At 41.1% G+C, this 57671-nt stretch carries 46 protein-coding genes and 2 pseudogenes (1 of these 48 running past the window's edge); 31 read left to right on the top strand and 17 right to left on the bottom strand.

From position 1 onward, the window contains the following. The first annotated feature begins 422 nt into the window (after positions 1–422). Positions 423–1316, top strand: coding sequence for a tetratricopeptide repeat protein (locus AC5590_RS11450; RefSeq protein WP_169263922.1), 894 nt, complete (start codon positions 423–425; stop codon positions 1314–1316). A 298-nt stretch (positions 1317–1614) separates the two neighbouring features. Here AC5590_RS11450 and AC5590_RS11455 read toward each other — a convergent pair whose 3' ends face one another. Further along, positions 1615–2019 carry a response regulator gene (locus AC5590_RS11455; RefSeq protein WP_169263923.1) on the bottom strand — a complete coding sequence of 135 codons (405 nt, stop codon included), beginning with the start codon at positions 2017–2019 and terminating at the stop codon, positions 1615–1617. A 257-nt stretch (positions 2020–2276) separates the two neighbouring features. Between AC5590_RS11455 and gyrA the strand changes: the two genes are divergently transcribed. Continuing rightward, on the top strand, positions 2277–4796 hold the full coding sequence (gene gyrA / locus AC5590_RS11460) for a DNA gyrase subunit A (RefSeq protein WP_169263924.1): 2520 nt from the start codon (positions 2277–2279) through the stop codon (positions 4794–4796). Between the two features lie 284 nt (positions 4797–5080). Here gyrA and AC5590_RS11465 read toward each other — a convergent pair. Continuing rightward, a pseudogene (locus AC5590_RS11465) lies at positions 5081–5494 on the bottom strand (DUF3455 domain-containing protein); the annotation flags it as partial. Positions 5495–5824: 330 nt separating this feature from the next. On the opposite strand from AC5590_RS11465, the gene AC5590_RS11470 reads away from it, so the two are divergent. Then, positions 5825–6004, top strand: a complete 180-nt coding sequence (locus AC5590_RS11470; protein WP_169263925.1) for a CAB/ELIP/HLIP family chlorophyll-binding protein — start codon at positions 5825–5827, stop codon at positions 6002–6004. A 211-nt stretch (positions 6005–6215) separates the two neighbouring features. On the opposite strand, the gene rpoD is transcribed toward AC5590_RS11470, so the two are convergent. From rpoD to gyrB, 3 genes are all read right to left on the bottom strand, one after another. Next, the gene (rpoD, locus tag AC5590_RS11475; RefSeq protein WP_169263926.1) at positions 6216–7391 is read right to left on the bottom strand and encodes an RNA polymerase sigma factor RpoD; all 1176 of its coding nucleotides are present in this window, start codon (positions 7389–7391) and stop codon (positions 6216–6218) included. Between the two features lie 1511 nt (positions 7392–8902). Then, complete coding sequence (locus tag AC5590_RS11480; RefSeq protein ID WP_169263927.1) at positions 8903–9541, bottom strand: fasciclin domain-containing protein; 639 nt, start codon at positions 9539–9541, stop codon at positions 8903–8905. 653 nt (positions 9542–10194) lie between these two features. Beyond that, a complete protein-coding gene (gene gyrB, locus AC5590_RS11485; protein ID WP_169263928.1) occupies positions 10195–12132 on the bottom strand; it encodes a DNA topoisomerase (ATP-hydrolyzing) subunit B in 1938 nt (645 codons plus the stop codon). A gap of 181 nt (positions 12133–12313) precedes the next feature. On the opposite strand from gyrB, the gene miaA reads away from it, so the two are divergent. Both miaA and AC5590_RS11495 read left to right on the top strand, forming a co-directional pair. Next, on the top strand, positions 12314–13213 hold the full coding sequence (gene miaA, locus AC5590_RS11490; RefSeq protein WP_169263929.1) for a tRNA (adenosine(37)-N6)-dimethylallyltransferase MiaA: 900 nt from the start codon (positions 12314–12316) through the stop codon (positions 13211–13213). A gap of 70 nt (positions 13214–13283) precedes the next feature. After that, positions 13284–14015, top strand: a complete 732-nt coding sequence (locus AC5590_RS11495; protein WP_169263930.1) for a GDSL-type esterase/lipase family protein — start codon at positions 13284–13286, stop codon at positions 14013–14015. 44 nt (positions 14016–14059) lie between these two features. Here AC5590_RS11495 and AC5590_RS11500 read toward each other — a convergent pair. Next, positions 14060–14254, bottom strand: a pseudogene (locus AC5590_RS11500) (Uma2 family endonuclease); the annotation flags it as partial. 115 nt (positions 14255–14369) lie between these two features. Here AC5590_RS11500 and glcD point away from each other — a divergent pair. The 4 genes from glcD to AC5590_RS11520 all read left to right on the top strand — a co-directional run bounded on the left by glcD (position 14370) and on the right by AC5590_RS11520 (position 19675). After that, complete coding sequence (glcD, locus tag AC5590_RS11505) at positions 14370–15848, top strand: glycolate oxidase subunit GlcD (protein WP_169263931.1); 1479 nt, start codon at positions 14370–14372, stop codon at positions 15846–15848. 488 nt (positions 15849–16336) lie between these two features. Then, positions 16337–17260, top strand: a complete 924-nt coding sequence (locus AC5590_RS11510) for a M23 family metallopeptidase (RefSeq protein WP_171975183.1) — start codon at positions 16337–16339, stop codon at positions 17258–17260. Positions 17261–17642: 382 nt separating this feature from the next. Further along, on the top strand, positions 17643–18272 hold the full coding sequence (locus AC5590_RS11515; RefSeq protein ID WP_169263932.1) for a peptidoglycan-binding domain-containing protein: 630 nt from the start codon (positions 17643–17645) through the stop codon (positions 18270–18272). A gap of 380 nt (positions 18273–18652) precedes the next feature. After that, a complete protein-coding gene (locus AC5590_RS11520; RefSeq protein WP_246162992.1) occupies positions 18653–19675 on the top strand; it encodes a peptidoglycan-binding domain-containing protein in 1023 nt (340 codons plus the stop codon). On the opposite strand, the gene wecB is transcribed toward AC5590_RS11520, so the two are convergent. Both wecB and AC5590_RS11530 read right to left on the bottom strand, forming a co-directional pair. Beyond that, complete coding sequence (wecB, locus tag AC5590_RS11525; protein WP_169263933.1) at positions 19672–20823, bottom strand: non-hydrolyzing UDP-N-acetylglucosamine 2-epimerase; 1152 nt, start codon at positions 20821–20823, stop codon at positions 19672–19674. The genes AC5590_RS11520 and wecB overlap by 4 nt on opposite strands. A 144-nt stretch (positions 20824–20967) precedes the next feature. Then, positions 20968–21345, bottom strand: coding sequence for a hypothetical protein (locus tag AC5590_RS11530; protein WP_169263934.1), 378 nt, complete (start codon positions 21343–21345; stop codon positions 20968–20970). Between the two features lie 809 nt (positions 21346–22154). Here AC5590_RS11530 and AC5590_RS11535 point away from each other — a divergent pair. After that, complete coding sequence (locus AC5590_RS11535; protein ID WP_169263935.1) at positions 22155–22916, top strand: circadian clock KaiB family protein; 762 nt, start codon at positions 22155–22157, stop codon at positions 22914–22916. Between the two features lie 40 nt (positions 22917–22956). Here the strand turns inward: AC5590_RS11535 and AC5590_RS11540 are convergent, their stop codons facing one another. After that, positions 22957–23904, bottom strand: a complete 948-nt coding sequence (locus AC5590_RS11540; protein ID WP_169263936.1) for an aldo/keto reductase — start codon at positions 23902–23904, stop codon at positions 22957–22959. Positions 23905–24281: 377 nt separating this feature from the next. On the opposite strand from AC5590_RS11540, the gene iscB reads away from it, so the two are divergent. The 4 genes from iscB to AC5590_RS11560 all read left to right on the top strand — a co-directional run bounded on the left by iscB (position 24282) and on the right by AC5590_RS11560 (position 28229). Continuing rightward, positions 24282–25568: an RNA-guided endonuclease IscB gene (gene iscB / locus AC5590_RS11545; RefSeq protein WP_169263937.1), complete on the top strand. Its 1287-nt coding sequence runs from the start codon at positions 24282–24284 to the stop codon at positions 25566–25568. Positions 25569–25588: 20 nt separating this feature from the next. After that, entirely contained in the window at positions 25589–27055 is a 1467-nt protein-coding gene (locus AC5590_RS11550; RefSeq protein WP_169263938.1) for a BCD family MFS transporter, read from the top strand. A gap of 65 nt (positions 27056–27120) precedes the next feature. Further along, on the top strand, positions 27121–27927 hold the full coding sequence (locus AC5590_RS11555; protein WP_169263939.1) for an inositol monophosphatase family protein: 807 nt from the start codon (positions 27121–27123) through the stop codon (positions 27925–27927). A 107-nt stretch (positions 27928–28034) separates the two neighbouring features. Beyond that, positions 28035–28229: a helix-turn-helix domain-containing protein gene (locus tag AC5590_RS11560; protein WP_246162995.1), complete on the top strand. Its 195-nt coding sequence runs from the start codon at positions 28035–28037 to the stop codon at positions 28227–28229. A 323-nt stretch (positions 28230–28552) separates the two neighbouring features. Here AC5590_RS11560 and AC5590_RS11565 read toward each other — a convergent pair whose 3' ends face one another. Continuing rightward, positions 28553–28939, bottom strand: a complete 387-nt coding sequence (locus AC5590_RS11565) for a hypothetical protein (RefSeq protein ID WP_169263940.1) — start codon at positions 28937–28939, stop codon at positions 28553–28555. A gap of 415 nt (positions 28940–29354) precedes the next feature. Beyond that, positions 29355–30434, bottom strand: coding sequence for a ChaN family lipoprotein (locus tag AC5590_RS11570; RefSeq protein WP_169263941.1), 1080 nt, complete (start codon positions 30432–30434; stop codon positions 29355–29357). 64 nt (positions 30435–30498) lie between these two features. Between AC5590_RS11570 and AC5590_RS11575 the strand changes: the two genes are divergently transcribed. Together AC5590_RS11575 and AC5590_RS11580 are read left to right on the top strand one after the other, a co-directional pair. After that, a complete protein-coding gene (locus tag AC5590_RS11575) occupies positions 30499–31452 on the top strand; it encodes an MDR/zinc-dependent alcohol dehydrogenase-like family protein (protein ID WP_169263942.1) in 954 nt (317 codons plus the stop codon). A gap of 21 nt (positions 31453–31473) precedes the next feature. After that, positions 31474–32196: a dienelactone hydrolase family protein gene (locus tag AC5590_RS11580; RefSeq protein ID WP_169263943.1), complete on the top strand. Its 723-nt coding sequence runs from the start codon at positions 31474–31476 to the stop codon at positions 32194–32196. A gap of 100 nt (positions 32197–32296) precedes the next feature. On the opposite strand, the gene AC5590_RS11585 is transcribed toward AC5590_RS11580, so the two are convergent. From AC5590_RS11585 to AC5590_RS11605, 5 genes are all read right to left on the bottom strand, one after another. Further along, positions 32297–32584, bottom strand: coding sequence for a hypothetical protein (locus AC5590_RS11585; protein ID WP_169263944.1), 288 nt, complete (start codon positions 32582–32584; stop codon positions 32297–32299). 135 nt (positions 32585–32719) lie between these two features. Next, positions 32720–33760: a chlorophyll synthase ChlG gene (gene chlG / locus AC5590_RS11590; RefSeq protein ID WP_169263945.1), complete on the bottom strand. Its 1041-nt coding sequence runs from the start codon at positions 33758–33760 to the stop codon at positions 32720–32722. Between the two features lie 179 nt (positions 33761–33939). Further along, the gene (locus AC5590_RS11595; RefSeq protein WP_169263946.1) at positions 33940–35040 is read right to left on the bottom strand and encodes a Get3/ArsA fold putative tail anchor-mediating ATPase NosAFP; all 1101 of its coding nucleotides are present in this window, start codon (positions 35038–35040) and stop codon (positions 33940–33942) included. Positions 35041–35243: 203 nt separating this feature from the next. Next, entirely contained in the window at positions 35244–35438 is a 195-nt protein-coding gene (gene petP, locus AC5590_RS11600; RefSeq protein ID WP_169263947.1) for a cytochrome b6f subunit PetP, read from the bottom strand. 124 nt (positions 35439–35562) lie between these two features. Beyond that, on the bottom strand, positions 35563–35877 hold the full coding sequence (locus AC5590_RS11605; protein WP_169263921.1) for a hypothetical protein: 315 nt from the start codon (positions 35875–35877) through the stop codon (positions 35563–35565). A gap of 150 nt (positions 35878–36027) precedes the next feature. Between AC5590_RS11605 and AC5590_RS11610 the strand changes: the two genes are divergently transcribed. The 15 genes from AC5590_RS11610 (at position 36028) to AC5590_RS11680 (ending at position 56999) form a co-directional block, all read left to right on the top strand. Next, positions 36028–36207 carry a hypothetical protein gene (locus AC5590_RS11610; protein WP_370460614.1) on the top strand — a complete coding sequence of 60 codons (180 nt, stop codon included), beginning with the start codon at positions 36028–36030 and terminating at the stop codon, positions 36205–36207. A gap of 308 nt (positions 36208–36515) precedes the next feature. Beyond that, positions 36516–37361: an ABC transporter permease gene (locus AC5590_RS11615; protein ID WP_169263976.1), complete on the top strand. Its 846-nt coding sequence runs from the start codon at positions 36516–36518 to the stop codon at positions 37359–37361. A gap of 122 nt (positions 37362–37483) precedes the next feature. Beyond that, positions 37484–38794 (top strand): ABC transporter ATP-binding protein, encoded by a 1311-nt coding sequence (locus AC5590_RS11620; RefSeq protein ID WP_169263948.1) that lies wholly within the window; start codon positions 37484–37486, stop codon positions 38792–38794. Beyond that, positions 38787–40631 carry a class I SAM-dependent methyltransferase gene (locus AC5590_RS11625; RefSeq protein ID WP_169263949.1) on the top strand — a complete coding sequence of 615 codons (1845 nt, stop codon included), beginning with the start codon at positions 38787–38789 and terminating at the stop codon, positions 40629–40631. Before AC5590_RS11620 ends, AC5590_RS11625 begins: the two co-directional genes overlap by 8 nt. 60 nt (positions 40632–40691) lie before the next feature. After that, the gene (locus AC5590_RS11630) at positions 40692–42281 is read left to right on the top strand and encodes a class I SAM-dependent methyltransferase (protein ID WP_169263950.1); all 1590 of its coding nucleotides are present in this window, start codon (positions 40692–40694) and stop codon (positions 42279–42281) included. Next, positions 42278–43486 (top strand): glycosyltransferase family 4 protein, encoded by a 1209-nt coding sequence (locus AC5590_RS11635; RefSeq protein WP_169263951.1) that lies wholly within the window; start codon positions 42278–42280, stop codon positions 43484–43486. Before AC5590_RS11630 ends, AC5590_RS11635 begins: the two co-directional genes overlap by 4 nt. Beyond that, complete coding sequence (locus tag AC5590_RS11640) at positions 43483–45855, top strand: glycosyltransferase (RefSeq protein WP_169263952.1); 2373 nt, start codon at positions 43483–43485, stop codon at positions 45853–45855. The genes AC5590_RS11635 and AC5590_RS11640 overlap by 4 nt, the downstream gene beginning before the upstream one ends. Before the next feature lie 240 nt (positions 45856–46095). Then, positions 46096–47064, top strand: coding sequence for a GDP-mannose 4,6-dehydratase (locus AC5590_RS11645; protein WP_169263953.1), 969 nt, complete (start codon positions 46096–46098; stop codon positions 47062–47064). A gap of 83 nt (positions 47065–47147) precedes the next feature. Continuing rightward, on the top strand, positions 47148–47837 hold the full coding sequence (locus AC5590_RS11650; RefSeq protein WP_169263954.1) for a glycosyltransferase family 2 protein: 690 nt from the start codon (positions 47148–47150) through the stop codon (positions 47835–47837). Positions 47838–48263: 426 nt separating this feature from the next. Further along, positions 48264–50216 carry a hypothetical protein gene (locus AC5590_RS11655; protein ID WP_169263955.1) on the top strand — a complete coding sequence of 651 codons (1953 nt, stop codon included), beginning with the start codon at positions 48264–48266 and terminating at the stop codon, positions 50214–50216. Between the two features lie 53 nt (positions 50217–50269). Beyond that, the gene (locus AC5590_RS11660) at positions 50270–50638 is read left to right on the top strand and encodes an EamA family transporter (RefSeq protein WP_171975194.1); all 369 of its coding nucleotides are present in this window, start codon (positions 50270–50272) and stop codon (positions 50636–50638) included. A 20-nt stretch (positions 50639–50658) separates the two neighbouring features. Continuing rightward, positions 50659–51987, top strand: a complete 1329-nt coding sequence (locus tag AC5590_RS11665; RefSeq protein ID WP_169263978.1) for a glycosyltransferase — start codon at positions 50659–50661, stop codon at positions 51985–51987. Continuing rightward, positions 51987–53366: a glycosyltransferase family protein gene (locus tag AC5590_RS11670; RefSeq protein WP_169263956.1), complete on the top strand. Its 1380-nt coding sequence runs from the start codon at positions 51987–51989 to the stop codon at positions 53364–53366. The genes AC5590_RS11665 and AC5590_RS11670 overlap by 1 nt, the downstream gene beginning before the upstream one ends. Positions 53367–53506: 140 nt before the next feature. Further along, a complete protein-coding gene (locus AC5590_RS11675; protein WP_169263957.1) occupies positions 53507–54751 on the top strand; it encodes a glycosyltransferase family 4 protein in 1245 nt (414 codons plus the stop codon). Positions 54752–54923: 172 nt separating this feature from the next. Continuing rightward, entirely contained in the window at positions 54924–56999 is a 2076-nt protein-coding gene (locus AC5590_RS11680; RefSeq protein WP_169263958.1) for a serine/threonine-protein kinase, read from the top strand. Between the two features lie 42 nt (positions 57000–57041). Here AC5590_RS11680 and AC5590_RS11685 read toward each other — a convergent pair whose 3' ends face one another. Next, positions 57042–57671: the 3' portion of an energy-coupling factor transporter transmembrane component T family protein gene (locus AC5590_RS11685; protein WP_169263959.1), read on the bottom strand. It continues 297 nt past the right edge of the window; 630 of the gene's 927 nt are visible here — the last part of the coding sequence; the start codon falls outside the window, past its right edge; it ends in the stop codon at positions 57042–57044.

Genomic DNA, 57671 nt, shown 5'->3' on the forward strand with positions numbered 1-57671 from the left:
CTGCCGGGGGGATACTCCCCCCGGCGAGCTTTGCCCCTTAGGGGCTAGCTATCGCCACGGTTGTCATCCACAATAGCTGCGACTCTATTACAAAACAGCGGCGGCAAAGCACATTCAGTGATGGGGATAGGGTAAAAGCCGCCCCGCCAGAGTCCAGTGTCAATGCCCGGACAGGGAAAAGATTAAAAGGGAAAGGGGAAAGGGAACCTCAGAACTAAACTTAGGGGTGACGCCTTACCCAACCCTAAAGAATTTTCTTCTCCCCGACACTCCCACACTCTTACACCCTTACATCCATACCCCCCTAGTTTTTGTCAGAGAATACGCTTGTACTCTTGTTTGTAAAAGTTTGCTGTCGTCAACAGTGGAAATCGTTTAAGCTAACGGAAAGATTCTTTCATTCTTGGCAAAGAGGCGGTAGTGTGCCTAAACGGATTGGTTTAATTTCTCTTTTGGTTGTTTGTTGTGGTTTGTCCATACCTCAACCTACCAATGCACAAGCATTAGTACCTCATACACTGCAACTTGATGCGGCGAAGTTGGAGCAGCAGGGTTTAGGTTTGGCAAAGGAAGCAGCACAACTCGCGCAGTTTCAACAGTTTGAACTCGCTCTACCAAGAGCTCGCTTAGCATCACAACTGGCTCCTAAGAACGATAAAGTGTGGTTTCTCTTAGGTGGGTTGTATTTGCAAAGTAAAAAATTGGATGATAGTATAAATGCTTTGAAAAAAGCACAATCTCTCAATCCAAAAAATGGCGACGTTCAGTTTGCTTTGGGTTCGGCTTACTTTCAGCAGCAAAAGAACCAAGTGGCTGCGAGTTACTACCAGCAGGGTTTGAACTTAAAGCCCAATGATCCAGAGGGATTGTTTGATTTGGGCAATGCTTACTACATGCAGAATAAACTTCCAGACGCCCTCATCCAATATAAAAAAGCTGTTTCCTTTAACAAAAAATTCTGGCCCGCCATTAACAATGTTGGATTAATTTTGTATGAACAGGGTGACATCCAGGGCGCAATTAAGCAATGGCAAGACGCTGTTGGGATGGAGAAACAAGCCGCAGAACCCTTATTAGCATTGGCAGTAGCTTTATATGCCAAAGGCGATCAAAGACAAGCCCTAGCTATGGGACAAGCTGCAGTCCGCATTGATGAACGCTATGCTGATTTAGATTTTCTTAAACAAAATCTTTGGGGCACACGCTTGCTGTCTGATACGAAAAAATTCTTAGAATTACCTGGCATTCAAGCTGCTCTACAGCAACGTGAAGAACCTTCAAATTCGACCACCAGGCAACGAATGACCCCTCAGTAAAGAAGGAGGGAAGGAGGGAAGGAGGGAAGGAAGAAAGCAGGGAAGAATATTTTCCCACACTTGTTCAGTTCCACACTCTCATACTCCCACACTCCCTCACTCTCCCCATGGCTACTTGCTGAAAATCTCATCTAATAGTACATATATATTATTCTATCAATGAAGCAGTAGCTCAATCGCAATCTATGTGTTGAGCTACTGTTCGAGGTATGTTCTTAAGAAAAGGACACTACTATGGAAATGTGCTAAATGCAGTTTACCGTGGGGAAAATATTCTTTTATGCCCCAAATGGTGTGTTCAGTTGTTCTGTTGAGGTAGCAGTGCCAAGATCTGGTCAACAAACTGTTGGTGGTCCACAATCGGCTTAGATATGTAGCCATCAGCACCACTTTGTTTGAGAAAGTTCTCGCGATCGCCTTCCATAGCGTGTGCTGTTACCAAAATAATAGGTAAAATAGCTGTTTGCGGATCGGATTTTAGCATTTGTGTAATTTTGATACCATCAACAGACTTACCTTGGTAAACACTTCTTGACAGAGAAACATCCATCAAGATAATGTCAACTTCTCCCGATTGGGCAATTTTGATAACTTCTTCTACATTTTCAGTATGTTTCACCTGCAAGCCACCTCGCTTAGTCAAGATTTTGGAAAAAACGCGAGCATTAATCAGATCATCTTCGACAATCAAAACAGTTTTCATGAGAATTTGACTTTTGTTTGTGCATCTTAACTAAAAGCACACAGGCTAGTGAACAGGACAATACCATCTAATTAAAACTTTGTGTGCTTTCTTTGAAATAATCAATATAAATCTTTGTCAACAAGGATAATACTACTGCTTTCTATCCTGTGACTATCAAGATTGTGTAATGAAGAGTATTTCATCCGTGATGCTGTGGTTGCTGCAGTCTTCGTTAACGGCAAATTCTGTGTAGTGGAAATTTAGGAAAAAAACTCATGGCAAAACAGTTAAACCTTCTCTGTGAGGGACAGGTCATTACCACAGCCTTGCATACCGAGATGCAACGGTCTTATCTCGAATATGCCATGAGTGTCATTGTTGGGCGAGCGTTACCAGATGTGCGAGATGGCTTAAAGCCAGTTCACCGACGCATTTTGTATGCCATGCACGAATTAGGGCTGACGCCGGATCGACCCTATCGTAAGTGCGCGCGTGTGGTGGGAGACGTGTTAGGTAAGTATCACCCTCACGGTGACCAAGCAGTTTATGATGCCTTAGTCAGGCTGGTACAGGACTTTTCCAGTCGCTATCCTTTACTAGCAGGACATGGTAATTTCGGGAGTGTGGATAATGACCCGCCTGCGGCGATGCGTTATACAGAAACGCGTCTTTCACCTATCAGCCACGAGGGAATGCTGACGGAAATTGGTGAAGAAACGGTGGATTTTATCGGTAACTTCGATAATTCCCAACAAGAACCAACCGTATTACCAGCACAGTTACCATTTCTCTTGCTCAATGGCAGTTCTGGTATTGCTGTGGGGATGGCGACGAATATTCCACCGCATAACTCAGGGGAAGTGATAGATGGGTTGATAGCATTAATCGATAACCCCGATTTAAGTAATGAAAAATTATTTGAGATCATTCCTGGACCAGATTTTCCCACTGGTGGTGAAATTGTAGGTAACGCTGGAATAAAAGAAGCGTACACTACAAGTCGAGGCAGTATTGTGCTGCGGGGAATTGCCCAAATTGAGGAAGTTGCGCAAAGTAAGGGAAACAAACGGCGGACAGCAATTGTGGTTACAGAATTGCCTTATCAGGTGAATAAGGCTGGTTGGATTGAGAAAGTCGCGGACTTAGTAAATCAAGGTCGGCTTCAAGGAATTGCAGATCTTCGCGATGAAAGCGATCGCCAGGGAATGCGCGTCGTGATTGAACTCAAACGCGATACCAATCCTCAAGAAGTTCTCCAGAATTTGTATCACCAAACCGCCTTGCAAAGCAACTTTGGGGCGATTCTCCTCGCCTTGGTGGATGGACAACCGCGTCAGTTGAGCTTGCGTCAACTGTTGCAGGAGTTTTTAAGTTTTCGGGAGCAAACACTGAACCGTCGCTACTCTCATGAATTGGATAAGGCTCAAACTCGGCTGCATTTGGTTGAAGGTTTACTCAAAGCACTATCTCACGTAGATGAGGTTGTAGAGATTTTACGAAGTGCTGCTGATGGGACTACAGCAAAAATGAGCTTGCAAAACCGACTGGATTTGAGTGAGGTGCAAGCGGATGCAATTTTGGCTATGCCATTGCGACGTTTAACGAATTTAGAACAGCAAAACTTACACAAGGAGTATGAGCAACTCAATGAGCAAATTCAGTTGTTGCGCACGTTGCTGGACGATAGACGAGAATTATTGAAGTCACTCAAAAAAGATTTGCGATCGCTCAAGCGCAAATACAATGATGATCGTCGGACTAGGATAGCACAGGAGCATACCAGCAGGGGAGATCTTGAAAACAAGAGCACCAGAGCACAGGAGGATATAGAAAATACAAAATCCAAACTTGAAAATCCTAAACTGGAAGCACCGTCAGAACAAGTCGTATTAGAGTTTACGCACAGGGGATATGTACGTCGCTCTCAACCTTCACCCCGAAAGGCGAGAACTGACAACGGTACATCCGATAATGATATCGTGCTCAAAAGTGTGTTAACTGACACAACAAAAGACTTGCTGGTACTCACCAGTGGGGGTAAGGTTTACCCAGTGAATGTAGCGGATATCCCTCCCAGCAGTGGACGTTCTGCACGGGGAACACCATTGATTACCTTGCTCTCAAATTCTGCTCAGCAGGACGCTCAAGAAGGTGTGATTAACCGCTTTGTATTACCAGATGATCCAGAAAATAGTGAGATTGTTCTTTTGACTAAGCAAGGAAGAATCAAGCGTTTGTCCTTGACAGAATTGACTAACCTCACTCGTCGTGGAATAACTATCTTGAAACTCAAAGACGACGATGAATTGTTATCCACTTCACTCACCACTGGAAGGGAACATTTGGTTTTAGCAAGTTCGGGTGGGCGAGTCTTGAAGTTTGAGGTTAATGAGAATCAATTCCCGATTATGGGTCGCGCTGCGATGGGTCTGCAAGGTTTACGCGTGCGCCAGCAAGAAGAAATGGTTGGTTGTGTGACTTCAAACACAAAGGAAAACCTGTTACTGGTAACTCAACTGGGATACGCTAAGCGCATTCCTGTAAGTGGTTTGCGGGCGGCGAATCGGGGTGATATCGGAACTCAAACCTTTAAATTCAGCAACAAGACTGACATTTTAGCAGGAATTGTACGAGCGATCGCAGGTGCTGAGGTGGCTGTAGTTACCAATCACCAACGGCTGGTACGCCTTGGAGTGGAAACAGTTCCAATCTTGGGTAAAGATAGCCCTGGTGAAAGTATTCTTCAACTTAGTCGTGAAGAAAAAATCATTTCTGTGATTGAACTACACTCGTAATGCTCAGCCTGCAATTCTAGTGTAGCCAGACTATGCTGATCATTGCTGCATAATTGCTAGACAGTGCCTATTCCAATACCGTTCGGTTAAGAAATTTAGTCGTTGATGCAGCCTGGGGAAGCTGGGGGAGTGAAGAGCTTAGGGGCAAAGAACTAATTGTCCAATAATTCTTTCCTCCCCTGCAACCCAAGCGCTTATCCGAACTATATTGGTGCCCACTCTACAAATACTTTCACTTAACCGTAAGTACTAGCGTAAGTTAAGCTGTGCTCGCTTAGCCTCAGTTACGGAGTCGCGCTATAAAACAAGTAGTCAGAAGTGTAATTGACTCGCTTTTGGGTGCCTACACTCTTGTTTTGACATCCTTGAACGGGGGGTTTGCCACCCACAGTATTCACCCGTTGGATGTATGTTGTCTTACTTAATATGCCATTACCCTGCTGAGATTTGGCTTGAAGCAGTAACCAAGGAATTGCATTGGGGTTGGGTGAATCAAAGATTGCTTTGACCTGACCTACGACTTTACTACCATCCTTTGCCTCCCAAGTAGGACCTGCGTAGTGCTTGATATTGTTCTTACCTTGTGCGTCAAACAGTTTAGCCTCGGGTGCTACAAACGTCCACTCAAATTGGTTGGGGTTACCGGATTTCGCTTTGCATTGATAAATTTGTACTCCTGTAGCCCTCTCCCCAAACTGTAATACTTGATTTGGCGGTACCTTTCAGTTGTTAGGAAGCTGAGGCGGCGCAATTGTCCTCTGTTGTGGCGTTTGAGCCACACTAACCTGTGCAATCAGTAATGGAAGTAGTAGGAAGCATATCTGTTTGCACTTCATTTTTAGTTTCATCATACCTCTTCAAAAAAGGGAAATACCAATTACCTTGAAGAGATTTACTTCACAGAAAGTAAAAAATAAATCGAAAAATTGCAATAAATGTATGGCAAATGTGACACAACTTCTCAAAAATTGTTATATTAGTTTACATAAGGTAACAAACCTTAAATAATTTAGTTTGGAGTGCCAGTTATGACTAACGCAACAAAAACCACTACCCCTGTAATTGATGACCGTAATTCTTGGCGTTGGGGTTTCACACCTCAAGCAGAAGTTTGGAACGGTCGCTTGGCGATGATTGGCTTTTTAGCAGCTGCTCTTATTGAGCTATTCTCTGGTCAAGGTTTCCTACACTTCTGGGGCATTCTGTAACTTTTCAGGTTACAGACCGCCTCGCAATAAATAAATATATACATACATAAACAAAGAACCTGGAAGTATTAATACTTCCAGGTTTTTCGCAAGCAGAATTAGCCTGTCTTCGGGTTAGTCTCAAAACAGCATTAGTTTGACAGGTATTTGTTTTTTCTCAATCATGAGTCATTTGTCTAAAATCAATGACTCATGACATAATGACTAATAACTAACGGATGTACTCTTTTAAAACGCTGTTACGATTTGGGTGACGTAACTTGCGTAGCGCTTTTGCCTCAATTTGACGAATTCGCTCACGAGTCACATTGAAAATTTGTCCAATTTCTTCTAAAGTCTTCATACGACCGTCATCTAAGCCATAACGCAATCTGAGAACATCTCTTTCACGGGGGCTAAGACTGTCGAGGACTTTTTCCAGGTCTTCTCGCAGCAGGTTTTTAGAAACTTGGTCTTCTGGTGTTTCACCATCAGACTCAATAAAATCGCCAAGTCGAGAATCTTCTTCTTTACCAATGGGCGTTTCTAGTGAAATAGGCAATTGTGCGGATTTAGCAATAAACCGCAGTTTCTCAATTGTCATTTCCATTCTCGTAGCAATTTCTTCTTCCGTGGGTTTGCGACCCATTTCTTGAGAAAGCAGCTTGGTTGTTTTCTTTATCCGGGAAATCGTTTCGTAGAGGTGAACCGGAAGGCGGATAGTACGGGATTGATCGGCGATCGCACGGGTTATCGCCTGACGAATCCACCATGTGGCGTATGTAGAAAACTTATATCCTTTCTCGTGGTCAAACTTTTCTGCCGCGCGAATCAAACCAAGACTACCTTCTTGAATCAAGTCTTGGAAAGACAAGCCTCGATTCATATACTTCTTCGCAATTGAAACGACAAGACGCAGGTTTGATTGCACCATCTTATCTTTCGCTCTACGACCAATATGTAGCCGATAACGAAATTGTGGCATGGGTATGTGTACTGCTTCTGCCCACTCGCTGTCGTAAGGCTCACGAGCTAACTGTAGCGAAAGTTTTTCCCGCGCGCGCTCTAATTCCAGTAAATCGGCAATCTTGCGTGCCAATTCAATTTCTTCGTCTGCACGCAACAAGCGAATCCGACCTATTTCTTGCAAGTAAAGCCTGATCGAATCTTCGGTGTAATGCTTTTTCTTGCTTTGAGATCGACGACGCCCCTTAGCGGCTTTTCCAGACTTTAAGTCGTCCTCATCAGACTGAGGCTCTAAAAATTCATCGAGTTCGCCTTCATCGCCCGTCAGCAAGTCCTCTTCGTCGTCAATTAAGAGTTCTTCTAACTCAATCTCAGGCTGATTCATTATTTCCAGATCATCAGGCTGATATATATTTTCGAGTACGTTGTTAGCCTGGTTCATGCCGCGTTCCTCATGCTCCTTGCAGAATCAATTACTTAAGATGTGCTTACTACTCTTAAGGTGAACTATTTCCCAACACAAAAGAGGGCTTTTGGCAACTTTGCCTAAGATAAATTTAGAATTTACTACAGCTTCACGACAGAGTTACTCCTGGAGAGAAAGTCTGGTTGAAGGTAAATTCTTATCTTTAGTCAACGCCATGTGTGTTGCCGAGCAACATCACCTTTTACTAATTAGTCTAAATAAAGACTTTGGACTACTAAAAACAATTACCACTCCATACAAATGAATATGACTGTTGGGAGATTCTTTTGTAAAGACTGTTCCGATTGTAGCCTGTTTCACAGAAATTGAACTGTTTTTGTGTCCTAATCATGAAACTATTGAACAATCTAAATACTGTTCTATCAAAAGTAAGACATTGATAAAGACACCATACTTTTGTATTTTCTCCAAAACTTTTTGGAATTGCAGGGGTACTTTCATTTCAATTTCGTGTCAATACACCTGGTTCATATCTCGATCAATCTATTACTTAGAACATTCTTTACTCAGAAAAAGCATACTTTTTAGCAAATGAAATCAGAAAAGATGCTTACAGCCATTTTTACATTTCCTTTACAAGCTACTGAGTGGAGTTAAGTTAGCCAAGCGACAAGCATGTCATACACAACCTGTCTAAGGTGGCTTTGTGTTTTCTTCCATTAGGCGTACTGTAGGCACCATGAATACAACAAATAGAGTAACTGTGGTGTTTTTGGTGGTCACTTAACTTTGTTCTGCCAATCACTTTAACTCAGGAGTTAAGACTTTGGCAGCATCAGTTAGCTCGAAAAGGAATGTGGACTGAGCCAATCCGCTCTTAATCACACGTTAACGCACTGTTGAAACTTCAACCTTATGAATCTTGACAAACTCTTCTTATTGTATACAAGGATAATTTTAATCAATTAAAAAAGGATTTGACAGTTAAGACTATCGATAATAACCTATTTCATGCCCAATTTCATAAGACGGGTACGAAATATACCATAGCCTGCTATCAAGTACATTAAGAAACATTTATCACCAGACTACCGTACAGATGAGCATGAATTGTTGGATAACTCTAGTTAATGGTACTAATCCCTTTTTGGTTAACTTAGAGGTCTCCAAATGTGGGAAAAAAGTAGACAGCGGCTTAAGAGAAGGCTAATAATTTAAACTATATTCTGGTTGCTCGTTTTAAGAATAGATTGCTCTAACCAGTACTTCAAGTTAACAACATATAGACAGATATGCAGAGTATAGAGTCACGATAGTATGTTATTTTTGATACTCTTCCAAAGAAAATGAAAGATTATTTAAGTGGTTTTTCATAAATAATTTTTATATGTGTTAGGAGTAACCTTAAATATCTTATATCTTAAGTCGGTAGTCGGTACTTTTTGGTCATGATCCGTTCTAACTAACGTGTCCTCTGAACATAGGCAAACCTGTGAGGGCGGGTTTGCCAGTGACAGTTCACTGATTTAATTAGAGCCAAGACTTGCTGGAAATTTTGGAGGTAGAATAACCTTGTCTACTATGTGAACTACGCCGTTACTAGCTGGAATATCTGCTTGAATGACTTTAGCACCGTTTACGATAACTGTACTGGTCGTAGTGTCAACCAATACTATCACAGGAGAACCTTCAACTGTTTTAACTTGTCCAGACGTCAGTTGGCTAGAGGTCACTTGTCCTGGTAGAACGTGATAGCTCACAAGTTTGATCAATTGTTGCTTGTTTTCTGGTTTGAGAAGCTTTTCAATTGTACCCTTTGGTAAAGCAGCAAAAGCAGCATTCGTTGGAGCAAAGACTGTGTAGGGTCCAAGTTCTGCCATTTGTTGAGTTAAACCAGCAGCTTGCACTGCCCGTGTTAGCGTTGTAAAAGAAGCCTGAGTGGATGCTAACTGTGCCAGTTCTGCTAGGTTTTTGCTTGCTGTTGGGGTAGTAGGAGTTTGGGCAATTGGAGGAGCAGATGTAGGAAGATTTGCTGGAGTTGCCGCAGTCTGAGGAGCGGTTGTATGATCTACACTAGGTTGACCACAAGCAGATAAAGCAACCAGACTACCCGCACTCATAAGGCTAAACAATGCTTTTCTAAAAATGCTTTTGCTTGCTTTCATTCTCATATCTCTTCTTATAAGTATTGTTCCATTAAATTTAGAAAATTTAACAAAAGTTAATAAAGTAACTGATAGTTAGTTGCGTTTATATATCTTAGCCTCTCGACCTTGTTTCTCTTGTGCCGACAACTAATATGCCAGTTGCGAGGGCAGCTGTGCCGACTTGTAGACGCTCTGCGCGCGCTGATACAGCGAGCAGTTCGCAGCCCTTGTTTACCTCAGAAAAAAAATAAGGACTGCGAATGACAAAGAGTCCAGCAGGGTGCAGGAGGGGAGCCACTGCACAGGTGAAGCGCACTGCGGTGAGACAGTACCGATGCCCTAAAGGGTATCCCAACTTGTTGGAAAAGCATTTGTGCAGGACTCAGCATGTGGCGTTTTCTCACTCTCACAGTGACGAACGTTTCCGTTGGGCTTTCCTTCGGCTAAAGTGTGGCATTTTTCTCCTACTAGTAGTCCACTACATCAACTTTGAGGGGTAGATGAGGTGAAAAAATTCTTACTCTCCCCCTGCTTCCCCGACTTCCCCAGCTTGCCTTAACCCCGTAATTTTGGGTTGATCGAGCACTAGGCGACTGGCGTCGCCAAAAACCATAAGGAAAAGATAGGTAATCTTGTACCGAGAGACGAGTAGTCAGCAAATTCACAGACAATTAGATATCCAAATCGGTCAAATTGAGTTTAGAACCGTAAGTTTCAATGAATTCGCGACGGGGTGCAACGCGATCGCCCATCAAAATCGTGAAAATGCGATCAGCCTCGGCGGCGTCCTCAATTTCCACTTGCTTAAAAGTACGAGTTTCTGGGTTCATTGTAGTTGTCCAGAGTTGTTCTGGCATCATTTCACCCAAACCTTTGAAGCGTTGGATGGTGTAATTGGCGTTATCGGGAAACTCAGCCAGACGCTGTTGCAGCTCACGCTCACTATAGCAATAGTAATGATTACGTCCCCGTTCTACTTTGAACAGTGGCGGACAAGCAATGAAAATATGACCCTGCTCAATCAGCGCCCTCTGATACCGATAGAAGAAAGTTAACAACAAAGTCCGGATGTGCGCTCCATCTACGTCAGCGTCAGTCATGATAACTATACGGTGATAGCGCAGTTGGGATGCGTAGAATTCTTCGCCCTTAACTCCTAAACCGAGTGCTGTAATTAACGCCTGAATTTCAGTATTTTTATAGATTTTGGCGTCGTCAGTTTTCTCAATATTCAGGATTTTACCGCGTAGGGGGAGAATTGCTTGGAATCGGCGATCGCGTCCTTGTTTTGCACTTCCGCCTGCAGAGTCCCCTTCCACGATATAGATTTCCGACTCCTTAGGATCCCTAGTACTGCAATCTGCTAATTTACCTGGTAATGGTGAAGATTCCAGAACTGATTTGCGACGCACTAATTCCCGCGCATGTCGAGCGGCTTCTGCGGCTTTGAAAGCTTGGATAGCTTTATCTAAAATAGAATCAGCGACACTAGGATGAAATTCCAGGTACTCGGTAAGAACTTCTCCGACAAACGAATCTACAATTCCCCGAACTTCTGTATTACCTAATTTAGTTTTGGTTTGTCCTTCAAATTCCGGTTCTGGGACTTTCACAGAAATCACACCCGTCAAACCTTCACGGACGTGTTCTCCACTGAGGTTGGGTTCATTTTCTTTGATTTTGTTACGCTTGCGGGCAACATTATTCAAGGTACGAGTTAAAACTGCCTTTAAACCTTCTAAATGTGTACCACCGTCCACCGTGCGAATATTATTGGCAAAGCCTAGTACATTGTCTGTATAAGCATCAGTACACCACTGCAAAGCAACTTCTACTTGAACATTGTTGCGTTCTCCCTGCACAAAAATAACTTCTTCATGCAGTGGTTGCTTATCACTGTTCATATAGGTAATATATTCCCGAATACCACCTTTGTATTCGTAGGTTTCTACCTTAGGTGTATCACTTTTAAGCAGTTCGAGACGGTTATCAGTAAAAGTAATTTTGACTCCAGCATTGAGGTATGCTAATTCCCGCAAGCGGCTTGCTATAGTCGTGTAATCAAATTCAGTGACGGTTGTGAAGATTTGGGAGTCGGGTTTGAAGGTGACAGAAGTTCCAGTACGGTTTTCCTTGTAGGACTTCGCTATCAGTTCTGTAACAGGAACACCCCGTTCGTAGCGCTGAGTATGAACCATTTTGTCTCGCCAAACGGTAATTTCCACCGACTCGGACAGGGCGTTCACCACGGAAACACCAACTCCGTGTAATCCTCCAGAAACTTTGTAGCCACCGCTGCCAAATTTTCCCCCGGCGTGTAGTACTGTTAACACAGTTTCCAATGCTGATTTCCCCGTTTGGGGGTGAATATCTGTAGGGATACCCCGACCATCATCTACAACGGTTACAGAACCATCAGAGTTGAGATCCACCTCCACATGAGTGCAGTAACCCGCCAAAGCTTCATCTACTGAGTTGTCCACCACCTCGTAAACTAAATGATGGAGTCCTCGCGGGCCTGTGGAACCTATGTACATTCCCGGTCTTTTGCGGACGGGTTCCAGACCTTCCAGAACTTGAATCTGAGCGGCACTGTAACTGCTCGTCATGTAAACTCTCCTGTTAATTGGGGGTAAAATCGCCTAATGGTTGAAAATATCAAAAGACTCAAAAATTCTAGCACAAAAGCCTTGCTGGCGACTTTAGGGCAATTTGAAGAGAAGTTTATGAGGGGACTGTACCTAATTAGTTATCAGTTATCAGTTGTCAGTGTTTACTCTTCATTGACTAATGACTAAATTAATTGTGATTTGTGGCGCGACGGCGACGGGTAAGTCGGGATTAGCATTGGATTTGGCGATGCGGCTTGACTCAGTCATTCTGAGTGCAGATTCTCGTCAGGTTTATCGGGAATTTAATATTGGTACGGCGAAACCTACAGAAGCTGAACAAAACTTAGTACCGCACTATCTTATAGATATCTGCAACCCGACAAACACTATGACAGTTGCAGACTATCAACAACAAGCACAGGCGTTAATTGCTTCTGGTTCTCATCCCCTCCTGCTGGTTGGTGGGACTGGTTTATACATACGCTCCATCACACAGGGTTTGAGAATTCCCAGGGTTGCACCGCACAAGGAATTGCGATCGCAACTGGAATCTTTGGGTCAAAGGCTATTGTACGATATGTTGCAACAAGTTGACTCGATTGCAGCACAAAAAATTCATCCAAACGACTCAGTCCGGACTTTAAGGGCATTGGAGGTATTCTACGTCACTGGTCGCCCAATTTCCGATCAGCAAGGAGAAAATCCCCCAAATTATGCGATTTTGCAAATTGGTTTGGACTGTGACTCTGCTCACCTTACCCAACGCATCGCACAGCGTACACAGAAGATGATTGCAGATGGTTTAGTCGCGGAGGTGAAATACCTTTGCCAGAAATATGGAACTGACTTACCTTTGCTGAATACTTTAGGATATCAGGAAATCAAACAACATTTGGCAGGAGATATTTCTTTGGAGGAAGCGAAACAATTAACTGTTTTGCACACAAGGCAATTTGCCAAGCGCCAACGGACTTGGTTTAGAGCATATCCTCAAATTGAGTGGTTTGATGTAGAGAGTCCTGATTTATTGGATAAAGTTTGGCAGCGGTTGCAAGAGTTCATCGCCAACTGTAATTGAGAGTAACCGACGAACTCATAAATAGAAACTTATACCTGAGCACTTTCCTTTTGATAATGAAATTAGAACAATGAACAATACAATTGTCATCTTATTCTTTCTTTCTCTCTTGCTCAATCTTTTCTTTTTGTTGCTAGTGACTGTATTTCTGGCCAGAAGAGGAGGAGTTTCATATTTGTCGCAAAAAATACTTCCCAGCAAGTCTGCTCAAAATAATTACTCAGTTTATTATCTACATAAAAAAAGCCAGTTTGAAATCCTGCCCAAATCAGACTCCGGAATCATTTTCTTGGGAGATAGTTTAACTGATGAAGGCGAATGGGGAGAATTGCTGGAAAATCCGAATCTAAAAAATCGTGGTATTAGCGCTGACACGACAGATTCTGTTTTAAATCGTCTAAACGCTGTTGTGGCATCTAAACCAAAAAAACTTTTCTTAATGATAGGCATCAATGACTTTATCAATGCTCACAAATCTGTCGAACAGACATTAACTGGGTACAAGCAGATTTTGACAGAATTGCGAAATCAAACGCCAAACACAAAAGTCTTTCTTCAAAGTGTTTTACCAGTCAACAATCAAGTGACTCGCTATTGGCAAGACAATAAGAACGTCTGGCAACTGAATTTGCAATTGAGAGAAGTGGCAAAAGAGTTTTCTTATGAGTACATAGATGTTTTCTCTCATTTATCCGATTCGCAGAATCAATTAGATACTCGATACACACAAGATGGGCTGCATTTAAATGGTCAAGGATATTTGATGTGGAAGCAAGCTATTGAAAAATATGTGAAAGAATAATTGGTCGTTCGTAATTTTTTTTTGAGGCGTTTCATGAAACCTCTCTAAAGACTATCAGGATCAATACCCATAGCCCGTAATTTTTCTGCAAGTAATTGAGCACGTTGTTCTGCTTGTGAAGCACGCTTATCCCCAGTTTGTACAACGATACCATCTTTGTAACACCAACGTAACCAAACATCTTGCCTACCTTCAAATTCTCCTTGCCAGAGAGTAAAATCTAAGCCAACTTGCTCTAGGGTGTCAGATCAGAATAGACAATATTGTTCTTGACTCCCGTTTTAGGTGCAATTCTTGTAACAATATGTTTATAGGGAGTCGGCAAAGTAGTTCTCTCCCTTGGAAAAACCACCTATGCTTACCCAAGATAAACAACAACGCAACTGGAAACCCATCGTCAAGCAATTTGAGGCTGTCGTTGGTAAAAATGGCGTAGTACAACGCCGCGAGGAACTCATCACATACGAGTGCGATGGACTGACTAGCTATCGCGAACGTCCAGCTGTGGTGGTGTTACCGAGGACGACAGAACAAGTTGCAGAGGTTGTGAAAATATGCGATCGCCACTCCATCCCCTTCATTGCACGCGGTTCTGGTACGGGTTTATCTGGTGGGGCGTTGCCAGTCGAGAATTGCGTCTTGATTGTCACTTCTTTAATGCGACAAATACTTAAAGTTGATTTAGAAAATCAGCAAGTTATTGTTCAGCCAGGAGTGATTAACAGTTGGGTAACACAAACTGTGAGTGGTGCTGGTTTTTACTACGCTCCTGACCCTTCCAGCCAAATCATTTGCTCAATTGGTGGTAATGTCGCAGAAAACTCTGGTGGCGTACATTGTTTAAAATACGGTGTCACAACCAACCACGTTTTGGGATTGAAACTTGTCCTTCCTGATGGTTCGATTGTTGATGTGGGGGGACAAATTCCTGAAATGCCTGGTTATGACTTAACAGGTTTGTTTGTTGGTTCTGAAGGAACGCTAGGAATTGCTACAGAAATTACGCTGCGAATTCTCAAAACTGCTGAATCAATTTGCGTACTTTTGGCAGACTTTACGAGTATTGAAGCAGCAGGTGTTAGTGTTTCTGATATCATCAGCGCGGGGATTATTCCTGGTGGTATGGAAATTATGGATAATCTCAGCATTAATGCTGTTGAAGATGTGGTGGCAACAAATTGTTATCCCCGCGATTCTGGTGGTATCTTATTAGTAGAAATTGACGGTTTGGCAGTAGAAGTTGCGGCAAATAAACAGCGGATTGCAGAAATTTGCCAAAAGAATGGTGCACGGAATATTACAATAGCTAGTGACCCAGAACAGCGCTTAAGATTGTGGAAAGGAAGAAAAGCAGCTTTTGCAGCAGCAGGTCATGTTAGCCCAGATTATTATGTACAAGATGGCGTAATTCCTCGCACTCAGTTACCTTATGTACTAGAACAAATTGAAGCATTAAGTCAAAAATCTGGGTATCGCATTGCTAACGTATTTCATGCTGGAGATGGCAATCTTCACCCATTGATTCTGTACGATAATTCCATTCCTGGCGAATTAGAAAAGGTGGAAGAAGTCGGCGGGGAAATTCTCAAGCTATGCGTGAAAGTTGGTGGTAGTATTTCTGGTGAACATGGTATTGGTGCAGACAAAAAATGTTATATGCCAGAAATGTTCACTGCTACTGATTTAGAAACTATGCAATGGGTACGGCAAGTTTTTAATCCCAAAGGTTTGGCAAATCCAGGTAAGATTTTCCCGACACCGCGCACTTGTGGTGAGGCTGCAAACGCTACGGGTGAGATTGCTAAAAAGTTTGAGGGTGTGGAAAAATTTTAGCTTACTGCCGAACTGCCAGAAGATTACCTATTACATGAGAGTGACAAGAATAGCATTTTGAGGCTCCCACGGCTATGAAAACATCGCGCTGTCGCCGTCTGCGGCGCGGCTACGCCTAACGTTTTCACTTAAAGCCGTGGGATTCTCCCTTCATCCAGTAGACAATTTTGAATTTTACAGCAATCCTAGATAAGTCGTGAACAAAAAAACGTAGACGCGAAGCGGCTTCCCGCAGGGTAGCGCAAAGGGCGCATAGACGCAAAGCGGCTTCGGTGCAGGGTAGGGCGCAAAGAAAAGAAAGAGAAGACGAGGAGGGTGTTCACATCCTATTTAGGAAGGGTGTAGATTTTGGATTGATCCGATGGATTCATCCAGGGCTTGGGAATTTTGGATTTTGGATTACTGACACTCCTGATGTTGTTGCTTTAAGACTGTAACAGCAAATAACTCAAGACATCCTAAACCATTTTTCTTACAAGCTCTAACTGATGATAAAAGTTACTATTACTCAAATTTGTACATATAGCTTGATAGGGTTAACATCTTTTTTTGCTGTGTTAAGTACAAATACGCAGGTTTTGACCCAGACAGTAAAAAGCTCCAATATTCCACAAAAATCTCTTCCCTCTGATTTAATTTGGCCCACTCAGGGAATAATTTCTCAGGGTTTTCGCAAATATCAACATGAAGGAATTGATATCGCAGGAGCAACTGGTACTCCTATTGTTGCTGCTGCATCCGGTACAGTGGTCAAAGCAGGTTGGAACGAATGGGGATTAGGGAATGTCGTAGTTCTTGAGCATCCCGATGGGACTGTTACAGTTTACGGTCATAATAGCCGCTTTTTGGTGAAACAGGGTCAACAGGTCAGCCAAGGACAAGTTATTGCAGAAATGGGAACGACAGGTAATAGTACGGCACCTCACCTACACTTTGAGGTGCGTAAAAATCATCGTTTTGCTGTTGACCCCTTGACGACATTACCATCTTTGATTGCAGGAAAAATTCCACAACAGCAGACTGCAACTCAAGCAAAAGCAAATCACGAAATCAACCAAGTCTCTGGTACACAGACACCACAGGAAGTTTCATCTTGGCAACCAATTCCAGTGCCTGTTGGATCTCAGATGGCTGATACTAAATGCAATGGCACTACAGTAATCGAAGGCGAAACAGCAAATCTTTCTGTGAAAGTCTGTCAGGAAAATGGTCAGTTGTTTTATATTGGGCAATTAAAGCGAGACTCAACCCACCCTGTACGCCTTCCTGCTAGGAGTGTTGGCAGTTCTCAGTATCGAGCAGACAATGGTAGTTTTTCCTATATTGTTAGTTCTGACAAAGTAGAAGTTTGGCAAAATGGTCAGCAAGTACGTTCTGATACTTTTTCCTTTTCAAAGCAGTTTGGGCAATAAGGTAAGATTTTCTATTCTTGTAAATACTACAGATACATTTGCTCTTTTGGGGCAATGCTGCTTTGGAGTCGGCTCGCCAGAGGCTATGATGCACAGCCACCACCATAATCTTTGATTTGGTGGTCTTGAATTAGTGACGGTACACACGCTCCCACTAATTAATTTTGAATTTTGAATTTTGAATTTTGAATTTGAGCGGAGCGAGTGACGCTTTACTCACGGCATTGTTCCAGACTTTTGTGACAAAAATTATATTTTCTTAATTATGCTACCAGTGAAAATCCTTTACGATAAAGCGTAGTCTAAGTTACATTAGACAGACTCACCAAAAAACGAAGTAAAACTCTGCATTTGTGAATTTTCCAGTATTAAGGAGCTGACTGTGGAATATCTTGCTTATTCTTTGATGGATAGTGCCTACGCAGAGGCGACTAAAGATACAGAATTCAGTCTTCCAGAATTGAAACTGCCAGAATTGAAACTGAGATTCAACTGGAACAGAAATTTCAAATCTGTGTGGTTAAGTTTCGCGCTCATGGGTACGTTGTTAGCGATTTTAGCTCAAGCTCAAACAGCTTCAGCCACATACAACGGTCCAGGAAACAAATATTATGTTCAGACAAAAGGCAGTGATCTCTTAGTTCGTAAAGGTCCTAGCTCATCCACTGCCGTTGTTGCATCTTACCGTAATGGCTCACGACTTCCACGAGTCGTAGCATATAAAAATGGATTTGCAAAGCTATCCAATGGTTATTACGTTGGTGCTAATTGGATTAGCAACAAACCTGGCAAAGGCAACACCGGTGGTCCTGGTGTTGGTGGTCCTTACACTTTGAGTTTAGGTTCTCAAGGTTCTGCTGTAGCAAGACTACAAGAAACTTTAGGACTCACACCTACCGCATATTATGGTCAAATCACAGCAGATGCGGTCAAAAACTATCAGCGAAGAAATGGTTTACTTGTAGATGGAGTCGCTGGACCACAAACCTTATCTGGTTTGGGAGTGTATTAATTACAGTATTTTTTGTAAGGCAGGCATTACTCACTAATATCTCACAATGTCCATTAGATGGCTTTTCTGAGCGATGCCCATCTTACCATTTGTGGTCTATTTATATGAAACCGCTGTAAAAAAGGATTTTTAGGCTCACAGACTTTGTATGCAACAAAGCTGTTAGCAACACATATTTTTCTTGGTCAATATTTCCCTGTCTGTTTGAGTCAAGCGGACAGGGATTTTGTTTTTGAAAAATTCACTTTAATTTCCAATTTCGTTCTAGACTCTGTCACAATTTATATAGACCAGTAAAGTTCTACCTAGACAAAATCTACGGAAGAGCACAACAAAACTTCTACACTCACCAAACGACTTTCAGCACAAAGGAGAAGATTGTGGAATATCTTGCTTATTCTCTGATGGATAGTTCATATGCAGCGGTAACTGCAGATAGTGAATACCATCTTCCTGAATTTAAACTCACTATTCCAGGGCAAAAATATTTGAAATCTACATGGTTAAGTTTCGCACTAATCACTACCTTATTGGCAATTTTCGCCCAATCCCAACCAGCAACAGCCGCCTACTACGGTCCTGGTAGATACTCTGTGAGAACTAACGGTAGCTGTCTTAATATACGTACAGGTCCTAGTACCTCCTATCGCGCTGCCAAATGTGACTCCAATGGTTCACCATTGCCAAGAGTTGTAGCATATAAGCGTGGATTTGCTCGGTTGTCTACAGGTAATTACGTTTCTGCTAAGTGGATTGACACCCGCGCTAAGAAAGAATATACTCTTCGCCGTGTTCCAACACAAGACACTTATAATAATGGGATTGGCGGTAGCATCACTCTTAGAAAAGGTTCCCAAGGTGATGCGGTGGCAGAACTTCAAAGAAGTTTGGGCAATGTTTCAGTCACTGGATACTATGGTTCGTTAACTCAAAGAGCAGTTAGGAACTTTCAGGCAAGAAACGGCTTACGTCCAGATGGAGTCGCGGGACCTGAAACTCTTAGTTATCTTGGGTTCGGGAACATTAGCCGCAGACCATCTTTAGATTATCCTCTGTATCCTAACGATGGTTTTGGTGCTAGAGGCTACTCTCCGTATTATAACGACAGCTATAGCCGTAACATAACTTTAAGAAGAGGCTCCAGAGGTGAAGCTGTGGCAGAACTTCAAAGAGCTTTGGCTAATGTTCCAGTCACTGGATATTACGATTCTTCAACACAAAGAGCAGTCAGAAACTTCCAGGCAAGTCTTGGTCTTCGTCCAGATGGAGTAGCCAGATCAGAAACTCTAAGTTATCTGGGAGTGGGTAATGTTAGCATAAGACGATATTATCCTGGAAATTCTGGAAATTATAGCTATTCTGGGTATTCTGGGTATTCTGGTATTAGTGTTGGTGGTCCTTAATTGCCAAAATGCTCTTGAAGTGAGGCTGATGTTTCTGGGGAAAGCTGCAAGTAATTTTGCACAATTTGTAAAATTCGCTTTGCTGCATGACCATCGCCAAAGGGATTAATCGCGTTTGCCATTGCTTCATAAGCAGTAGAATCAGAAAGCAATTGGGCTGCAGTCGCAAAAATGTTCTCGCTTTGAGTTCCCACTAGTTTAGCTGTACCCGCAGTGACTGCTTCAGGTCTTTCTGTTGTTTCTCTCAAAACCAAAACTGGTTTTCCAACACTGGGTGCTTCTTCCTGTAAACCGCCAGAGTCGGTAAGTAAAAGGTGCGATCGCATAATCGCTCCCACTAATTCAGCATAATCTAAAGGTTCTGTTAAAAAGACACGCGGATGGTTTCCCAATAGTGTTTGCAACGGTTCTCGCACTATCGGATTACGGTGCAATGGCAGTAGCAAAGCTGTATCACCGAACTTATCCAGTAACTGTAAAAATCCTTGAGCTATATCATGCAGTGGTTCTCCCCAATTTTCACGGCGGTGAACTGTTGCCAGCAGGACACGATATTTTTCCCATTCCAATCCAGGTATATCACAAACAGGAACAGTTGCAGCTACAGTTAACAGCGCATCAATCACTGTGTTACCCGTCAGGTGAATTTCGCCCAAAACACCAGAACGTTCTAGATTTTCCACGGCTATTGGCGTTGGCGCAAAGTGCAATTGAGTTAGTTGAGAAATCAGCCGCCGATTAGCTTCTTCCGGATAAGGATTAAATAAGTCATCCGTCCTTAACCCAGCTTCTACATGTCCTACAGGGATTTTTTGATAGAATGCAGCCAAAGTTGCGGCAAATGCCGTAGTCGTATCTCCCTGCACTAGGACTAAATCTGGCTTACTTTCTTGGAATAATCCTTCCAAACCTTGTAAACTGCGGCAGGTGATATCACTCAGAGATTGCTTTGGTTGCATAATCTCCAAATCATGAGTCGCTTTGAGGTTGAACAGCCGCATCACTTGCTCAACCATCTCGCGATGCTGTCCTGTCAAAATAACAGATGTGTTCAGACTTGAGGAATTTTGGAAAACCTGAATGACTGGAGCTAGTTTGATTGCTTCCGGACGAGTACCCAATATAATGTAAATTTGCTTTTTTGTCATTAGTCAATTGTCATTAGTCAATTGTCACTAGTCAATAGTCATGAGTCAATAGCTATCATCCGGAAATGACAAAGGACAAAAAAGGCATGAAAAAACCCGGCTGAACCGGGCGGATGTACTGTTTGTCGAATTGAGCAGTGATAGTTAGTGTTTAATTTCACAAGTTAATGGGCAAGAAGCATAAACGGCGATCGTTTGCATATTCTCTGTTTCTCCATGCAGCCAGCTCAACCATTTGATTTCGCTTGGATGAACTCCTTTAAGAGTCAGGGCTGCAGCAGCCATTACAACTGCCATCACATTAAACATAATTAAACCACCTGCAACAAGCAAAACCGCACGAACAGGCATCACTGATTGTAAAACAACTGACAACAGACATCCGACCGTAGCCATCAAGACAACCAAAGGAAAACCGACAACCAGCAAGCATACTGCCAATGTAAAAGTCCATATTAAGAAACTTTTCATCATTAACAAAGAGTGTGTCTTACTTAAATTAGATGTTTGAGACAAAGCCATGACTTTTTCCCTTAAATACAAAATCAACAAAACAAAGATTCAGGTTGAGAAATCTCTAACTCATCAATGAGCGGGATCAACTATTAAAGATTCAGTATATAAAAACCTATTCATAAGATGAGCGTTTTTTTAATAAACTTTACACTTAATTTTTTGCAATTATGTGAAGAAATTTAATCCTTAGTTTGAGACAAAGCCTGTTGTTGACATCTATCTTTAGGCATATCAACTAAAAAGTAATGATTTTAAAGGTTTTTTGAAATTCAATTACTTTTAGCGTGCTTAACATTTCTTATCAAAGCAAGGAAAGTTCCTCATAATTCGTAAATGGTCTTGAATAAATTAGTAAATTGGTGATCCCCTGCCAGGTGGTTTGTCGTGTATGCAAATGACAAGAGTTTTGAATTTGTTTACAAAAGTCAAAATTTCCTTCTAGAAATGTCAGCAACTCCCAGTGAAATAGCAAAAATTGTTCCTTAAAGAATACAAGTATTGAGAATTATGAATTATAAATATTAAGACTATTTAATATCCCTAAAGGGATATATTGTTAATTCTGAATTGATCATTATGGTCGCATAACGTGCCGGTAAGCCATATTTGAAATTCCCCCGTATGCACGAAACACACGCAATCATGCGTATGCCTATGGCTTGTGGGCACGCCCTCAGGCGCAATTCGTAATTCCTGCGTAGGAGGCACGGCACGCTTTGCAGAGTGTAGAGCACACAGACCGCAGTCATACAAAGCAGCGTGTCCCGCAGAAACTTAAGTTTAGCGTCTCTTAAGGAGAAGGGAGTGACACGCCCTTGACATCCGACAAACCACTTTTACCTCCACTGTTTAAAGGCATTGCGCTGTTTACACCTGGAGGAGATTTAATTTACTGTATCGACCCTAGTAAGCAAGGTCGATGGCATTTACATTTGTGCGTTAGTTTGCAGGAAATTCTGGATTTACCAGAACCACCTCATTTTCTAGTACCTTGCTACACGGCGACTATAGACCATTGGTTAAATCCACGCACTCAACAGATACAAACTTTCGCTGAGGCTTATCCGGCAGTTATGCGACATCAAGCCGTTCTTAACGCTATTTTTGGGACAGGGGAGTTAGCATGGCAATCTGCACCTTGGCAGGAGGGCTTGTGCGATCACTTAGTATTGACAACATATCGCTCTACATTTCCTCAGCTTTGGGAAGACCACGACTTAGTTGTGCGGCTTGACCTTTGGGATGCAAATCCTTCATACTATGAACCAACAACGTCCGCGCAACAACCCGAACCAAAAACAAAAGGTTATGTTCTGCGCCTGTTTGTTGCCGGACACAGTAGCGCAACACAACGCATTTTAGAGAATTTACATGAACTACTAGAAAAAAATCTTGGCAACCCTTACACACTAAAAGTAATTGACGTTTTAACGAATCCAGAACAAGCAGAATCCAATCAAGTTTCTGCGACTCCTACCCTCGTCAAAGTTTGGCCTCATCCTGTTCGACGCATTGTTGGAGATTTGGATAATGTGGAGAAAATTTTACAGATGCTGGCTGGTCAGGAAAATTCATAAATCAAGTAAAAAGAAATTATTTCTTTTTACTTGATTCTTTTTACTTGTAAGAACGGCTCACTTCTTCTAACTGCCTGATCTCATCGTCGCTCAATCTCCAACCCAAAGCACCTGCATTCTGTCGTACCTGTTCCGCTGTTTTCGCCCCAGCAATAGGAATAACGTTTCCTTGAGCGATTAACCACCTCAAGGCAACTTGGGCAGGAGTACGCCCGTGTTTTTCTCCAATCTGGCGTAGCAAAGATATCACAGGCTCTATTTTCTGCAAGCCTTCTTTACTAAAACGGGAGTCTATCCTTCTGCCATCTTTGAGATTATTAGCACTATCAGCAGTGTACTTACCAGTCAGTAAGCCTTGAGCCAGAGGACTATATGCCAAGATTGTCACACCTAATTCACTGGCAGTTTTGAAAATACCATTGGTTTCAATTTGGCGAGTCAGTAAAGAGTAACGAACTTGATTCACTGCCAAAGGTACACCACGGGCTGCTAGTATTTGGTGTGCTTCCCGCATTTGATCTGCTGAGTAATTACTGACACCGATCGCCTCAATTCTCCCCCGCTTCACCTCATCAGCCAAAGCATTCATCAAGGTTTCTTGACTCATAAAAAACGCAAAAGGCCAATGCACCTGATAGAGAGGAACTCGCCCTAATTGTAGACGTTTGAGACTATCTGTCAGAGCATCAGCAACAGACTGACCGAAAATTCGCCAAGGAAAAGGACCATACTTGGTTGCAATTTGTACCTGTTGGTCGGTTTTCTTTAAGAATTGTCCCAAAAATTCCTCTGAAACTCCCAATCCATAAACTTCAGCGGTATCAAAGAAGGTGACACCAACTTCTAAAGCTGCACTAAAAGCTGCTTGCAATTGATCTGCACCGTAGTTATTGCCATAATTCCAAAAGAGCTTATCACCCCATGCCCAAGTCCCAATGCAAAGGGGTGTAACGGCTGGACCATTTTGTCCGAGTGTGATGGTTTCCACGTTTTCAAAATTACATTTCTTTACATTTCTTTACTTTTCAGTGTATTGCAAAATTTATCTCAAAATATCTCTCAGAATGTAGACACGGCTAAAACCTGATTAAAGCAACTACGCTTAATCGTCGTGTCCAGCTTCAGGATTAGACCTACGTTATCGGCAAGTGTTTAAGTTCTTACCTTGGAGTGCTCGCCAGCTCCAAGCTCTAAAACTTTTGAGTTAAAACTTGCAAAGGGTTTATTAAAGCTAGTGCTGAAAGGATAGTGAGGCACTCCTCGGCGCTTAGTTAAGCGACAGTCACGGAAGTGCCGAACCCGCAAGGGTACCGACCGATAACTTAAGCGAGGCAAACATTACGTGCAAACAGTAGAGACAAAACCATGTCTAATCAAAATTACGTTTTTGTACTTGATACTAACGGAAAACCACTCAACCCTTGCCGCCCTATCACAGCAAGGAAACTGCTGAACGCCAACAAAGCAGCGGTTTTCCGACGCTATCCTTTTACGATTATCCTCAAAAAGGAAGTAGTTGATACGCCAGAGCCTATCACACTCAAATTAGATCCCGGTTCAAAAGCAACTGGTATCGCGCTGCTGCAACGGGAAAAAGTCGTGTTTGGCGCATCGCTTGCCCACAGAGGACAAGCAATAAAAGCATCTTTGGATTCACGACGAGCCATCCGTCGCAGCCGTAGAGCCAGACATACACGTTATCGACAACCCCGATTCTTAAATCGTACTCGTGCAAAAGGATGGTTAGCACCCAGCTTGCAGCATCGAGTAGAAACAACTCTGACTTGGATTGACAGATTCATTCGATTTGCGCCCATTGGTTCAATTGTTCAAGAATTAGTCAGATTTGACCTCCAACGGCTTGAGAATCCTGAAATTTCCGGAATTGAATATCAGCAAGGAGAGTTGCAAGGCTATGAAGTCAGAGAATACCTCTTGAACAAATGGGATAGAAAATGCGCTTACTGTGGCGCGGAAAATGTGCCTTTGCAGGTTGAACATATTCATCCCAAAGCCAAGGGCGGCAGCAATCGAATTTCTAACCTTTGCCTTGCTTGTGATAAATGCAACGCTAAAAAAGGAACTCAGGATATTAAGCAGTTTTTAGCTAAAAAGCCTGAAGTGTTGAAACGAGTTCTGGCACAAGCTAAACGTCCTTTAAAAGATGCTGCGGCTGTCAACTCAACCCGATGGGCATTGTTCAATCGGTTAAAAGCTATAGGTTTGCCTGTTAGCACGGCTTCAGGTGGATTAACTAAGTTTAACCGTACCCGACTACAGCTACCCAAAGCCCATTGGTTGGATGCAGCGTGTGTGGGTAAAGTTGAATCACTTTTGCTTTTAACTCAGCAGCCATTATTGATAAAGGCGTTGGGGTGGGGATGCCGACAGATGGTGCAAACCGATAAATACGGATTTCCCCGAAAAGGATATCGAGCCAAGCAAAAAGTAAAAAACTGGAACACTGGCGATATTGTTTCGGTTGTTGCTGGGAAGTTTGCAGGTATTACAGGGAAACGACTAAAAACCGTGCGTTTTAAAGGAAACTTTGATATTCGTTTAAGCAAAGAATTGGTAATTAGTGTTTCTCGAAACGACATCAAAGCAGTACATCGTAAAGATGGTTATGACTACAAGTTTGCGCAAGTTTAGATAATAAAAATGAAGTAGCTATGGCAAGCGGCGATTTGATTGATTCTCAAAAAAATTCCTTGGCCATGCCAAAGGTTAATGTATTGACGATGTTTCGGCTTGGCTTATTTCAAATGGGGCTAGGCATCATGTCGATTCTCACCCTAGGAGTGCTGAATCGCATCATGATTAAGGAATTAGCAATTCCAGCTACACTGGTAGCCGGTACTATAGCAGTGCATCAGTTCGTTGCACCAGCAAGGCTGTGGTTTGGACAGTTATCTGATGCTAAACCCTTTCTGAACTATCACCGTACTGGTTATGTGTGGGTGGGTGCAGCTTTATTTGCGATCGCATCTTTCCTAGCAGTACAAGTGACTTGGCAGTTGGGTGCTAGTTTTTACTCCGTTGGATGGACGACTCAAACTTACGGCTGGGTTGCCCTGCTGGCAGGAATTTTTGCCTTCTACGGATTGGCATTGAGTTCTAGTTCCACCCCTTTTGCAGCTTTGCTGGTGGATGTTTCTGATGAAGACAACCGTTCTAAACTAGTTGGTGTTGTCTGGTCAATGCTGATGGTAGGCATTGTTATTGGGGCAATTATTAGCTCAAAGTTATTGCCAGCAGCTACTACTTGTCAAGAAGCAGCAACAGGAACAGTATCTCTATATAGCCAACCTGAACAGTTATTGGCGCTGCAAAACTCGGTTAACCGCCTATTCTTTATTCTTCCAGGCGTAGTTTGTGGGTTATCCATATTATCAACAGCAGGAATTGAAAAAAAATATTCTCGATATGGCATACGCTCCTCTATCGTAAAACGAGAAGACCAAATTACTCTCAAAAGGGCGATGAAAGTCTTGACTGCTAGCCGCCAAACAGGTTTGTTTTTTACCTTTTTGCTAGTGATGACAATCAGCTTGTTTATGCAAGAAGCTGTAATGGAACCCTATGGCGGTGAAGTGTTTGGCATGTGTGTCTCCCAAACGACGAGATTGAATGCGTTTTGGGGAACTGGGACGCTGATTGCTCTTGGTTTAACTGGTTTTTTAGTTGTACCACGCATAGGCAAACAAAAAACCACCGTGTTGGGATGCTTAACAGTCGCCCTAACTATGGTATTGGTGATACTATCGGGATTCACTGCCAATCAGAAACTCCTACAAGGAGCGTTATTCCTGTTTGGTTTAGCCTCCGGTGTGACCACAACAGGAGCTATTAGCCTCATGCTAGACTTGACCGCAGCAGAAACTGCTGGCACATTCATTGGGGCTTGGGGTTTAGCGCAGGCAATGGCACGGGGGCTGGCGACAGTGAGTGGTGGTGCTATATTGGACGTAGGGAAACAAATATTTCCTCAGAAAGTGCTGGCATATAGCTTGGTTTTTGGACTGCAAGCGCTTGGTATGATATTAGCGATTTGGTTCCTCAGTCGAGTTAATGTGAGAGAATTTCAGACAAATGCTAAGCAGGCGATCGCATCCATTTTAGAAAGCGAATTAGATTAGTTTTGTTTCGCGCAAAGACTGCAAAAAATCTTTGCGCCTTGGTGTCTTTGCGTGAGAAGAAACACATGACTGAATTTTGGACAACAATTCTCGATTTTGCCCAAACCACCACAGCCAGAGTGGGAAATCAATTAATGCAAGATTTTGGGCGAGTGCAGGCTTCGGAAAAAGCTGATGGCACTTTGGTGACGCAATCAGATAAATGGGCAGATCAAGAAATACGAAACGCCATAGCATCTACTTTCCCTGATCACGGTATCTTGAGCGAAGAAGATGATAAGGTTTTCCGTGGTACCGAATGGTGCTGGGTGATTGATCCCTTAGACGGTACAACTAACTTTACTCGTGGGATTCCTATTTGGTCGATTTCTTTGGGTTTACTGTATAAAGGCACACCAGTTTTTGGTTACGTTGCTGTGCCACCATTGGGAGAAACTTTTCACGGTTACTGGGGAAGTATACCTGAGTTAGAAGTACCAACAGGAGCTTTTCGCAATCATCATCCTATCCATACTAGTAATGATGATCCTAGTGGAAATCACTTCTTCAACCTATGTTCGCGTAGCACCTCAGTTATACAGAAAGACTTTCCTTGTAAAATTCGGATGTTGGGTGTTGCTAGCTATAACTTCTTGACGGTTGCTGCTGGCGCGACACTGGGTGGTGTTGAAGCGACACCAAAAGTTTGGGATATAGCAGGTGCTTGGGTGATTGTTCAAGCAGCAGGGGGAAGCTGGCGATCGCTCAAGTCAGAGCCATTTCCTTTAATACCACAACAAGATTACACGACTCGCTCTTTCCCAACATTGGTTGTCAGTCGAAGAGAATTGCTTCCGATTTTTGCTCAGTTTGTCGAAAAGGTAAAGATTTAAGGTGTTACTCGAAGGTTAATAAGCTAAAGGTGCACATTACAGCGGTTTTCAATTGAGTAGACTACAAATCTAGTAAACTAAAGAACCAGTAAAAATACTCACGAAAAATGCCTGTCCCCTACTCAACGGATCTACGCCAACGTGTGGTTGATGCTTATAAAGCAAAAGAAGGGTCGCAACGACAATTAGCCGACCGCTTCAAAGTCAGCTTATCATTCGTTCAACGGTTAATACGTCGTTATCGAAATACAGGAAAAGTCAGCGCAAAACCACATCGAGGTGGAGCGATTCCTAGCCCCTAAGAGGGGCGCTACGCAAACGGAGAGCTAAGCGCCAGAGGCGCACGCTACGCGAACGCTTAACGCTAAAATCAAAGTTAAGAACTTATCAAGGTAATTTTTGGGCGGGACAGCAATCAGAATATATTCCCATAAATAATATAGAGTGCAAGTCACGACTTCACAGTGGTGGTCTAAGATTTTATTTGGACACCTTTTTTCTTGGGCTGTGCGTCTTATTGAAAAATCTTTTTTACTCTTTACACTAGAAGTTGTGGACTTGTACTCTTTATTAATTCTCTGTCCTGAGTCCTGAGTCCTGAGTCTTGAGTTCTCTATTCGGTCACTCATCCCAGAAAAAATTCTTCTAGAAATGGATAAAACTCATTTGCCAGAAACTCAAATTTTTCTCCTATACCATCAGGGGAACTTATTTTAAATCCTCTACCATCACGCCAATTATATTTATTACTTGGAGTATAAGTCAGGTGAGCCGTCCCTTCTTTGTAGTACCCTGATAAAACCAGGATGTTTATTTTTGGAAAAAATTGTAATCTAAAATTTTCTGAAAAATGTCTTCCTTTGAAAGTCACAGACAAACTTTCAGTTTCAATTTCTCGGCCAAATAATTGAAACTGAGTTGTTGGGAAAACCAAAGCCGCAATCTTAGCAGCTTCTTCATTAATATCTGGTTGTATAGTGTAAAAAGTCTTTTCTAAAGCTGTAATAGACATCGTGTTTTCCTTTTTTGATAGATTTCTCTGATATGCGTTAAGCTCTCCCAAGTTGCTCAACTCCGGTTGAGCTTGTTTGAAACTCTGACTAGGATCTTGTATCTATAGTAGTAATTTTTGTATATCTAAAGTATGAATTTTTAATAAAATAACAGAACTTATTAATCAACCACCAGCACAAGTTAATAAGGTTTTGATAAATACTTCAGCTAAACCCTGGACAGTAGTTGTCAGAAGGGTTTGTGCCAAAAAAAAACTTCGGAGGACTTGAATAATTAGTTTGTATCTTTTTGTTATCTACAGATAAATAGAGCCTTGACGCGACTTTGGAGTGTGCCGCAGCCAGGGAACGTGGGCGGTAGTACTGCTTCTTGTATTCTTTTCTTTTTCTGCGAAGATCATCTTCCAGTTACTGTTAATTGCCCTGTGCGTCTGTGGTGTTAGAAAGAATAAAGTCTGCTATTCGCTTATTTTTGCGTGTAGTAGGCTCATCTGGCGGACTAAGTAAAATAGAACGCTGAATGAATTTTTCATTCTTGAGGCGACGAGCAACACGATCTGGAATACCATAATTATAAATGATATGTCCCCGTCCGGCTAATACGATAACTTGATGGTTTTGATAAGCTTTGACAAATTGAGCAATACCATCTGCCATCGTTTCGTCCCATACAACTTGGGCTTGGAAAAATTTTTCAACATCTGCACTATTACCATGATTTGCGGCTTGATGCTGCTGAAAGACTGATTGTAAAGTTTGGCGATATTCTTCGTTATCTGTCTTAATTTCTGATAGAGGAGGAATAAATTTCCGTTCAGATGGTGTTAAGCCTTCTAAGCCTTGTTGAGCAACTTTGCGGCTGATTTCTGAAGGAGTGCTTAAGGCGATAACGGAAAGTCGTTTTTCTTTTGCAAACTGAATAATTGGTGCATAATTCTCCCAAGGAAATCCCCAGCGTTTTTCATATTCACTTTTCTGTACCAATTCTTCTTCTGTAAGTTTACCTGCTAGATATTGATTCACAACATCTTGTAGTGGTCGTTGAAACATTTCCATTGCAATGGCAATGTTTGGATTTTGATTGTAAAGTTTTTGAATAATTTCTAGCTGCCTTTTATGGTCTTGCGAATTGTCATGATTTTCCCCTAAATAAACAATATTTACTTTTTTTAGCTCTAATATCATTTTTTCAAAGCTAGGGAAATAATTTATTGGGTTTCCACAAGTTTTCTCCCAATTTGGGATTTGCTCCTCAAAGACTTTGCTTGCTGCAACTCCTCTTGAAGGAAATAAAACAGTTTTCGGTGGGCAAGAATTATTGAGTTGTTGAGGATAAGCAGGCAAGGTGCTTAGGAGAAAGTAAAAAGTAAAAGGCAAAAGGCAAAAAAATAGTTTTTTATTTTTTCCTTGTTTCGTTTTTTTTCCTAAATGCCTTTGTCTGTCTGTTACTATTTGTACTAATGCCTGTAAATTAGTTTTTAGAGACTGTGTCATTTTTTAAAGTTTCACCCTAGCTTAACGATTTTGAACATTTATTACCACTTTAGGAATAGGTAAAATGCAAGGAATCTGGCTCGAAAATAATCAACTTCAACTACGAACTAATATCCCTATTCCCGAACCGCCACCAGGAGAAGCTTTGGTGCGTGTTCTCTGTGCTGGTGTCTGTAACACTGATCTAGAACTGAAGAGGGGTTACTATCCATATACTGGTATTCTAGGACATGAGTTTGTTGGTGTTGTTGAACAAGGACCACAACACTTAGTCAACCAGAGAGTTGTCGGAGAAATCAATGCTGTTTGCGGGCAATGTCGATTCTGTCGCAGTGGACAACCGACTCATTGCGAAAATCGTACTGTGCTTGGTATTGTCAACCGCAATGGAGCTTTTGCTGAATACCTGTGTTTGCCAATACAGAACTTGCATCCTGTACCTGAAAATATTCCTACAGAAGTGGCAACTTTTACTGAACCTTTAGCAGCAGCATTGGAAATTCAACAGCAGGTACAGTTACGTCCAGATGACCGGGTGCTTGTTATTGGGGATGGTAAGCTAGGACAACTTGTGGCGCAAACGTTAGCTTTAACAGGCTGCGATCTGTTGGTTGTGGGGCGTCATCAAGATAAGCTTGCTCATTTAGAGGCACGGGGTATCAAAACTGGCTTTGCTGATACAGTGACTGATAGAGCTTTTGATATTTCTGTGGAGTGTACTGGTAACTCGGAAGGCTTTGCACTTGCTCACCGTGCCTTGCGTCCACGAGGAACTCTGGTACTCAAAAGTACTTATGCTGGGAAATTAAGCCTTGATGCCTCTTCTTTAGTTGTGGATGAAATTACTCTTATTGGTTCCCGTTGTGGTCCTTTTGCGCCTGCACTTGAACTGTTGGCACAAGAAAAAGTTGACGTAAAATCTCTCATTAATGCTTGTTATCCTCTGGCTGATGGGCTGGCTGCTTTTGAACGCGCTCAGACAAAGGGTGTTTTAAAAGTTTTGTTAGAAATGAGTTAGCCCTGAGCCACTGTGAAAAAAATGCAAATCGAACAGACAGAGGTGATGATTTCCACGCCTGAAGGACAGATGCCTGCCTTCTTGTGTACACCTGTTATTGCTGATCGCAAGAGCGCTGTTCTCCTGTTAATGGAAGCCTTTGGCTTAACGCCACACATTCGAGACGTCGCAGCCCGAATTGCGAACGAAGGTTACGTGGTTCTCACGCCAGATCTCTATTATCGCGAGTTGCCGAACAACAAATTCGGATATGACGAGGTTCAGCAAGCCAGGGCTATGATGTTCCGCCTCGATTTCGGTAAACCTATGGAAGAGGATCTTCGGGCAGCGTTGGCTTATATTAAGTCACGATCAGATGTGTATCCAGATAGAATTGGTGTTACCGGGTTTTGTCTGGGTGGCGGACTGAGTTTTCTGACTGCCTGCAAGTTCTCGGACGAAATCGCGGCAGCTGCTCCCTTCTACGGTGTGGTTTTAGATGAGTGGATCGACGCGGTGACAAACATCACAGTACCTGTATACTTATTCTTCGGTGGTGCCGATCCATTTATTCCTAACGAACGCGTTCAACAAATCGAGTCCCGATTCAAGGAACTGGGGAAAGAGTACACGTTGAAGGTTTACAGTGATGCCGATCATGGGTTTTTCTGCCACGAGCGTTCTTCCTACAACCGTTTGGCCGCCGAAAACTCTTGGCGCGAGCTAACATGGTTCTTGGAAAAACACCTACACAAGACTATCTAATAAAGTGGTTTGTGTTTTTCAAGTTGATAAAGTTTTATAGGATTCCCTGTTCCTTGTTCCCTGTTCCCTGTTCCCTGTATAAATACAACCTAAACAATTCCTAATAAAACATAGGATTAGTTTTCGGTTGATAGTCCATACAACTTATTGCTTCTTCTGTGTTAGCGACAGAGGGACGGACAGTACATTTTAGGTGGTAATCATTGGTAAAATATTGGCAGCCTGTACAAGGAATTTGATGCATTTCCTGCGCTTTAGCAACACTGTCTCGCGCTGCTGTCCACATACTCCAAACAACAAGAAGAATTAAGCTCCATGCGCTGAGAAAGCAAACAGGGATGAGCACCGGCTGAATCAGATGAATGATGTAAAAAAGTAGTTGTAACACGACAAATCCTGACAAAAGTTACGAGTCATAATTTTTTAGTTAGAAGTTAGGAGCATTTCATATTAACTCCTGACTACTTATCCTTAAATCTTACTTTTTTCCTTACTCCTAACTTCTAACTTGGGAAGTATTAAGTCAAACACCAGCATGACCAATTGCTAACCCAGCAACGAGCATCCCGAAAACGAGAAATGGTTGGGCACTTGCTTGGTATTTGACATCATTTGCCAGTGGATCGCGTAGAAAGTACATATCCTGGAAGGTGATTTGCGGAATGACAAGTAGTACGAGAATTGCTGCATACAAGTTCTCATGGATGTAGACCAGATAAGCCGCGATCGCCACTTGAAAAACATCAATCATGAATACGCAAATCCACGCAGCAGTGGTGACACCAAACATCACAGGAAGTGATTTTAATCCGAACTTGCGATCGCCTTCTATACTCTTGAAGTCATTGACAATCGCAATGCCCAAGCCAGCCAAACTATAAACCACAGTCAGAACAACAATTTTCCAATTGAGTTCACCAAACAAAGCATGACCAGTACACCAAGGCAAGGCGATGTAACTAGCACCAAGGGCATAGGTTCCTAACCAACCGTTCTGTTTTAACTTCAGAGGTGGTGCAGAATAGATGTATGCTATGAAGGAACCTAATATGGCAGCCACAGTAATCGTGGGAAACTCATGACCTGCCCAAACATCCAGAACAAACGCTAAACCAATACCAGCAAAAAGTAATACTAATATCTGCGTGATTACCTGGGGTAAGGGAATTGCTCCGGAGGGAATTGGGCGATATGGTTCGTTAATCGCATCAATTTCGCGGTCATAGTATTCATTCAGGGTTTGCGTGTAACCTGTTAGCAATGGTCCTGCTAGCAACATACACGTTGCTGATTTCAGGACATTTTCCAGAGTCCATGTGTACTCGCCGGAAGAAGCAGCACCGCAAACGACGCCCCATATTAAGGGAATCCAAGTGATGGGTTTCATCAGTTGCAGGCGGATTTTCCAAATTGAGGTTTCTCCAGACGCTGCACCTTTCATACCCAGCAGTTGCCTTGTTTTGGCACTACGATCAACAGCAGCTTTGACTTCCTGTGTTGGTGTTACCGAGTTTAGTGCTTCTGGTGAATCTGGATCTGGAGTAGTGGGAGTTGATTCAGACATAAGTCGTACTTGCTTATGAGTTGTAGCTTCGCCAGTTATCAGTTATCAGTTATCAGTTACCAGTGAGCCAGCGCTGCAGGAGGGTCTCCCGACCTAGGCGACTGCGAACCCGAAGGGTTACCAGTTATCACTGTTTACTGTTCATTGATAACTGTTCACTGTTGTAGCTCCTAACTTGCTTAGAAAGAGATTATCAAATATTGGTTCTGAAACTTTGCTCCAGTTACAGCTTTCCCACTTAAGGCAGGAGGGAGGAAGATATTACGCCGTTGATCTCCTGCTTCCACGGTGACTTCTGGACCAAATGTAGTCAGTTTAACCTGCTTTTTGTCAAAGCCAGGTAAGAATAAGCGGACCTGACGCGTGTTAACGTCTATCTCTATAGGTTTAGGAGCCTGTACCGCTTGTGCTGCAAAATTAGGTAGGGCATCAATCAGCGGTTGCCACTCATCTGCCTTGGCTTCTGGAATAATACTCACTGGCAGGGGAGCAAATTCCTGTGTTAGGTTTACGCTTGTGTCAGAAGAAACTTGCAGCACGCCGCCAACAATCAGACCAACTTGTTGGGCACTACCCCAGAAATAGCGGGCTGTAGCCACTTCCACACGATCATTGGTCGTCACGAGGAAAGCAGCAATGCGTTTAGGATCGGCAAGGGCGGCTTTTCCTTTGTCTAACAAATTATTGACTTGGTTGGTGGGTTGGGAAAAGTTATCTGTTACCCAGTTGACATTGAAAAAGGTGCTAATAAGCGGTTGAATGAAGGGTGATTCGGAAATTCCTTTTCCTAAGTCGGAATTGATAAACAATTGGCGAAAGCGTCGCACGTACCAACTAACAGATTCTGGCATTCCCAACACCCGTATGGTGGAAGAGTCGCCTGATCCATCATAGATAATCGCGTCATATTTGCCGCTTTCATCATATTGACGAATGGCATTCAGGGCGAGGGCGCTATCCATTCCAGGCAAGACTGCCAGTTCTTGACCGTAAATATCTTTTAGGATGGGTGTGCGCAGGTATTGTGCCTCCAGTTTTTTCACCTCCTCCCAATTGCGTTCTAGCAGCACTCCTGTTTGGAACTGCACGACTTGCAGATTGGCAGCAATTTCTTGGGGTTCAGGACCAACTGTTACTCCTAAGAGGATTGACATTGCTGGTTCTGGTTGTCCAGCTAGGAGAACACGTTTTCCTTGACTTGCCAATAGTTTGGCTGCGGCGATCGCAATTTTTGTGCGATCACTACTGCCTTTGCCCAAAAATGTCAGTATCAGGGCCATTACCTTGATTCCTATTTTTACTGCTAGTTTTTTCAATTCCAACTTAGCACTCAGCTTGTTTTGGCAGCTTATACCAAAGTTCTGATACCTACGCACCCCACAAAATTCAAAATTCGCAAAATGAGAAATTCAAAAAAAAATTCTTTATTTTGAATCTATAATTTTAAATTTTGAATTCCCCCAAAGGGGGGTTGAGCTTTGGGCTACTGCTGAAGTTTAAGTTCATCTTCAAAAAACCAAGTGGTAAAATTATCCTCAAACTTAACTATTATGCCAACGCCGCTACTATCGGTCATCTTGTAGCCTTGAATGATGCCGACTTGTCCTAGTCTTTTGACGATAGGGGCAGATACGCGATCGCGCAAACGAACGACTTTAACTTTTTGTCCGATTTCCATGCCAACTTACAACACAACAAACCAAGACTCAGTGTAGCCGAATCTGGGACACCAGAGGGAGTGGGGAAAGATGACGACTGACTAAAATGAAATCAATAACTCAGCACGTGTCAGCAGATCTTTGTCATAGCGCAACAGCTAGAACAACAGATGCCCGATACAGAGCGATCGCCCTTCTTTCTTTGCCCAGAGGGGTTTTTCCAAAACCCCTCTCCCCAAATCTTCGATTTGGGGCAACCAAACTCCGTTTGGTTGGGGCATAGGGCGCACGCCTTGGGCGATCGCAATTGTTGGGACAGGGGTTGCGATCGCTTGAGTATTGATCCACAGAGTTTAACTTAGCCCTTGCAAACTTAGAATCAGAGGTAGCACCTGATGTATTAAACTGATCCACCCCGTCCACCACAGGAAGTTTTACCAACGATGTATGATTTGCCAAGTGAATTAGTAAAAGAATCCGGATTGCCGATGAATTTCACATTTTTAAAGCTAGACTACTCAGCGAAACCTGCCAACCTTGTAACTATCCCCCCGAGGAAATTTTAATTGCTACCGACTTAAATCTCTACTACAATCCTCGTCATCCATTGTGTTACAAGCGACTCTATGGCTACGTTGGTACGATGCAAACAATCAATGGATACTAACATCTACACAACAAGTTGAACAAGAACGCCAACGGGCTGAACAAGAACGCCAACGAGCCGAGAGACTAGCTGAGTATTTGCGTAGTCAGAAAATTGATCCGGATAACTTGCCTCAAATGTGAAACAATGACTTGTTGGATATTCAGCATCAAAACATAACATTTGTTTAACAACAGTTGCTGGGACAGTTCCAATTTAAGGTAAGTGAGTCACAAGAGTTTAACTGAGTTCTTTTTAGCTGAAATCACAGATAAAATATGCTGCAAAATATTCAATTAATCGTATAATTTACAAGGTAATTTCAGAGCATTTTGACAAAAAACTTATTCTTCTAATACGAAGTACAACGGGAACTTTAGTAGCTGTTGGGCTTCATTGAGAGAAATCTGGTGTGTCGGTAGTGAGTGAGGAGCAGCAATTGTTGCGAACAATGCGAGGAGTTGTCCGAAAGGCGGAGAAGCTAAAGCGTATCTTGCCGTTTCATGAACAGTGGTTGGTAAAGTTTGATTTGTTGAGAACTTTGGTGCGACGGGATTTGGAAGCACGCTACAAAGGTTCTGTTTTAGGGAATTTATGGCCTTTGTTGAATCAGCTATCCCAGTTACTGATTTATACTTATGTGTTCTCAATTGTGCTAAAAGCAAAGCTAAGTCTCAAAGGTTTTCCAGAAAACAATTTTACCTTTGGTTTGTGGCTATTTGCAGGGTTACTGCCTTGGATTGCTTTTAGTGGTGGTTTGATGCAAGCCTCTACTTCGGTGATAGGACAGCCTAACTTAGTAAAAAAAGTTGTGTTTCCCTTAGCTTTGTTACCGCTAGTGCCAATTTTATCAACGTTTATTGAGAGTTCCTTTGGTTTAATGGCGTTGATTTTTTTTGTGGCGGTACAAACTCAGACTTTACATACGACTTTGGCACTCTTACCGTTGATTTGGTTCACCCAGTTATTACTGACAGCAGGATTAGGTTATTTGACGGCAGGGCTAACCGTCTTTTTGCGAGATATACCGCAGACTTTAGGAGTTATTTTACAGCTTTGGTTGTATCTAACACCAATTGTTTATCCAGCATCGTCCATACCACCAGAATTCCGGAACTGGGTATTTTGGCTAAATCCCCTGACGGCTATTTCGGAAGTTTATCGTGACTTAATTTTAGTGGGAGAGGTGAAACATTGGGGTGAGTGGGGAGTTGCTTCTGTGACTTCTGCTGTAATATTTTGTTGCGGTTTTTGGGTGTATAAGCGGTTGCGTCCAGCGTTTGCTGACGTGCTGTAGCAAAATGCGACCACTTAACGCTATTATTCGCCAGAGTTTGCTAAATTTTATAGTTTAATTGATGATTTCTGATTCAAAATCTTATAAGAGTTTCAGATGTCGTAGGAATATGCGTGTGTGTTATGGGTGAGGAAATTGCAATATCTCTCAAAAATGTCTCAAAATGTTACAAGCGCTATACTCGTCCGGTAGATAGGCTCAAGGAAATTTTGCTACCAGGAAAGAGCATGGCTCAAGAGTTTTGGGCATTGCGGCATATTAACCTAGAGATTTCTAAGGGAGAAACTTTGGGAATTATTGGTCAAAATGGCTCTGGCAAAAGTACAATGCTACAAATTATTGCTAGAACGCTGACACCCACAACAGGGGATGTCCAAGTTGATGGGCGGATTTCAGCATTGTTAGAGCTTGGTAGTGGCTTTAATCCTGAGTTTACAGGGCGGCAAAATGTCTTTTTTAATGGACGGCTATTGGGGTTAAGCCAAAAGGAAATTGAAGAGAAGTTTGATGAAATTGCTGGGTTTGCAGATATTGGAGATTTTATTGAGCAACCTGTCAAAACATATTCTAGTGGTATGTTTGTCCGGTTAGCTTTTGCTGTTGGAGTGAGTGTAAATCCTGACATTCTCATTGTAGATGAAGCATTAGCAGTAGGTGATATTTATTTCCAGCAAAAATGTTTTGAACGAATCAGAGAACTGCGAGATTTAGGCATAACGTTTTTATTTGTTTCCCATGATCCTACGGCTGTATACAAACTTTGTCATAGAGCCGTGTTAATGGAAGCTGGGCAATTAGTGCTAGATGCTAAACCAAGACAAGTTATTGATTTATATCAAGCCAAGCTGCTGAAGAAATTAGACTTACAACCAGATGCAGTAAAAATTAAAATTCTAGATGATTCTGATTCGGAAACCATCTTACACGAAAAGGATTCTCCATTAGTAAAAACAGACTTAGAAGAAGTCGTTATTAGTTCACCAGAAGTCAATATTAAGTTTATTAAGTTTTTAGATGAAAGCGAGCAAGAAATTGAAGCTATCATTAGCGACAACGAATTGCAATTGTGTATAGGACTCTTGTTCTTTAAATCTTTTGAAGATCCACACATCGGTTTTAAAATTAGAGAGCGAACTGGAGAAGTGGTGTTTGAAACAAACACTTTCTGCATGGGACAAAAACTGGGTCAAGTCGAGCCGGATAATTTTGTAGAGATTCGCTTCAAATTTCATCTACCTTTGAGCGAAGGGGAATACACAATTACAGTTGGTGTTGCGGATAGTGGTTTTGCACAAAGTTCTTTTAAAAAAACATTAGTTTATGCCCACAATGTGGCGTCTTTAAAAGTACTAAAAAACAAAGAAGCTATCCTTTGGTCAGGAATCATAAATCTTTCACCAAGTCTTTCAATTTTAAAGCATACTTATGTTTGATGAGATAATTCAACAGGCACACAAAAGAGAATATAACTTTACAAACACTGCGAATCCAGATGATCCACTTGCCCACCTTTTTAGTGATTGGGTTGATTACTATGGGTTAAAGTGGGCGATCGCTCATGTCCTAAAACCCACTTCTATTCTTGAAATAGGAGTGCGTTTTGGTTACTCCGCTGCGGCATTTCTACATGGACATCCATCTGCTCATTATGTAGGTATTGACTTAGATACAGATTCTTACGGAGGTGTCAAGGGAGCGATAAATTGGGCGAAAAAAATAACTCATGAATTTGCCACTGAATATATTGTTGCTGATACACAAGCGATGAAACGCTTCCCTGGCAATATTTATGATTTGATTCATGTAGATGGACAACAAGATGGTGATAGTTCTTTTCATGACTTGGAACTTGCTACTAAACAGGGACGTTATGTACTAGTAGATGGGTACTTGTGGACGAGACAAAATTTTATGGCAGTTAGCGATTTTTTATTTCGCTACGCTGACATATTAGATTGGTATGGAGTAATACCAGGCTATGCCGGAGAATTATTAATAAAAGTTTCCGATAATTATTTAAATCAAAATATTAAATATAACGACCACAGCGACAATTCTAGTCTGAGAATTCGTCAAACTTACACGACTGAATACTATACTCAGGATTGTGGCGGCTTTGATGTTTACAAAAAGAATCAAGGTAAAAAGTTAGAAGATTCAAGATTAAAAGCTGTTGCAACAATTGCAAGTTTGAAACAACCAGGACGTGTACTTGATTTAGGCTGCGGTCGTGGTGAACTGAGTTTTTATTTTGCTCATCAAGGTTCTAAAGTGACAGCTATTGATTACTCACCAAATGCAATTGAGTTAGCTAAAAAATGTTTTGATGGTGAGGAATCTCTTCAAGCAAATGTAGAATTTATTTGTGATGATGTTTGTCATATTCCTTTGTCCGGAAAGTATGATTTAGCAATCGCATCTGATGTCATAGAACACTTATCCAGTGAAGAAGTGGATAAGCTTTATCAAAAAATAGCATACCATTTAAAATCAGATGGATTATTTGTAGCACATACATTTCCTAATCTGTGGTATTACAAGTATGAGTATCAACGAAAAAGAAAAATTGCTGCTTCTGTAGGTGCCTATCTCCCACCAGAACCACGTTCAAGATATGAACTGCTGATGCATATCAATGAACAATCTCCACGGGTTTTTAAAAAGCAGTTAAATCAATATTTTAAGTATGTAGATTTATGGTTTGGTCACACTGATGATCCAGGCGGCAGTCTTGTGAGAAGATTTTCTAGAAGAGAGATATGTGCTGCTCCTAGTTTGTTTGCTATTGCTTCTCATCGACAAATAGATCAAGAAGAGTTAAAAAGTAAGTTACAAATTCCTGTATTACCGCCTGTTCCCGCAGGTAAACTAAAAATATTCGTTAAAAACTGTCCGACAGAAGTCAAAGTAAATAGTGAATTTGAAATTCAGTTAGAAATTGAAAATCAGAGTCAGTTTAGCTTTCACAGTTATGGTTCCCATCCTGTTCATATTGCTTATCACTGGATGGATAATCTGGCTAATAATTACATTATATTTGATGGAGAACGAACAAAGATATTTCCCCCTTTATATAAAAGTCAGCCTAGATTCTTGAAATCTTTATTGGGTCAAGTGACAACAGAAAGATATACAGCTAAAATTAAGGCACTTCCTCAAAAAGGTTCTTATATTTTGAGAGTAACTCTTGTGCAGGAAGGCGTGCGTTGGTTTGATGCATTACCCACTCAATTAATGGAGGATATCTTAATTGAGATCATGTCATCATAAGTATTTCTAGAGTCTGATACAGAAAATTTAATATTTGATAAAGAGAAGTAGGCAAAGAAAATGATTAATATCAATAATCCTGAAATTAACGTTGATGAATTAATGCAGAGAATTAGGGAAGATGTTGCTAAGCGTCATGGTCAAGTTCAGCCAGAAAATCCAACATCCAAGTCAATAATCTCCAACTCAACAGCAACATTTAACCATATTTTCTATCATATTGATGCTTTACTGAGAAATGCAGAATCTAGATCGATTACCCGCACGAAATGGCCGGATAACTTTAATAAATTTCCCTTTAATTTAAGTATTATTAAAAATTTCCAAAAAATTGCTTTAAAAATACTGAGTTATATATTTAAAGATCAACGGGAAGTCAACTTTAACTTGATTCGTGCTTTGAAAGAATCTGTAGGGCTTAATCGACAGCTTATAGAAGAAATAGCCAGTTTAAAAGCGCAGATGGATGAGCGCTTGAATGCTGTAGATACTAGCATACAAGGAATGGATAAACGCTTCAGCGCTGTAGATACTAGCATACAAGGAATGGATGAGCATTTGGGTGCTGTATATAACCGTGTTTCAGAGATAGATAACAACCTAGATCACGTAGATAGTTGTATGAGTCATCTACAAGAGTACTTAGAGACTATGAACAGCCGCAAACAACTGATAAATGATCATCTAAAGACTGTGGATGCTCATATTAATACAGTAGATGAGCATTTGGAGAGTGTGGATACTCGCCTAGAAGCAATGAATGAACGCTTAGGTGCAGTGAATGTTCGCGTGCAAAACTTGGATGAGCGTGATTTAAGAAATGATAACTACCTCAAAAATGACCTAGTACAGCAAAAGCGCCTAATAACTATGTTTTTGGAAGAAGCACGACGGCGGTTACCAGAACCTTTTAGCCAAGAACAATTGCAAACCTTTGCGAAAGAAGAACAACATTCACTAGATGCTTTCTACGTGGCTTTTGAAGATCAATTTCGAGGTAGTCGTGAAGTTATCCTTAATAAGTTAAAAACTTACTTACCTATCATTCAAGAAGCAAAGGTTGGTACACCGGAGTTACCTATTCTAGACGTGGGCTGTGGACGCGGTGAATGGTTGGAGTTGCTGCGTGAGTCTGGATACAAAGCAAGGGGTATAGATATCAATAGAGTGATGCTGGAGCAGTGCAAAGAAAAGGGACTAGAGGTGATAGAATCAGATGTCATTGCATATTTGCAGTCTTTGCCAGATGCAAGCTTAGGTGCAGTCAGCGGGTTTCATATTATTGAGCATCTATCATTTCCTATATTAATGAAGTTGATAGATGAAACAAGAAGGGTACTTCATAGTGGTGGTATCGCTATCTTTGAGACTCCAAACCCAGAAAACATCATTGTAGGCGCTTGTAATTTTTACTCAGATCCTACTCACCTTCACCCACTATTTCCACCAACGGTTAAATTTTTCTTTGAGCAACTTGGATTTTTGGATGTGAAATTACTACGTTTAAGAGAAAATCGGCTCGAAGATCCACTACAGTTAATTGAAGCAGATAACCCAATAGCATCTCACGTCAATCCCCTAATTGAACTTGCTAAGTTCAACTTTTATGCACCGCCGGATTTTGCAGTTATAGCAAAGAAAGCTCAATGAATCATATTTCAATTACATTTGTAACTCCTTGGTACGGCACTTTTGCAGGAGGAGCAGAAGTCGCCGCCAGAACCTTAGCAGAACAATTAAGCAAGCGGGGTTTCGATGTCCAAGTTCTCACCACTTGTTGTCGTTCTCCTTTTGATAATTGGTGGCAAAATACTCTTCCTCCTGGTGTTGAAAAGATTAATGGTGTTATAGTACGTCGGTTTCCTGTCAAACAAGAGGGTGAAAATCTTTATCATGAGGTGAACTATAGAATTATCCATAATATGGAGGTAGATGAAAAATTTCAACATCAGTTTCTTGAAAATAGTATAAATAGTCAAGCTCTAGTTGATTACGCTCAAGCTAATACAGATGGACATTTAGTGATTGGTATGCCCTACACACAAGGGTTGATTTATTCCCTGATTCAATCACTAGAAGGTAGAGCCAGCATCATGCCTTGTTTTCATGATGAGCCTCAGTTTAAATGGATAACTACAGCCCAGATGCTGGAGCGTAGTCGTCATATATTCTTTTTAACAGAAGAAGAAAAAACACTAGCAATAAAACATTATGGACATAGTATTGGTCGTAGACTTATAGAAAGTCCTGTGATTGGGGTAGGTGTCGAATTACCGATTGATATTGAGAAACTTCAAAAGTCAAATTCTTCTCTTCTAGAAGAGATTAAAGTGCGTTGTAACCTACCTGAAAAATTTTTTGTATATGTTGGGCGAAAAGATATTGGTAAGAATATTCTGACGTTAATAGATTATTTTAAAGATTATCAGTCACATGGTGGTGACGCCACCCTTGTTTTCTTAGGTGGGGGTGATGCAAACCTCGTCCCAACAAACAAAGGGTTTTTAGATTTAGGGTTTGTACCAGAAGAAGATAAATATTTAATTATTTCCCAGGCATTAGGATTAATCAATCTTTCCCACAATGAAAGCTTCTCACTAGTACTTATGGAAGCCTGGTTATGTGGGATACCAGTTATTGTTCATAGAAATGGTGAAGTTACAACTGCACATTGTAAAAAAAGTCAAGGGGGTATCCCAGTTTCGTCAAGCGAAGAATTTGAGGCTGCATTAGAAATTTTAAGTAGCCAAGATAAAGGTAAAATGCTTGCAAGGTCAGGGAAAAGATACGTGCAGTCTAAGTATTCTTGGGATTGTGTCATCAACCAATTTTTCAGAGGTGCTTATCAAGGATGAAGTTTTTAATTGACGGTCAAACACTATCGACACCAGAAATAAATCGTGGGATTGGTGTCGTTTTTAAGCGAATTTGTGAAGAGTTAGTGCTGAATGATATTACCAAAGAATGGTATATTACTGTCCGTAATAGTTCAGATATGGGTCATTTTAGTTCAAGAGTACAAAGACGACTGATTCCTATTAATGTCAGCGAAGCTTTAAATCGAGATAATTACACAGAACAGACAAACCACTACAGTGAACTTCTGAACAAAGTAGTAACAGAATTCAAAATAGATGCTTACTGGGTTCCTAATCCGTTAATGATCAATGTTGTTTTGCCAATTCATTTACATGGGGTAACGATTTTTGCAACAATATCTGATCTCATACCACTGGTAATGCCCGATTATTACATTGCCAAATGGCCAGAACACATTAAAGCAGAGTATAAACAGCGTATTGAAACACTCCCTAGGTGGGCAGATAAATTAATTTTTATTTCAGAAAGCGCAAAAAGTGATTTTGAAAAAATAGACCCTCGTGTTGGGAGTAAATCAATAGCAATACATTTAGCAGTAGATCACACTAAGTTCTGGTCATATATTTCGCCTATAAAGAAATCTAAAGAGCCTTATATTTTATTGACAGGTGGCTTCGATCCCAGAAAAAATATGAATGCCGCACTCGAAGCCTTTTCGTATTTAATTAAAGATAATTATCAAGAATTCGCCAATCTTAAATTTTATGTAGTTTGTGCTTATAGTAATGAAGAGAAGGAAAATTATGAAAGACTAGCAGCTAAACTTGGTGTTTTAGATAAACTTGTGCTGACAGGTTACATCGAAGAAGAGGAGCTAGTTGCTCTTTATCAAGGAGCTAGTGTTTTTTTCTTTCCTTCACGCTATGAAGGTTTTGGATTACCTATACTAGAAGCATTAGCATGCGGATTACCAGTAGTTACTACTAAGGTTTCATCTATTCCAGAAATTATCGGAGATCTAGCCTACTACTGTTCACTTGATGAGCCCAAGGACATGGCTTTTGCTTTAAAAGCAGCTCTTCGCGATTGTGCAAATAATCAAAGCAAGCGAGAAGAGTTTATCAAACGTGCTAAAGAATTTACTTGGGCTAAAACTGCTGCCAGCTACTTCAAATTATTTACTAATAGTTTATTAGAGACAAAGAAAACAGGAAAGTTACAGCGCCCAAAAATTGCTTATGTATCACCTTGGCTTCCTCAACGCTCAGGTATTGCAAACTATAGTTATGAGATTGTGCGCCATCTAAAAGAGTATGTAGATATTACTCTGTATGTAGAGAATCCAAAAGAGTGTAGTGCCGATATTTTTGAATTATCAATGAAGAGTCTTTCGACACTGCCCAAAGATATAAAAAATTATGATTCCATTATTTACCATATTGGTAACAATAGTAAATTTCATAAAGCAATTTACCAAATGGCGTGGCAGTATCCCGGTATTGTTGTACTCCATGAGTTTAATATTCATCCATTTTTAGCAGATTCATTTTTAGGAACAGATAAAGAGTCTTTATATGCAGAAGCTCTAACTGAGGCATATGGTGAGCAAGGAAAATCTAGTTATGAAGCAGTGAAATGTAGATGTGAGTACCCAGAAATATGGAAATTTCCCATGTCTCATGCTCTAGTAAAACGTAGTCTTGGTGCTATTGTTCATAGTCGCTGGGTAAAAGACCAACTGCAAGAAATAGGTGATGTTTCAGTCGTTCCTCTTGGTTCTGTTGTTAATACAGTCTTGGATACGGGAGATGATAGACTTGCGCTAAAAAGACGTTTTGGCATTGATGCTAATAAATTTATAATATCTACTTTTGGTTTTGTTAACAAACTTAAACGCATACCCACCATTTTAGAAGCTATTAAGATACTGATTGATAAAGGCTATCCTGTTCAGTATCTGATCGGCGGTGATTTGATAGATTCATCACTGAAAATAGAAGAGACAATTCAGTCATTGGGTCTTTCAAAAAACGTGACCATCAGTGGTTATTTAAATGATGAAGATTTTGAGAGCTGCATCCGGATGAGCGATGTTGTTCTCAATCTTAGATACCCAAGTATGGGTGAGTCTTCTGCTGCTTTAATGACAGTATTAAGCTATGGAAAAGCTTGCATTATTAGTAATTACCAGCAATTTGCAGAATTGCCAAATTCCGTATGTTGGAAAGTAGATATAGATGATTTAGAAGTTCCACAATTAGTCGCTTATTTAGAGGAGTTGATGCGTAATTCAGCCGCTCGAAAACAGCTTGGGAAGAATGCAGCTTTTTTTGCAGCTAACTATTCTTCATATCAAATTGCAGCTAAGTTGTATGCTGGCATAATCGAGAAAGTTGTGAATTAAAAGAAACTGATGATGCCAAAGCAAAAACAATTAAGGTAAATTTATTTGCATTGTCTTCGTCATTTTCTTCAACTTCACCTTAGACTTTCATAAAGATGCATACCTTTAGTTAACAAGCTAGCTGCATTGGCAATTAGCAAAACAAACGCCTATCAGGACTTCAAAATTGTAAAATAAGTAGAAATTTTTCTGATTTGAAACCATTTGTTAGTAACGTTTTTTGTAAAAACATTGTAAAGAATGACTAAAAAAGCCTTTATTACTGGACTGACTGGACAAGACGGTTCTTATCTTGCCGAACTACTACTAGCTAAAGGCTACCAAGTCTTTGGCTTAGTCCGTCGATCTAGCACAAGTAACTTGGAACGCGTCAGCCATCTGTTCAACCAAATTCAAATTGTCTCTGGCGATCTGCTGGACCAAAGTTCGCTAATGGATGTCGTCACCGAAACCCAACCGGACGAAATTTACAACCTCGCCTCCCAGAGTTATGTCCCCCTCTCCTGGACACAACCAGCACTTACTGCAGAGTACACCGCTCTTGGTGTCTCTCGCCTACTAGAATCTATCCGTCGCTGCAAACCGGATGCTAAATTCTACCAAGCCTCCAGTAGCGAAGTTTTTGGTCAACCTGACGAATCACCTCAAACTGAACGCACCGCCTTTCGTCCCCGTAACCCATATGGTGTCGCCAAAGCATACGCTCATTGGATGACCATCAATTATCGCCAAAAATACAACCTTTACGCCTGCTGTGGTATCACTTATACCCATGAATCGCCACGACGTGGTACCGAATTTGTATTTCGGAAAATTACTCAAGCAGCTGCCAAAATCAAACTTGGTCTAGCTAATGAACTAAAATTGGGGAACCTTGATGCTCGTCGTGATTGGTGCTACGCCAAAGATGCTGTTTACGCAATGTGGCTGATGTTGCAGCAAGAACAACCCGATGATTTCATCATTGCAAGTGGTGAAACACATTCAGTCAGAGAATTGGTTGAGTGTGCTTTCAACTATATTGGACTCAATTGGCAAGATTATGTTTCAGTTGATCCAGCGTTCTACCGTCCTGATGAAGCAGTACAATTAGTTGGTTGTATTGATAAAATTAAGACTAAATTAGCTTTGCAACCTCAGTACTCGTTTAAAGAATTGGTGGAGTTAATGGTTGACTATGATCTTAAATTACTGAGCGGCAATAAATAATTGCCTAACATGGACTTATAAAATTTGTTTATAAAAAATTAAAAGTAATTGACCTGGTGTGAGGTGGAGGATTTATATAGTTTATGAAGCTATCTATTGTTATACCCTGCTATAACGAACTTGGAACTATTAGTCAAGTTGTTAGAGAAGTCAAAGCATCTCCAATAGAAAAGTGCGAAATTATTATAGTTGATGACTGTTCAACAGATGGTACACGAGATTTCCTTAGAGAGAAGATGGAAGCTGAGGTCGATCAAGTTATCTATCACAAGAAGAATCTGGGCAAAGGTGCTGCTTTGCGTACTGGATTTGCTAGAGCGACTGGGGATATCATAATTGTTCAGGACGCCGATTTAGAGTACGATCCTCAAGAATATCCTATTATGATTAAGCCGATTCTTGATAACAAAGCAGATGTTGTCTTTGGCTCGCGTTTTCAGAGTGGTAGAGCTCATAGAGTTGTTTACTATTGGCACAGACTAGGGAATGGATTTTTAACAATGTTATCCAATATGCTCACTAACATTAATCTCACAGACATGGAAACCTGCTATAAAGCGTTTCGACGGGAAGTGATTCAATCTATAAAGATAGAAGAAAATCGGTTTGGATTTGAACCGGAAATTACCGCAAAAGTAGCGAAAATGGAATGTCGCATTTATGAGGTAGGCATATCTTATTATGGTCGAACTTATAAGGAAGGTAAAAAAATAGGTTGGAAAGACGGATTCCGGGCTATTTGGTGCATTTTAAAATACAATCTATTTTGCTGATTAAAATTAGTCATCAGACCTATCTTGAAAGTCTACTTTCATTCTGGGTTGTGAGTGACAGTTCGTAGATGTCTCTGGCAAAACCCAATTTTTAGAATATGAAACCACAAAGAAACACAGATAATTTATCTGTATAACCTTCTCCTGTCGGAGACGCTACGTGTTGGCGTACCCTGTCCGTAGGACTTACGGAAAGCCACTGAGTCGTAAAGCGTGCTTTGAGGGATACGCGTCTACATCTGTTATGCATCTGTAGTTCCAAATACTCTTACATTAGGATTTTGACAAGAAATTGATTGAGTATAAAAAACATCTGTAAAAAATATGATTTTCTTGAAAATACCTCAGGCAATACTATATTTAGTATTTTGTTTAATAGGTGTCTTTAACGTATTTCATCCTACGATACTTTCGAGTTTTGCTTATATGCAAACAGACCCTGGAGATACACGATTAAACCATTACTTTCTAGAACATTCTTATCAATATTTATTTAATAGAAGTTATGTCGGTGAATTATTTTCACCAGCTTTTTTTTATCCTTTTAAAAATATTTTAACTTTTTCTGATAACTTGTTTGGTTCAGCTCCAATCTACTTTATATTAAGAGCATTTTTCTCTGCAGAATTGTCCTATCAGTTATGGATGATTGTTGTCTGTATACTATGCTTCTTCAGCTTTGCTTTATTGATGCGGCATTACAAAGTGAGCCATGTGCTAACTGTAATTGGTGCTTTTCTTTTTGCATTCGGTATGCCAAGGATTGCTCAGATAACTCATCAGCAGTTACTTCCTCAGTTTTTTACACCTCTGGCTTTTTTATTTACATGGAATTTCATCAAACGTCCAAGAAATAAACCACTCGCATGGGCATTACTGTTTGTTTACTTGCAAGTTCTTGCAGGAATTTACTTGGGCTGGTTTTTAATCTTTACCTTAATAATTTTTACTTCGATAGTTTACTTATTAGATTTCGATATTCGGCAAAGGTTGATTATATATATTAAGCATAACTATAAAGCAACTATTTTAATTGCTGCCACTTGGCTGTTATTCATGATTGCGTTATTAATTACCTATATAAAGGTTAAGGAAACACTTGGCGATCGCGCCTATGCAGAAGCCGAGAATATGTTGCCTAGGCTTGCCTCTTGGTTTCTACCAGTACCCAACAGTCTTTGGTGGCCTGTATTTTCAGGAAATTTTAAAGAGTTACCAGTGGCTTACGAACATCATATGTTTCTTGGGTTCTTGGTTATCTTACTGACTGCCCTATCTGTTTACAGTCTTCTATACCGCAAGAATTTATTCAACCACGAGAACACTTTACTTATAAAAGCTTGCTTACTTGTTGCTCTTACTATTTTTATTATTACCCTACGTTTGCCAAATGGTTGGTCAATTTGGAGAATTGTATACGGAGTTGTACCAGGTGCTTCGGTGATCAGGGGAGTCACTCGCATATGGACAATGTTTTATTTTTACATTTTAGTTGCTGTGACACTATGCCTAAACTCTTTGCTACATACAATAGCTAGTAAAAGGTTGCGGATGATAGTGTTAAGTTTACTTTGTATTGGATGTGTATTAGAACAAATTGTACTCACTTCACCTAGTTTTGAAAAAACAAAATACATCAAAGAAGTCACACAAATTCAGACATTAATGGAGAAAAATTGTGACATAGCCTATGTCACTCTAAAAGCTGAAGAGCCAGCTTGGGCATCGCAGTTATCTGCTATGTGGGCTGGTATTAAAGCTAATGTACCTGTTGTGAATGGTTACTCAGGAAATGTACCTCCAAAATATGGTGATAATGAACATTCAATGAATACATATCAAGTTATAAATTGGTTAGGAGAAGGCAGAAAAGGAAGACTATGTATAATATCTCAGCAGTCTATACAAAAAGATAAGTTAATTGCTATGGACTCTGTTCAGAAAAATACTAGTTCTTTAGGAAATTGGACTTCTTATCAAATACAACTGCCCATAGCCAAAACCTTTTTACAAGAAATCAGACCATATGAAATTCCTAAAATCTTAAAAAGAGATTTATCCATTAAAATCCCAGTTATTATAAAAAATACCAGTAACTTTATATGGGTTGCCAAGGGTAAAAATCGTACAAACTTTAGTTATCGTTGGCTGGACTCAGACGGTAAATTCGTGGTCTTTGATGGAGATGGCGATCGCACACCCCTTCCTTTTGATTTATCTCCTGGAGAGTCAGCAGCAATTAATGCAGTGATCAAAACACCTACTCAACCAGGAAAATACAGTCTAATTTTAACAATGGTGCAAGAGTTTGTTGCTTGGTTTAGCGACCAACAAGCACAGTCTCCCAAGTTTGACTTGACGATTACTTCAGATTCTTAATAAAAGATGGACGTGTGACTCAAAAAACTACTAAGCGAGTGTGAGGAAATTTCATGAGGTTACAAGAATTTTTTTTACTGCTAATGTCTGTTATGGCTAGTGTAGGAGGCCAGTTTTTTTTAAAGCTTGGCGCGCTTAAATTGGCAAGCTTGAATCCAGCAAACACAATTGGTCAAATTCTTAACATCGCTACAACGCCTGAACTACTAATTGGACTAAGCTGCTATGGTTTAGGTGCTATAGCTTACATTCTACTTTTAACTAAAGTAAATCTGAGCATTGCAGGTCCATCTGTCTCTCTCGTTTATGTGTTCTCAGTTTTACTGGGTTATTTCATTTTTAAAGAATCTATTCCCCTCATACGTCTAGTAGGCTTGAGCTTCATTATTTGTGGAGTGATATTAGTAATTTGGCACAAGTAAATAAAATAACCAAAAAGAACATGCATTCAGAAGCTGAAACTTTATCTTTGATCACAAGTGTAACTTTAGGTGTTAACATCGCAGGTTATGTAAACAGTGAATTTGGTTTAGGCGAAGGAGTACGTTCAACTATTAGATCGCTTGAGGCTGTTAGTATTCCTTTCGTCATTAATAATTGTACTTTCAATACAATTCATAGAAAGTTCGATTCTACTTACACCAATTTCTCGGACGATAATCCTTATCCAATTAATATTATTCAGATAAATGCAGATATGATAAGTACTTTTATCAGTTCCGCTAAACCTGAATATTTTGAAAATAAGTATAATATTGGGTACTGGGTATGTGAACTTCCTGATTTTCCCAAAGAATGGCTAAAAGCATTCAATCTTTTTGATGAAATATGGACTCCCAGTAGTTACAGTGTGGAGGCGATAAGCGAAGCTTACTGTCAAGGGCAAAACGCACCACTATCACCTGTCCCAGTCCTTAAAGTTATGCACAGTATCTGGTTACCACAACCTACAGCAAGTAAACAATCACTGGGGCTACCAGATAATAAGTTTATTTTTCTCTTTATATTTGATTTTTACAGCGTATTTGAACGCAAAAATCCTATAGCAGTGATTGAAGCTTTTCAACGAGCCTTTGATAAAGATGAGCAAGTATTGCTCGTTATAAAATGTTCTAATGCTCAGAAGTTCCCTGATAAATATAAACAGTTAAAAGATTTAGCGCGAAATTTTAAAAATATAAAATTTATTGATAAATATTTGCTCAAAAATGATGTAAATGCTCTGATTTTTCATTCTGATTGCTATGTATCTTTACATCGTTCTGAAGGGTTTGGCTTAACTATTGCTGAGGCTATGTTCTATGGAAAACCAGTTATAGCCACTGCCTACTCAGGGAACACTGACTTTATGAATGTTACTAATAGTTTTCCTGTCAAGTATTCTTTAACTACCTTAACAGAAGATTATGGACATTACAAGAAGGGAAGTACATGGGCAGAACCAGATGTTGACCATGCAGCATATCTCATGCAATATGTTTTTAAAAATTATGAAGAAGCGAAGCAGATAGGTGCAAAAGCAGCTGAACACATGAGGTTTTACTTCAGCCCAAAAGTGATTGGTCAAAAGATGAAAAATCGATTGGAATATATAATCCAGAGAAGTAATAATTTGATAGAAACTCCTCAATCCCATACAGATTTCAAACACAAAGATGCAGAAATAGAACGATTAAAAGCTTTAGTTGACTACATGGAAAGAAGCAATTTTTGGCAACTGAGAAATCGGTGGTTTAAGCTAAAAGGGATATTACAATCAAAATTCAATTAATGCCTGAATTACAAAACATAAAACCTCGTCCACACTTACTAATTGTTAGTAATGATGTGGTAGATGCTAAAATGGCAGGTCCAGGGATGCGTTACTTGGAATTAGCGCGTGTTCTTAGTCAGGATTTGGATGTCACCCTTGCCATTCCCTCGGAAACGACTCTCCAAGTTCCCAATATAAAACTAGTACGTTACTGGGATGAACGCCCGAAAAGTTTACAAGTCCTGGTAGAAAACAGTGACATTACCTTGGTGTCTGGTTACATGGTAGAAAAATTTGCCTTCTTGCACCAGACACAAAAACGCATCATCGTTGACCTTTACGATCCTTTTCTTTTAGAAAATTTACATTACCACCTCAACAAGCCACTCCCAGCACAGGAAAGCTTAAACAACCGCGCAGTAGATGTTACCAACAGCTTAGCTCGTTTAGGTGATTTTTTTATTTGTGGAAGCGATCGCCAACGAGATTTCTGGATCGGTTTACTCGCTTCCAATGGACGCATTAACCCCCGCAACTTTGCCAAAGATACCAGTCTACGTTCTTTAATTGACGTTGTCGGAATCGGCTTTCTAAACCGAGAACCCCGTCCAAATCCTACATTGCGCGGTATACATCCTGGATTTCCAGAAGATGCTCGTATTGTATTATGGGGTGGCGGTATTTGGGACTGGCTCGACCCCTTAACTCTGGTAAAAGCTTGGACTGGTGTCATCGCTGAATACCCACAAGCACGACTCGTCTTTTTAGGAACCCGTCATCCCAACCCTCAGGTTCTTCCACATAAAATGGCGGAACAAGTTCAAGTGCTTGCTGCTGAAATTGGCGAAAAAGACCGTACCATTTTCTTTTACGAGTGGATACCATACGAAGAAAGAGAAGCGCTGTTGTGTGAAGCCGATATTGGTGTCACTCTTCATCCGCCACACATCGAAACTCGTTATTCGATTCGCACACGAGTACTAGATTATCTTTGGGCGCGTTTACCTGTACTTGTGAGTGAGGGAGATGTCACCAGTGAATGGGTAAAAGAGTATGGAGTTGGTAAAGCTGTACCACCATTGGATGTAGAAGCAGTGAGAGTGGCGATCGCACAAATCTTAGAACGCCCCAAATCATCTTGGGCTTCAGCATTTGAACCCTTACGCGACTCCTTAAATTGGTCACAAGTCGTCGAACCTCTCCGCCGCTACTGTTTACAACCAGAGTACGCACCTGACCGACAAATACGTAAACTCGTCACACCGACCGTAGTAAAACGTGGTAAATTAGCGCGAGTCATTGAAATTTGGCGTACTGAGGGAAGTCGCGAACTTCTGCAACGTATTGGGAAAAAGTTTCGGCGGCGACTAAGCAATTCAAAATCACCGAAGACTTGATCCAAGGAAACCTGCGCTCAAACTTCTCTCAAAATTCAAAATTCCAAAATGTAAAAGTCAATAGAAACTACTAACTTGACATATCTCTACTTTTCTCTCTTATCTTGGCGTCCTTGGCGACTTGGCGGTTCGTTCAAATTATGAAAATTCTGCACGTTACTCAAGGTTATACCCCAGCAATTGGGGGTACAGAATTACTCATCCAACGTGTTTCCGAAGAATTAGTTCGACAATTTGGCGATGAAGTCACAGTCTTCACCACAAATTGCTTCAATGGAGAAGGTTTTTTTAATCCAAAACTACCACGCTTGCAACCAGGTGACGAGGAAATAAATGGTGTCAAAGTGCGCCGTTTTCCAGTCAATAGCCGAATGAGTCAAATGGTTCGATTTCCTCAAAAAGTTGCTTATCGTCTGCGTTTACCATTCAACCAGCATTTAAGAACAATAGCAGGAGGACCAATCATTCCTGGCTTAAAAAAAGCTATCCAAGAATATTCCGCTGATATTATTGCTGCTTCATCTTTTCCATTGTTACACATGTACGCAGCGCTTAACGGTGCTAGGGAGTCTGGAAGACCGTGTGTCCTTCATGGAGGAATACATCCGCAGGATGATTGGGCATTTCAACGCTCTAGAATTTATAGTGCTATTCAGCAATCTACTTATTATTTATCTAATACAAAATACGAAGCAGATTACGTTATCCAACAAGGAGTTTCACCTGAACGTGTAGCTGTCGTAGGAGTAGGAGTTGATCCAGAACCCTTTGCACAAATTTCCTCAACTCAAGCCAAAAACCATTTCGGTTTCAAAGAGCAACCAGTCGTAGGTTTTATTGGACAATTTGGAGGACACAAAGGAGTAGATACTCTTGTACAAGCGATGACACTTGTTTGGAAATTTTTCCCTGATGTGCAGCTTCTACTAGCAGGAGCAAGGACAATGTTTGCAGAGAAAGTAGAAAATATTATCCATCAATTACCAGAGTCATATCAAAAGCAAGTCAAGCTTTACTATAACTTTTCTAATGAGGAAAAACCCCTCTTATTTTATGCTGTAGATGTGTTTGCTTATCCTTCTGGTTTTGAGTCTTTTGGAATTGCATTTCTAGAAGCTTGGGCTGCGAGTAAACCTGTGATTGGTTGTCGTGCTGGAGCAATACCTTGGGTAATAGACGAGGGAATAGATGGGCTTTTGGTAGATTATAAGAATCAAGAAATGCTAGCAGAAGCAATTATAGAGTTTTTAAAAAACTCTTCTTGGGCAACAACTTTGGGTAATGCTGGTCGTCAGAAAGTTTTATCAAGATACACTTGGAGTAAAGTCGCTCAGAATTTTAGAGAAGTTTATGTTGAAGCCATAAGACCAGATAATACCAAGTAGCCAACAAATAACAATAATGACAAACTGATATCAGGAGTAGCTTATACTCTAATTACACATCGCTATATAAAGAAGTTATCAAGTGGATTGAAGGATAATTCACTTCCTCGTTTTGGCATAATTTTAATTTCCTACCCCTATTCAATCACGAATAGGACTAAAGGAAACGACTATGAATATAGTGTGTAGAAATGGACATCTAGTTTCAGCAGGGTCAAAATTCTGTAACCACTGTGGTGATTCTGTGGTGATAGTACAATCCCAGGCAGTAAGTGCAACCTCACCAATAGAAAATGAGGATGAACCGTTGCAACCTGGGACATTCCTCCGTGAACGCTACATCATCCAGCAACAACTCGGTCAAGGAGGATTCGGGAGAACTTACCTAGCAGAAGACACGGGGCGGTTTCGTGAGAAATGTGTCATCAAAGAGTTTATGCCTGTAATGAAGAACACTGCTACCCTCAAAAAAGCAGAGGAATTGTTTCAACGAGAAGCCGCAACTCTTCACCAGCTTGAGCATCCACAGATTCCTCGATTCTGGGAGATATTTCGGCAAGAGAAACAGATTTTTATAGTTGTGGATTATATCGAGGGACGAACCTATAAGGAGCTACTTGAGCAACGCTTACAGCAAGGTCAATGCTTTAGTGACACAGAAATTTTAGAACTCCTTCAAAATCTGTTACCAATTCTCACTTATCTTCATAATCGAGGAGTCGTTCATCGAGATATCTCACCTGACAACATCATACTCCGTGCACATGACCATCTTCCTGTCTTGATTGACATGGGGGGAGTTAAACAAGTAGCACTCGAAGTCAGCACACTAACAGGTTCAGGACAAAATATGATGACTTCGTTGACTTGTGTGGGTAAAGTAGGTTATGCCCCAGATGAACAACTCCGCCTTGGATTAGTAGCTCCTCATAGCGATTTGTACGCTCTAGCAGTCTCAGTTCTGGTGCTTATGACAGGGAAAAAACCCCAGCAGTTGCTAGATCCACATACGCTGCAGTGGTTTTGGGAGAATGAACTGAGGTTAAACCCACTGTTGATAAAAACTCTTAGTCGAATGTTGGCACTAAGACCTAGCTCACGTTTTCAATCAGCACAGGAGGTTTTACAAGTTTTAAACCCCATTGTCTCTAGCAACAATCTTTCAAAGAAATACTCACAGCACCCAAAAAATTCTTCCCAGCAAGCTACCCAACCCTCTAATATTGGCAGACTGACTTTTGTTAAACAAAACTGGCAAGCTATTCCAAACCGCGTGAAGTTTCTAGTTCCGGCACTTGTTGCCATTACTGTAGGACTCATCTATGTTTTCTGGAAATATCAGCCGATTTTACTGTCGCTGGTGACACCAACAGATCTCAGTCGCGTTTCTAATTTGCAACTGCGTTCAATGCGTGAAGTGCAAAATGTGCCACAGGGTTTGTTCAACTACGGTGGTGCTCCTGCCTTTGCACCTGTCAATTCCGATAATATGAAAGATGCTATCAACCGAACTCACCCAGAATTTCGCCTACGCTACACTGAACCCCCTAGTGGTAATCCTGGTTCCAGTACGGGTATCGAAATGCTGATCAAGGGTGAACTGACTTTTGCTCAAAGTGCTCGCACCCTTGAAGACGATGACTATAATAAAGCGAGAGCTAGGGGTTTTTCCTTAGAACAGGTGCCAATAGCTATTGACGGGGTTGTCTTCTATACTCATCCAAGCCTGACGATTCCTGGACTTTCCGTAGACCAACTCCAGGCGATTTTTAGGGGGCAGGTGACCAATTGGCAGCAGGTAGGGGGACCAAATATACCAATTGTACCTGTCGGTTTGGATCCCAAAATTACCAGCGCACTCAAGTTACTGCTGGGCAGTGATGGCGACGACATCGGTTCCAATGTGAAGGTTGTCCGCGATTTCACCTCCGCTATTCGTAAGGTTGCCGCGACGCCAGGGGGGATTTCTTATGCTTCGGCTCCACTTATATTAAATCAGAAGACAATCCGTTCCATTGCGATCGCCAAAACTAACACCAAGCACTATGTGCAACCTTTTACAAATAATAAGCAAGTCAATCGACAAGCGTTTCAAGATGGCACTTACCCAATGACTCGCCGCTTTTTTATAGTCATCCGCCGCGATGACTCAGTCGATGAGAAGGCTGGAATTGCCTATGCTAGTATGTTGCTGTCTAAAGAAGGTCAGGGAATCATTGAGCAGACTGGGTTGGTTGCTATCCGTTAAAGTTAAGAAACTAATTGTTGTTGCCTTTAATAAGCATATTTTTTAAACTTCGGTTCCTATTGCTAAACGCAGTCCCCAGAATAAAATTAAAATTGCGATCGCCAACCAATCACCTCTTCTCAATCGTAAATAATGCCATTGCACACGATGTTCACTAGGACTCGTAAACCCCCGCACCGTCATAGCACTCGCCATTTGCTCTGCCCTGAGTAGCAAATTTTCCAACAGCCGTTCTGCTACTAACATCCAAACTTTAACAGCTCCTTTCAATCCTAACTTTTTCCAATTAATAGCCCTCGTCATGACAGAACGAATTAAATTCTGGATTTCTTCTAAAACGAGGGGAATAAATCGCAAAGATAAAGTTAAAGTCAAAGTTATTTCAGTCACAGGTAACTTCAAGCGTCGCAAGGGTTGCATTAAGCTTTCTATAGCAGCAGTGATTTCCTCTGTTGCAGTTGTCAACAGATACAGATTGCAACTGTAAATAAGGGTAAACCACATCGTACTCACACTGATTGCCAAATCCCATGAACGCCGAGTGACCTTAACTGGACCTTTGTCAAACAGCAGATACTTATAATCTTGCTGCTTATTGGCGGACATTGGTGCTGGAGTAGACTGACTCGAAGCTGATTGTTCTGTTAAAACTTGTTGGTTAGTCGGCAGGCG

Source organism: Brasilonema octagenarum UFV-OR1 (assembly GCF_963888615.1).
In the GTDB taxonomy this organism is placed as follows: Bacteria; Cyanobacteriota; Cyanobacteriia; order Cyanobacteriales; family Nostocaceae; genus Brasilonema; species Brasilonema sennae.

What these genes read in the sequence shown, in the direction of transcription:
- AC5590_RS11455 (WP_169263923.1), bottom strand. Translation starts at nt 2,019, where the DNA reads ATGAAAACTGTTTTGATTGTCGAAGATGATCTGATTAATGCTCGCGTT.
- gyrA (WP_169263924.1), top strand. Translation starts at nt 2,277, where the DNA reads ATGGCAAAACAGTTAAACCTTCTCTGTGAGGGACAGGTCATTACCACA.
- AC5590_RS11470 (WP_169263925.1), top strand. Translation starts at nt 5,825, where the DNA reads ATGACTAACGCAACAAAAACCACTACCCCTGTAATTGATGACCGTAAT.
- rpoD (WP_169263926.1), bottom strand. Translation starts at nt 7,391, where the DNA reads ATGAACCAGGCTAACAACGTACTCGAAAATATATATCAGCCTGATGAT.
- AC5590_RS11480 (WP_169263927.1), bottom strand. Translation starts at nt 9,541, where the DNA reads ATGAAAGCAAGCAAAAGCATTTTTAGAAAAGCATTGTTTAGCCTTATG.
- gyrB (WP_169263928.1), bottom strand. Translation starts at nt 12,132, where the DNA reads ATGACGAGCAGTTACAGTGCCGCTCAGATTCAAGTTCTGGAAGGTCTG.
- miaA (WP_169263929.1), top strand. Translation starts at nt 12,314, where the DNA reads ATGACTAAATTAATTGTGATTTGTGGCGCGACGGCGACGGGTAAGTCG.
- AC5590_RS11495 (WP_169263930.1), top strand. Translation starts at nt 13,284, where the DNA reads ATGAACAATACAATTGTCATCTTATTCTTTCTTTCTCTCTTGCTCAAT.
- glcD (WP_169263931.1), top strand. Translation starts at nt 14,370, where the DNA reads ATGCTTACCCAAGATAAACAACAACGCAACTGGAAACCCATCGTCAAG.
- AC5590_RS11510 (WP_171975183.1), top strand. Translation starts at nt 16,337, where the DNA reads ATGATAAAAGTTACTATTACTCAAATTTGTACATATAGCTTGATAGGG.
- wecB (WP_169263933.1), bottom strand. Translation starts at nt 20,823, where the DNA reads ATGACAAAAAAGCAAATTTACATTATATTGGGTACTCGTCCGGAAGCA.
- AC5590_RS11530 (WP_169263934.1), bottom strand. Translation starts at nt 21,345, where the DNA reads ATGGCTTTGTCTCAAACATCTAATTTAAGTAAGACACACTCTTTGTTA.
- iscB (WP_169263937.1), top strand. Translation starts at nt 24,282, where the DNA reads ATGTCTAATCAAAATTACGTTTTTGTACTTGATACTAACGGAAAACCA.
- AC5590_RS11550 (WP_169263938.1), top strand. Translation starts at nt 25,589, where the DNA reads ATGGCAAGCGGCGATTTGATTGATTCTCAAAAAAATTCCTTGGCCATG.
- AC5590_RS11555 (WP_169263939.1), top strand. Translation starts at nt 27,121, where the DNA reads ATGACTGAATTTTGGACAACAATTCTCGATTTTGCCCAAACCACCACA.
- AC5590_RS11560 (WP_246162995.1), top strand. Translation starts at nt 28,035, where the DNA reads ATGCCTGTCCCCTACTCAACGGATCTACGCCAACGTGTGGTTGATGCT.
- AC5590_RS11565 (WP_169263940.1), bottom strand. Translation starts at nt 28,939, where the DNA reads ATGTCTATTACAGCTTTAGAAAAGACTTTTTACACTATACAACCAGAT.
- AC5590_RS11570 (WP_169263941.1), bottom strand. Translation starts at nt 30,434, where the DNA reads ATGACACAGTCTCTAAAAACTAATTTACAGGCATTAGTACAAATAGTA.
- AC5590_RS11575 (WP_169263942.1), top strand. Translation starts at nt 30,499, where the DNA reads ATGCAAGGAATCTGGCTCGAAAATAATCAACTTCAACTACGAACTAAT.
- AC5590_RS11580 (WP_169263943.1), top strand. Translation starts at nt 31,474, where the DNA reads ATGCAAATCGAACAGACAGAGGTGATGATTTCCACGCCTGAAGGACAG.
- chlG (WP_169263945.1), bottom strand. Translation starts at nt 33,760, where the DNA reads ATGTCTGAATCAACTCCCACTACTCCAGATCCAGATTCACCAGAAGCA.
- AC5590_RS11595 (WP_169263946.1), bottom strand. Translation starts at nt 35,040, where the DNA reads ATGGCCCTGATACTGACATTTTTGGGCAAAGGCAGTAGTGATCGCACA.
- petP (WP_169263947.1), bottom strand. Translation starts at nt 35,438, where the DNA reads ATGGAAATCGGACAAAAAGTTAAAGTCGTTCGTTTGCGCGATCGCGTA.
- AC5590_RS11615 (WP_169263976.1), top strand. Translation starts at nt 36,516, where the DNA reads ATGCGAGGAGTTGTCCGAAAGGCGGAGAAGCTAAAGCGTATCTTGCCG.
- AC5590_RS11620 (WP_169263948.1), top strand. Translation starts at nt 37,484, where the DNA reads ATGGGTGAGGAAATTGCAATATCTCTCAAAAATGTCTCAAAATGTTAC.
- AC5590_RS11625 (WP_169263949.1), top strand. Translation starts at nt 38,787, where the DNA reads ATGTTTGATGAGATAATTCAACAGGCACACAAAAGAGAATATAACTTT.
- AC5590_RS11630 (WP_169263950.1), top strand. Translation starts at nt 40,692, where the DNA reads ATGATTAATATCAATAATCCTGAAATTAACGTTGATGAATTAATGCAG.
- AC5590_RS11635 (WP_169263951.1), top strand. Translation starts at nt 42,278, where the DNA reads ATGAATCATATTTCAATTACATTTGTAACTCCTTGGTACGGCACTTTT.
- AC5590_RS11640 (WP_169263952.1), top strand. Translation starts at nt 43,483, where the DNA reads ATGAAGTTTTTAATTGACGGTCAAACACTATCGACACCAGAAATAAAT.
- AC5590_RS11645 (WP_169263953.1), top strand. Translation starts at nt 46,096, where the DNA reads ATGACTAAAAAAGCCTTTATTACTGGACTGACTGGACAAGACGGTTCT.
- AC5590_RS11650 (WP_169263954.1), top strand. Translation starts at nt 47,148, where the DNA reads ATGAAGCTATCTATTGTTATACCCTGCTATAACGAACTTGGAACTATT.
- AC5590_RS11655 (WP_169263955.1), top strand. Translation starts at nt 48,264, where the DNA reads ATGCAAACAGACCCTGGAGATACACGATTAAACCATTACTTTCTAGAA.
- AC5590_RS11660 (WP_171975194.1), top strand. Translation starts at nt 50,270, where the DNA reads ATGAGGTTACAAGAATTTTTTTTACTGCTAATGTCTGTTATGGCTAGT.
- AC5590_RS11665 (WP_169263978.1), top strand. Translation starts at nt 50,659, where the DNA reads ATGCATTCAGAAGCTGAAACTTTATCTTTGATCACAAGTGTAACTTTA.
- AC5590_RS11670 (WP_169263956.1), top strand. Translation starts at nt 51,987, where the DNA reads ATGCCTGAATTACAAAACATAAAACCTCGTCCACACTTACTAATTGTT.
- AC5590_RS11675 (WP_169263957.1), top strand. Translation starts at nt 53,507, where the DNA reads ATGAAAATTCTGCACGTTACTCAAGGTTATACCCCAGCAATTGGGGGT.
- AC5590_RS11680 (WP_169263958.1), top strand. Translation starts at nt 54,924, where the DNA reads ATGAATATAGTGTGTAGAAATGGACATCTAGTTTCAGCAGGGTCAAAA.